This is a genomic window from Streptomyces sp. ST2-7A, from assembly GCF_021390475.1.
Lineage (GTDB): Bacteria > Actinomycetota > Actinomycetes > Streptomycetales > Streptomycetaceae > Streptomyces.
Map to the genome: position 1 here is coordinate 1 of NZ_JAJUWS010000047.1, position 49,233 is coordinate 49,233.

Annotated in this window: 45 protein-coding genes, 3 pseudogenes and 1 riboswitch; of the genes and pseudogenes, 23 read left to right on the forward strand and 25 right to left on the reverse strand. The window is 72.3% G+C overall.

The features are described 5' to 3' along the window. Nucleotides 1-576 precede the first annotated feature (576 nt). Nucleotides 577-1,722 carry a DNA-3-methyladenine glycosylase gene (locus LZF96_RS22535; protein ID WP_233875962.1) on the forward strand — a complete coding sequence of 382 codons (1,146 nt, stop codon included), beginning with the start codon at nt 577-579 and terminating at the stop codon, nt 1,720-1,722. A gap of 14 nt (nt 1,723-1,736) precedes the next feature. Here the strand turns inward: LZF96_RS22535 and LZF96_RS22540 are convergent, their stop codons facing one another. After that, a complete protein-coding gene (locus LZF96_RS22540; protein ID WP_233875964.1) occupies nt 1,737-2,330 on the reverse strand; it encodes an acyl-CoA thioesterase in 594 nt (197 codons plus the stop codon). A 137-nt stretch (nt 2,331-2,467) separates the two neighbouring features. Here LZF96_RS22540 and LZF96_RS22545 point away from each other — a divergent pair, with 137 nt between their 5' ends. Continuing rightward, the gene (locus tag LZF96_RS22545) at nt 2,468-3,745 is read left to right on the forward strand and encodes an LCP family protein (RefSeq protein WP_233875966.1); all 1,278 of its coding nucleotides are present in this window, start codon (nt 2,468-2,470) and stop codon (nt 3,743-3,745) included. A gap of 111 nt (nt 3,746-3,856) precedes the next feature. On the opposite strand, the gene LZF96_RS22550 is transcribed toward LZF96_RS22545, so the two are convergent. Then, complete coding sequence (locus LZF96_RS22550) at nt 3,857-4,234, reverse strand: VOC family protein (RefSeq protein WP_233875968.1); 378 nt, start codon at nt 4,232-4,234, stop codon at nt 3,857-3,859. Between the two features lie 125 nt (nt 4,235-4,359). Here LZF96_RS22550 and LZF96_RS22555 point away from each other — a divergent pair, with 125 nt between their 5' ends. Both LZF96_RS22555 and LZF96_RS22560 read left to right on the forward strand, forming a co-directional pair. After that, nucleotides 4,360-4,974 carry a CGNR zinc finger domain-containing protein gene (locus tag LZF96_RS22555; RefSeq protein WP_233875970.1) on the forward strand — a complete coding sequence of 205 codons (615 nt, stop codon included), beginning with the start codon at nt 4,360-4,362 and terminating at the stop codon, nt 4,972-4,974. Nucleotides 4,975-5,088: 114 nt separating this feature from the next. Further along, on the forward strand, nt 5,089-5,301 hold the full coding sequence (locus LZF96_RS22560; RefSeq protein ID WP_233875972.1) for a hypothetical protein: 213 nt from the start codon (nt 5,089-5,091) through the stop codon (nt 5,299-5,301). 282 nt (nt 5,302-5,583) lie between these two features. Here LZF96_RS22560 and LZF96_RS22565 read toward each other — a convergent pair whose 3' ends face one another. Next, nucleotides 5,584-7,071, reverse strand: coding sequence for a UDP-glucose/GDP-mannose dehydrogenase family protein (locus LZF96_RS22565; RefSeq protein ID WP_267941247.1), 1,488 nt, complete (start codon nt 7,069-7,071; stop codon nt 5,584-5,586). 150 nt (nt 7,072-7,221) lie between these two features. On the opposite strand from LZF96_RS22565, the gene LZF96_RS22570 reads away from it, so the two are divergent. Continuing rightward, entirely contained in the window at nt 7,222-8,403 is a 1,182-nt protein-coding gene (locus tag LZF96_RS22570; protein WP_233875974.1) for an acyl-CoA dehydrogenase family protein, read from the forward strand. 676 nt (nt 8,404-9,079) lie between these two features. Here LZF96_RS22570 and LZF96_RS22575 read toward each other — a convergent pair. From LZF96_RS22575 to LZF96_RS22585, 3 genes are all read right to left on the reverse strand, one after another. After that, on the reverse strand, nt 9,080-9,886 hold the full coding sequence (locus tag LZF96_RS22575; protein ID WP_233875976.1) for a phosphotransferase family protein: 807 nt from the start codon (nt 9,884-9,886) through the stop codon (nt 9,080-9,082). An 86-nt stretch (nt 9,887-9,972) separates the two neighbouring features. Next, nucleotides 9,973-10,434, reverse strand: a complete 462-nt coding sequence (locus LZF96_RS22580; protein WP_233875978.1) for a hypothetical protein — start codon at nt 10,432-10,434, stop codon at nt 9,973-9,975. Between the two features lie 262 nt (nt 10,435-10,696). Further along, a complete protein-coding gene (locus tag LZF96_RS22585) occupies nt 10,697-11,245 on the reverse strand; it encodes a hypothetical protein (protein WP_233875980.1) in 549 nt (182 codons plus the stop codon). A 517-nt stretch (nt 11,246-11,762) separates the two neighbouring features. Between LZF96_RS22585 and LZF96_RS22590 the strand changes: the two genes are divergently transcribed. From LZF96_RS22590 to LZF96_RS22630, 9 genes and pseudogenes are all read left to right on the forward strand, one after another. Next, a complete protein-coding gene (locus LZF96_RS22590; protein WP_233875982.1) occupies nt 11,763-12,620 on the forward strand; it encodes a helix-turn-helix transcriptional regulator in 858 nt (285 codons plus the stop codon). After that, nucleotides 12,617-12,838, forward strand: coding sequence for a DUF397 domain-containing protein (locus LZF96_RS22595; RefSeq protein WP_233875984.1), 222 nt, complete (start codon nt 12,617-12,619; stop codon nt 12,836-12,838). Before LZF96_RS22590 ends, LZF96_RS22595 begins: the two co-directional genes overlap by 4 nt. 192 nt (nt 12,839-13,030) lie before the next feature. Then, a pseudogene (locus LZF96_RS22600) lies at nt 13,031-13,971 on the forward strand (XRE family transcriptional regulator). 56 nt (nt 13,972-14,027) lie between these two features. Next, nucleotides 14,028-14,696: a hypothetical protein gene (locus LZF96_RS22605; protein WP_233875986.1), complete on the forward strand. Its 669-nt coding sequence runs from the start codon at nt 14,028-14,030 to the stop codon at nt 14,694-14,696. Nucleotides 14,697-14,884: 188 nt separating this feature from the next. Then, nucleotides 14,885-15,022, forward strand: coding sequence for a DUF1211 domain-containing protein (locus LZF96_RS22610; RefSeq protein ID WP_233875988.1), 138 nt, complete (start codon nt 14,885-14,887; stop codon nt 15,020-15,022). Next, on the forward strand, nt 15,000-15,509 hold the full coding sequence (locus tag LZF96_RS22615; RefSeq protein WP_233875990.1) for a hypothetical protein: 510 nt from the start codon (nt 15,000-15,002) through the stop codon (nt 15,507-15,509). The genes LZF96_RS22610 and LZF96_RS22615 overlap by 23 nt, the downstream gene beginning before the upstream one ends. 292 nt (nt 15,510-15,801) lie before the next feature. Continuing rightward, entirely contained in the window at nt 15,802-16,263 is a 462-nt protein-coding gene (locus LZF96_RS22620; RefSeq protein ID WP_233875992.1) for a helix-turn-helix domain-containing protein, read from the forward strand. A 3-nt stretch (nt 16,264-16,266) separates the two neighbouring features. Beyond that, a pseudogene (locus LZF96_RS22625) lies at nt 16,267-16,590 on the forward strand (PIN domain-containing protein); the annotation flags it as partial. Nucleotides 16,591-16,937: 347 nt separating this feature from the next. Then, a complete protein-coding gene (locus LZF96_RS22630; RefSeq protein ID WP_233876051.1) occupies nt 16,938-17,120 on the forward strand; it encodes a hypothetical protein in 183 nt (60 codons plus the stop codon). 238 nt (nt 17,121-17,358) lie between these two features. Here the strand turns inward: LZF96_RS22630 and LZF96_RS22635 are convergent, their stop codons facing one another. After that, on the reverse strand, nt 17,359-18,075 hold the full coding sequence (locus tag LZF96_RS22635) for an N-acetyltransferase (protein WP_233875995.1): 717 nt from the start codon (nt 18,073-18,075) through the stop codon (nt 17,359-17,361). A 335-nt stretch (nt 18,076-18,410) separates the two neighbouring features. Here LZF96_RS22635 and LZF96_RS22640 point away from each other — a divergent pair, with 335 nt between their 5' ends. Next, complete coding sequence (locus LZF96_RS22640) at nt 18,411-18,791, forward strand: type II toxin-antitoxin system Phd/YefM family antitoxin (protein WP_233875997.1); 381 nt, start codon at nt 18,411-18,413, stop codon at nt 18,789-18,791. A gap of 11 nt (nt 18,792-18,802) precedes the next feature. Here LZF96_RS22640 and LZF96_RS22645 read toward each other — a convergent pair whose 3' ends face one another. After that, the gene (locus LZF96_RS22645) at nt 18,803-18,925 is read right to left on the reverse strand and encodes a PmrA (RefSeq protein WP_233875999.1); all 123 of its coding nucleotides are present in this window, start codon (nt 18,923-18,925) and stop codon (nt 18,803-18,805) included. A gap of 632 nt (nt 18,926-19,557) precedes the next feature. Then, a complete protein-coding gene (locus LZF96_RS22650; protein WP_233876001.1) occupies nt 19,558-20,577 on the reverse strand; it encodes an aldo/keto reductase in 1,020 nt (339 codons plus the stop codon). 154 nt (nt 20,578-20,731) lie between these two features. Between LZF96_RS22650 and LZF96_RS22655 the strand changes: the two genes are divergently transcribed. Next, nucleotides 20,732-21,325: a TetR/AcrR family transcriptional regulator gene (locus LZF96_RS22655; protein ID WP_233876041.1), complete on the forward strand. Its 594-nt coding sequence runs from the start codon at nt 20,732-20,734 to the stop codon at nt 21,323-21,325. 42 nt (nt 21,326-21,367) lie between these two features. Here LZF96_RS22655 and LZF96_RS22660 read toward each other — a convergent pair whose 3' ends face one another. Continuing rightward, nucleotides 21,368-21,862 (reverse strand): Tn3 family transposase, encoded by a 495-nt coding sequence (locus tag LZF96_RS22660; protein WP_308294265.1) that lies wholly within the window; start codon nt 21,860-21,862, stop codon nt 21,368-21,370. 50 nt (nt 21,863-21,912) lie between these two features. Here LZF96_RS22660 and LZF96_RS22665 point away from each other — a divergent pair, with 50 nt between their 5' ends. Then, on the forward strand, nt 21,913-22,380 hold the full coding sequence (locus LZF96_RS22665; RefSeq protein WP_233876003.1) for an ABC transporter permease: 468 nt from the start codon (nt 21,913-21,915) through the stop codon (nt 22,378-22,380). On the opposite strand, the gene LZF96_RS22670 is transcribed toward LZF96_RS22665, so the two are convergent. Then, nucleotides 22,350-23,441: a M23 family metallopeptidase gene (locus LZF96_RS22670; protein ID WP_233876005.1), complete on the reverse strand. Its 1,092-nt coding sequence runs from the start codon at nt 23,439-23,441 to the stop codon at nt 22,350-22,352. The genes LZF96_RS22665 and LZF96_RS22670 overlap by 31 nt on opposite strands. Before the next feature lie 3 nt (nt 23,442-23,444). Further along, nucleotides 23,445-23,657, reverse strand: a riboswitch (cyclic di-AMP (ydaO/yuaA leader). Between the two features lie 348 nt (nt 23,658-24,005). Between LZF96_RS22670 and LZF96_RS22675 the strand changes: the two genes are divergently transcribed. Further along, nucleotides 24,006-24,569 (forward strand): GrpB family protein, encoded by a 564-nt coding sequence (locus tag LZF96_RS22675; protein ID WP_308294266.1) that lies wholly within the window; start codon nt 24,006-24,008, stop codon nt 24,567-24,569. Between the two features lie 474 nt (nt 24,570-25,043). On the opposite strand, the gene LZF96_RS22685 is transcribed toward LZF96_RS22675, so the two are convergent. The 3 genes from LZF96_RS22685 to LZF96_RS22695 form a co-directional block, all read right to left on the reverse strand. Next, complete coding sequence (locus LZF96_RS22685; RefSeq protein WP_233876007.1) at nt 25,044-26,339, reverse strand: dipeptidase; 1,296 nt, start codon at nt 26,337-26,339, stop codon at nt 25,044-25,046. Further along, nucleotides 26,336-26,839, reverse strand: coding sequence for a 5-(carboxyamino)imidazole ribonucleotide mutase (gene purE, locus LZF96_RS22690; protein ID WP_233876045.1), 504 nt, complete (start codon nt 26,837-26,839; stop codon nt 26,336-26,338). Before purE ends, LZF96_RS22685 begins: the two co-directional genes overlap by 4 nt. A gap of 86 nt (nt 26,840-26,925) precedes the next feature. Beyond that, on the reverse strand, nt 26,926-28,140 hold the full coding sequence (locus LZF96_RS22695; protein ID WP_233876009.1) for a 5-(carboxyamino)imidazole ribonucleotide synthase: 1,215 nt from the start codon (nt 28,138-28,140) through the stop codon (nt 26,926-26,928). A 145-nt stretch (nt 28,141-28,285) separates the two neighbouring features. Between LZF96_RS22695 and LZF96_RS22700 the strand changes: the two genes are divergently transcribed. Beyond that, nucleotides 28,286-28,888, forward strand: a complete 603-nt coding sequence (locus LZF96_RS22700) for a GtrA family protein (RefSeq protein ID WP_233876011.1) — start codon at nt 28,286-28,288, stop codon at nt 28,886-28,888. Here LZF96_RS22700 and LZF96_RS22705 read toward each other — a convergent pair. From LZF96_RS22705 to LZF96_RS22720, 4 genes are all read right to left on the reverse strand, one after another. Then, entirely contained in the window at nt 28,839-30,104 is a 1,266-nt protein-coding gene (locus LZF96_RS22705) for an ATP-binding protein (RefSeq protein ID WP_233876013.1), read from the reverse strand. The genes LZF96_RS22700 and LZF96_RS22705 overlap by 50 nt on opposite strands. Nucleotides 30,105-30,114: 10 nt before the next feature. After that, entirely contained in the window at nt 30,115-30,792 is a 678-nt protein-coding gene (locus LZF96_RS22710) for a response regulator transcription factor (RefSeq protein WP_233876015.1), read from the reverse strand. A 569-nt stretch (nt 30,793-31,361) separates the two neighbouring features. Then, a complete protein-coding gene (locus LZF96_RS22715) occupies nt 31,362-31,823 on the reverse strand; it encodes an ATP-binding protein (protein ID WP_233876017.1) in 462 nt (153 codons plus the stop codon). 468 nt (nt 31,824-32,291) lie between these two features. After that, the gene (locus LZF96_RS22720; RefSeq protein ID WP_233876019.1) at nt 32,292-32,672 is read right to left on the reverse strand and encodes an STAS domain-containing protein; all 381 of its coding nucleotides are present in this window, start codon (nt 32,670-32,672) and stop codon (nt 32,292-32,294) included. 282 nt (nt 32,673-32,954) lie between these two features. Here LZF96_RS22720 and LZF96_RS22725 point away from each other — a divergent pair, with 282 nt between their 5' ends. Together LZF96_RS22725 and LZF96_RS22730 are read left to right on the forward strand one after the other, a co-directional pair. Next, entirely contained in the window at nt 32,955-33,890 is a 936-nt protein-coding gene (locus tag LZF96_RS22725; RefSeq protein WP_233876021.1) for an RNA polymerase sigma factor SigF, read from the forward strand. A 527-nt stretch (nt 33,891-34,417) separates the two neighbouring features. Continuing rightward, a complete protein-coding gene (locus LZF96_RS22730; protein WP_233876023.1) occupies nt 34,418-35,149 on the forward strand; it encodes an MOSC domain-containing protein in 732 nt (243 codons plus the stop codon). A gap of 289 nt (nt 35,150-35,438) precedes the next feature. Here LZF96_RS22730 and LZF96_RS22735 read toward each other — a convergent pair whose 3' ends face one another. The 6 genes and pseudogenes from LZF96_RS22735 to LZF96_RS22760 all read right to left on the reverse strand — a co-directional run bounded on the left by LZF96_RS22735 (nt 35,439) and on the right by LZF96_RS22760 (nt 45,345). After that, nucleotides 35,439-37,043, reverse strand: coding sequence for an MFS transporter (locus LZF96_RS22735; RefSeq protein WP_233876025.1), 1,605 nt, complete (start codon nt 37,041-37,043; stop codon nt 35,439-35,441). An 85-nt stretch (nt 37,044-37,128) separates the two neighbouring features. Continuing rightward, nucleotides 37,129-38,484, reverse strand: coding sequence for an imidazolonepropionase (hutI, locus tag LZF96_RS22740; protein ID WP_233876027.1), 1,356 nt, complete (start codon nt 38,482-38,484; stop codon nt 37,129-37,131). 403 nt (nt 38,485-38,887) lie between these two features. Continuing rightward, nucleotides 38,888-40,279: a formimidoylglutamate deiminase gene (locus LZF96_RS22745; RefSeq protein ID WP_233876029.1), complete on the reverse strand. Its 1,392-nt coding sequence runs from the start codon at nt 40,277-40,279 to the stop codon at nt 38,888-38,890. Beyond that, entirely contained in the window at nt 40,270-41,481 is a 1,212-nt protein-coding gene (locus LZF96_RS22750) for an allantoate amidohydrolase (RefSeq protein WP_233876047.1), read from the reverse strand. Before LZF96_RS22750 ends, LZF96_RS22745 begins: the two co-directional genes overlap by 10 nt. A gap of 632 nt (nt 41,482-42,113) precedes the next feature. Next, a pseudogene (gene hutU / locus LZF96_RS22755) lies at nt 42,114-43,769 on the reverse strand (urocanate hydratase); the annotation flags it as partial. A gap of 664 nt (nt 43,770-44,433) precedes the next feature. After that, on the reverse strand, nt 44,434-45,345 hold the full coding sequence (locus tag LZF96_RS22760; protein WP_233876033.1) for a MurR/RpiR family transcriptional regulator: 912 nt from the start codon (nt 45,343-45,345) through the stop codon (nt 44,434-44,436). A 304-nt stretch (nt 45,346-45,649) separates the two neighbouring features. On the opposite strand from LZF96_RS22760, the gene LZF96_RS22765 reads away from it, so the two are divergent. Further along, nucleotides 45,650-46,084: a hypothetical protein gene (locus LZF96_RS22765; protein ID WP_233876035.1), complete on the forward strand. Its 435-nt coding sequence runs from the start codon at nt 45,650-45,652 to the stop codon at nt 46,082-46,084. Nucleotides 46,085-46,507: 423 nt separating this feature from the next. On the opposite strand, the gene LZF96_RS22770 is transcribed toward LZF96_RS22765, so the two are convergent. Beyond that, entirely contained in the window at nt 46,508-47,884 is a 1,377-nt protein-coding gene (locus LZF96_RS22770) for a cystathionine beta-synthase (protein ID WP_233876037.1), read from the reverse strand. 337 nt (nt 47,885-48,221) lie between these two features. Here LZF96_RS22770 and LZF96_RS22775 point away from each other — a divergent pair. Continuing rightward, nucleotides 48,222-49,233 (forward strand): SGNH/GDSL hydrolase family protein (locus LZF96_RS22775; protein WP_233876049.1); only part of this gene is annotated, 1,012 nt, incomplete at its 3' end.

The following is a 49,233-nucleotide window of genomic DNA, read 5'->3' on the forward strand; positions in this document are numbered from 1 at the left end:
CGGTCAAGCGGTGCCCCGAGACCCGGCGGCAACACCCCCCAGGTCATCCCTTCGACAGGGGGCAAACAGCCATACCGGGCCCGGGGGCCAGGCGCCCCGTTTCGGGGCCACGAGAAAGGTAACGGGGACCAGGGCTTCCGCCGTCGGCCGGGACGCCTCCGTCTTCGCGGGACCCCGGGGAATCCGGTGGCGGCCGGAACCCCGTCCGGAACCCCCTCCGGAGCCGTTCCCGGCGCCCCCTCCCGCTCCGCCCGACCGCCCTGCTCGGCGGCGAATGCTCGGCGGCGGATGCGCGGCGGCGCCGCTGCTCCTCCCGGTGGAACCGGGGAACGGGACGTCCGCTCCCGCCGCCGTGGTTCCCGACCCGGAACCCGGGGCGCCCCGGGTCGGCGCCACCGTGGTGCCGAACCTGCCCACCGACGACACCGATGTGCGGCCGGCGCGCGATCGCGGTCCGGAGCGCGGCCCGGGTCACGGCCCGGGGAGAGCTCCGACCCGACTCCCGTCGGGCCCCACCGGCCGGGGAGGGCGGCCCGACCGGGACGCCGGGGTCGGCGCCCCGTAGCCTGAGCGGCCATGGCGGAACGCACCTGGAGGCCGAACGGCCCCTACGACATGCGCCGCAGCCTGGAAGTGATGGGCCGCGGGGCGCGCGACCCCGCCCTGACGGTGCTGCGCGACGGCACCGTGTGGCGGGCCTCCCGTACCCCCGAGGGGCCGGTGAGCGTGCGTCTGCGGCAGCGGACGGGCCCGCCGGCACCGACGGACGGCACCCCGGTCGACGCGGCCGGTCGGGTCGTCCCGGTCCCCGCGGACCCGGATCCGGCCGGCGCCGGCACGGGACCGGCCGGTCCGGCGGGCACCGTCGGCACGGGTCGGGTCACCCCGAACCCCGGCGGCACGGCCACGGGCCCCGCCCGCACGGCCGACGCCATCGGCACGGCGGGCCCGTCCGGCCCCGGTCCCATCGGCCCGGGCGGCGAGGTGGTCGCCACCGCGTGGGGCCCCGGCGCGCGATGGCTGCTGGACCGGCTGCCGGAGCTGCTCGGCGCCGGGGACCGCCCGGAGAACTTCGTCCCGCGCCATCCCCCGGTCGCCGACGCCTGGCGGCGCAACCGGGGCGTGCGGCTGATCCGCACCGGCCTGGTGCTGGAGTCCCTGATCCCGTCGGTGCTGGAGCAGAAGGTCACCGTCGAGGAGGCGTTCCGTGCCTGGCGGCGACTGCTGCTGCGGTTCGGGGAGCCGGCGCCCGGCCCGACCGGGGTGGTGCCGGAGGGGCTGCGGGTGATGCCCGACCGGCGGACGTGGTCGCTGATCCCCTCGTGGGAGTGGCACCGGGCGGGCGTGGACGCCAAGCGATCGGCGACGATCCTGCGGGCCGTGCGGTTGGCGCCGAGGATGGAGGAGGCCGCTTCCATGCCGCTGGACCTCGCGGTACGGCGGCTGTGCGCGGTACCGGGGGTGGGCCCCTGGACGGCGGCCGAGACCCTTCAGCGCAGCAACGGCGAGCCCGACGCGGTGACCGTGGGCGACCTCCACCTGCCCTCGCAGGTGGGGTGGACGCTGGCCGGCGAGCGGGACGCCGACGACGCCCGGATGCTGGTCCTGCTGGAGCCGTACGCCGGACAGCGGCACCGGGCGACCCGGCTGATCCGGATGGTGGGGCGGCGCCCCCCGCGCCGGGAGCCGCGCCGCCGCCACTGGGACATCGCCCGGCTCTGACCCCGGGCCGGGGATCAGTCGTCGGCCAGCCCCTCGGCGGCGCGTCGCTCGCGCAGTTCGCGGATCGCCCGGCGGCGGGCGAGCCGGTGGGTGCGTCGGATCTGCGCCTCCTCGTACCGACGACGGTCGCGCTCGGTCTCCGGGATCACCGACGGCACCGGGCGCGGCCGGCCCTCGCCGTCGACGGCGGCGAAGACGAGGTAGGCGGTGCCGACCCGGGTGGGCGGGGTGGACTCGTTCCAGCGTTCGGCGAGGACCCGCACCCCCACCTCCATGGAGCTGCGACCGGTCCAGTTGACCTGTGCCTTCACGTGCACGAGGTCGCCGACGCGGACGGGCTCGAGGAAGACCATCTCGTCCATGGACGCGGTGACGGCCGGGCCGCCGGAGTGTCGGCCGGCGACGGCGCCCGCCGCGTCGTCGACGAGCTTCATGATGACCCCGCCGTGCACCGTGCCCAGAAGATTGGTGTCGTTGGCGGTCATGATGTGGCTGAGCGTGGTGCGCGAAGCCGCGGTGGGCTTGCCGGGCGGAGGGACGGGTTCGGCCGGGGCGTCGGGCGCGACACCGCCACCGGGAACCGGCGGGCCGGGGACTGGATCGGTCATGGTCACCAAGCCTATGCGCGCTCCCGGGCGCGCCCGGGGGCGGGTTTCCCCGGGCGCGCCCCCTGTTTGTGCATCAGGTCTGACACATTCGCCACCCTCTCTGTCCGTCCGTGCCCGGGAGAGGGCAAACTTCCGCCATGAACAACTGGCCCGACGGGTGGACCGACGACGGCCGGGGGCGGGCGGGCCGTGGCGGGCCGCCCCAACCGGAACAGGCACGGGCGATGCCGCACGTGCGCGGCTCGGTGCCGCGACAGAACCGCGGCGGGTACGACGGGGCCGGTGATCACGGCTACGGCGGTTACGCCGGCCACGACGACGACCGACGCTCCGGGTACCGGGACGACGGCTACGGCGGGCGCGGGGATTACGCCGGCCACGGGGGCCGGGACGGCTACGACGACGACAACGACGGGTATCGGGAACGCTCCGGCATGGGACAACGAATAAAGCGCGGCCTGATCCTGCTGATCCTGCTGCTGCTGGTGCTCGGGGTGGGCACCTACTTCTGGGCGGACTCCAAGATGCGCCGCGAGGTGGACCTCTCGGCGGTGGAGCAGCGGCCGGAGAGCGGGCGGGGCACCACGTACCTGATCGTGGGCACCGACAGTCGGGAGGGCCTGACCGAGGAGGAGCGCCGGGAGATGCGCACCGGGCAGGCCGAGGGCTCCCGGGCGGACACGATCATGATCCTGCACACCGGTGACCACGGCAGCTCGCTGATCAGCCTGCCGCGCGACTCGTGGGTGACCATCCCCGAGTTCACCGGCTCCTCCTCCGGCAACCGGATACCCGAGCAACAGCACAAGCTGAACGCCGCCTACGCCATCGAGGGGCCGGAGCTGTTGGTGCGCACCGTGGAGCACAACACGGGGCTGCGCGTCGACCACTACGCGGAGATCGGCTTCGGCGGCTTCGCCAATGTCGTGGACGCGCTGGGCGGCGTGGAGATGTGCTTCGACGCGCCGATCCAGGACAAGAACTCGGGCGCCGACTTCGCCGAGGGATGCCAGGACCTGGACGGGCCGCAGTCGCTGGCGTTCGTGCGGCAGCGCTACCAGGAGTCGATGGGCGACCTGGGCCGGACGAAGAACCAGCAGAAGTTCCTGGGCGCCCTGGGTGATCAGGTGGCCTCGCCGGCCACCCTGCTCAACCCTTTCCGCCTCTACCCGACGATGGGCGCGAGCCTGGACTCGCTGGTGGTGGACGAGTCGATGGGGCCCTTCCGGCTGGCGCAGATGTTCCTGGCGCTGCGCGGGGTGCAGGGCTCGGGCGGGACACAGATGAACGTGCCGGTCGCCAACCCGGGTTTCTCCACCGACAAGGGGTCGGCGGTGCTGTGGGACGAGGAGCGCGCCGACCAGCTCTTCGAGCAGGTGCGCCGGGACCAGCCGATCACCGTCACCGACGACTGAGGGAGTCCCGCTCCCGCGAAACGCCGCGACGCGCGGCCCCACCCCGTTGGAGGGGGTGGGGCCGCGCGTCGCGGCGTTTCGGGCGATGCCGACCGGCGGGTGGTCCTCCCGTCAGCAGAGGCAGAGACAGAAGGGGTGCCCGACGGGGTCGAGGTAGACGCGGAAGTTCAACCTGCCGCCGTCGTCGCCCTGCACGGCACGGGCGCCCAGGTCGAGCACCTGTCGTTCGGCCTCGTCGATGCGCTCCCGGGGTACATCGAGGTCCAGGTGGAGCTGTTGCCCGTGTTCGGTGGACGGCCACTCCGGCGGCCGGTAGCCCTCCGAGCGCTGGAACCCCAGCGGCTTGCCCCCGTCCGGTGTGCGCACCGTCACCCACTCGTCCCCCGGCTCACCCTCGACGGTTCCGCCGAGGACGGCCGCGTAGAAGTCGGCCAGGCCCCTCGGGTCCGGACAGTCCAACACGGTGATCCCCATCGTCGCGATGGCCACGACGCCTCACGCCCTCTCCCGTTCGTCTCACGGATCAGCGTTACCTCTTCATGGTCATCATGGGGTAACGCGTTACCCCATGATGACCATGAAGAGGTAACGACGCAACCGGTACCGTGGGGTTCGTGAGCGCGGAGATCGCCCCCGGAGGATTGGTCCTGGTCCAGGAGTTGGTGAACACCCTGGACGTGGAGACGGCCCGGGACGCCCTGACCTCGGTCGGCGACCTGGCGGAGTTCAGCGAACGGCACTCCCTCCCGCGCCTGCCCCCGACGGAGATCGCCGAACTCGTCCGACTCCGGGAGGCACTGCGCGCCGTCCTGCTCGTCCACGCCGGGCACCTCCCGACGGGCGTCCCGATCCCGCCGGTCGTCCCCACCCCCGCCTCCGGCCCGGGCCCCGGGCGGATCGACACGTCGCCCGCCGACCCGACGGCCGAGCTCAACCGGCTGCTGACCATCGGCCCCCTGCTGCTGCGCGTGGACACCGGGGGTGCCGCCACGCTCGTCCCCGTGGGCGGCCTGCGGGGGGTGTCCTTCGTCACGGCCCGGGTCGCCGCCGCCGTCGCCGAGGGGGTGCGGGAGGGGAACTGGTGGCGTCTGAAGGCCTGCGAGGCCCCGAACTGTCAATGGGCCTACTACGACCGCAGCCCGGCAGGTCGGCGCCGGTGGTGCTCCATGCGGGTGTGCGGCAGCCGGGCGAAAATGCGGGCCTATCGGGCCCGTCGGCGCGACGTCTGAACCCCTCAGGGGTTGGGGAACGGGGCGGAACGCCTCCATCACCCGAACGGACGTGAGGGAGGTCGCACCGAAAATCGACGGTTCGCCCGGGTGCGGGGGTTTAATCTCGAAGACATGCCGACTCAATCCGCATCGCTTCCGGACAGCCCCACCAGGGCCCGGACGACCGCTGCGACGACCGACGCGGCGGCGGCGAACGAAGCCATCCGCGCCTACGTGCGCCGGCACGGGGCCCGCTCCTGGGGTGCCGCCGAGCGCGCCGAGCTCGGCAAGCTCTACGCCGCCTGGCGCGCCGCCGTCCAGCGGAACCTCGACGCCGCGGCCTGACCCGCCCGAAGGTCCCGGACGGGCCGCCGAGCTCACCGGCGCCCCCGGCCCTGTTCGTCTCTCCCGGCCCGTCGTCCCACCGGGGGCTCCCCGACCAGCGGGGAACCCGGCCACGGCGAGCCCTTCCGTTTTCGGGTCCGGACCGCCCGGGCCGGTGACCGACCCGACGCCGACCCGGGACCGGCAGGCCCCGGGTCGGGCCCACCTCCCCGGGGTCGCCCGGCGCGGGACCGGCGCGGAAACCCTTCGTTTCCGGCCGTGTTCCGCCGCGCCCCGCCCCGCTCAGACCGTCGGCCTGCCCAGCGCCCGATAGGTCCACCCGGCCCTCCGCCACACCTCCGGGTCCAGGGTGTTGCGCCCGTCCAGGATCCGCCGGTGCGCCACCCCCTCACCCAGCGCGGCCGGGTCCAGCTCGCGGTACTCGCTCCACTCGGTGAGGTGCAGCACGACATCCGCGCCGCGCACCGCCTCCTCCGCGCTCGCCGCGTAGGTCAGGGTGGGGAAGAGTCGCCGGGCGTTCTCCGTCGCCTTCGGGTCGTGCACGGTCACCTGCGCGCCCTGCAGGTGGAGTTGACCGGCGATGTTCAACGCCGGGGAGTCCCGCACGTCGTCGGAGTCCGGCTTGAAGGCCGCCCCCAGCACGCCGATCCGGGTCCCGAGGATCGAGCCGCCCACCGCCTGCCGGGTCAGCTCCACCATGTGCGCGCGACGGCGCATGTTGACCGAGTCCACCTCGCGCAGGAAGGTCAGCGCCTGGTCCACGCCCAGCTCGCCGGCGCGGGCCATGAAGGCCCGGATGTCCTTGGGCAGGCAGCCGCCGCCGAAGCCGATGCCGGCGCGCAGGAACTTCGCGCCGATCCGGTCGTCGTACCCGATGGCCTCGGCCAGCCGCACCACGTCGCCGTCGGCCGCCTCGCAGACCTCGGCCATGGCGTTGATGAAGGAGATCTTCGTCGCCAGGAAGGCGTTCGCGGCCGTCTTCACCAGCTCGGCGGTCGGCCGGTCGGTGACCACGAACGGCGAGCCCTCCGCGATCGGCGTGGCGTACACCCGGCGCAGCAGTTCCTCGGCCCGACCGTCGGGCTCGACGCCGATCACGACGCGGTCCGGGTGCAGGGTGTCCTTCACCGCGAAGCCCTCGCGCAGGAACTCCGGGTTCCAGGCCAGCTCCACGTCCCCACCGGCCGGGGCCAGCTCGCGCAGCCGGGCGGCCAGCCGCGCGGCACTCCCCACCGGCACGGTGGACTTGCCGACCACCAGCGCGGGACGGTCCAGCAGCGGGGCGAGGGAATCGATCGCGGCGTCCACATGGGACATGTCGCAGGCGTACTCGCCGTGCCGCTGCGGGGTGTTCACGCACACGAAGTGCACGTCACCGAAGTCCGCCACCTCCTGCCAGGAGGTGGTGAAGCGCAGCCGGCCGGTCGACCCCTCGACGCCGTCCGCGTGCCGGCCCAGCAGCTCCTCCAAGCCGGGCTCGTACATCGGCACCCGACCCCGGGCGAGCATCTCGACCTTCTCCGGGACCACGTCCAGGCCCAGCACCTCGAAGCCCAGCTCGGCCATGGCCGCCGCGTGGGTGGCACCGAGGTACCCGGTGCCGATGACGGTGATCCGGGGCGCGACGCGAGTGGCCTCCTCGGGCAGCTCGGCGATCGCCGAGGGGTCGGGGACGACCCCCGGCCGCTCGGGCAGTCCCGGAGCCGCGAGGGCCTCGGGGGCCTCGGGAACCGCGGGGACCTCGGGCGAGGGAGTGGCGGACGCGGTCATATGGTCTCCCGAACGTGCGGACAGGTGTGCGCCGCAAGAGCATAGACGGCGGAGATGTCGGCGAACTCACCTGTCCCCATCCCCGCCGACCTCCTAGAATCAAGTTACTTAACGGTCACTAGCATGAACATCTCCCGGGGAGTGAGAGCCGTGGCAGGAGCCGCAGACTTCGACCTGTACCGACCGGCGGAGGAGCACGAGATGCTCCGCGAGTCGGTGCGCGCGCTCGCCGAGGCGAAGATCGCCCCGCACGCGGCCGCCGTCGACGAGGAGGCCCGCTTCCCGCAGGAGGCGCTGGACGCCCTGGTCGCCAACGACCTGCACGCCGTGCACGTCCCCGAGGCGTACGGCGGCGCCGGCGCGGACGCCCTGGCCACCGTCATCGTCATCGAGGAGGTGGCGCGGGTGTGCGCGTCCTCCTCGCTGATCCCGGCCGTCAACAAGCTGGGGTCGCTGCCGGTGATCCTCTCCGGCGGCGAGGACCTGAAGAAGAAGTACCTGGGGCCGCTCGCCAAGGGCGACGCGATGTTCTCCTACTGCCTCTCCGAGCCGGACGCCGGCTCGGACGCGGCCGGCATGAAGACCCGCGCCGTGCGGGACGGGGACCACTGGGTGCTCAACGGCGTGAAGCGCTGGATCACCAACGCGGGCGTCTCCGAGTACTACACCGTGATGGCGGTCACCGACCCGGAGAAGCGCTCGCGCGGCATCTCCGCCTTCGTGGTGGAGAAGGGCGACGAGGGCGTCTCCTTCGGGGCCCCCGAGAAGAAGCTCGGCATCAAGGGCTCCCCCACCCGCGAGGTCTACCTCGACAACGTCCGTATCCCCGCCGACCGCATGATCGGCGAGGAGGGCACCGGGTTCGGCACCGCCATGCAGACGCTGGACCACACCCGCATCACCATCGCCGCCCAGGCCCTGGGCATCGCGCAGGGCGCCCTGGACTACGCCAAGGGATACGTGCGCGAGCGCAAGCAGTTCGGCAAGCCGGTGGGCGACTTCCAGGGCGTGCAGTTCATGCTCGCCGACATGGCGATGAAGCTGGAGGCGGCCCGCCAGCTGACCTACGCGGCGGCGGCCCGCTCCGAGCGGGTCTCGATCGGCGCCGGCAAGGGCGCCGACGAGCAGCTGACCTTCTTCGGCGCGGCGGCCAAGTGCTACGCCTCCGACGCGGCAATGGAGATCACCACCGACGCGGTGCAGCTCCTCGGCGGCTACGGCTTCACCCGTGACTACCCGGTGGAGCGCATGATGCGCGACGCGAAGATCACCCAGATCTACGAGGGCACGAACCAGGTCCAGCGCATCGTGATGGCGAGGAACCTTCCCTAACAGGGTTTTCGCAGGTCAATAGCGGTTTAGCGGCCTCCGGTGAGCTGCGTTGCACTTCCTCCTGTTTCCCGGTGTTTCTCGGTGTCGCCCCTGGGATCCCGAGCCCGAAAAGCCGCCTTTGACCTGCCCAAACGCAACGACCCCCGGCACCACGCCGGGGGTCGTTCGTCTGCCGGTTCAGGCCACCTCGCTCGTCGCCGCGCCGGGGTCATCCGCGCCAGGGCTGAGCATGGAGGCGATGGCGCTCCTCCTCCGTTCCTCCGCCCCTCGAGCCACCCGAACGCCAAGAGAGGACGCACCCGTTCCGCGTTGATTGGTTGCTTCGGCGGCCTTCCCAGCGTCACGAACCCCGCGACTTCCCGGCCGCAGGACCGTTGTCGTGCACCCCGATTCTCCCACCGCGAGGCCGACGGCCACACTCCGCTTCTACGACCCCACCACCTGTGGAGGTCATCACGTGCCCGGACTGCGCAACCCCAACTCCCCGCACTCCCGCTACCGGAAGGCTCAGGGGCTCACCGTTCTCCCACCGGAGCACGACCTACCGGCCCCGGCGCTGGTCGTGTTTTTCGCCGGCGGCGATCACGGCGGGCGGCAGCTCTTGGAAGGCGATACGAGACGTCGACATGGTTCCTTATTCACGGGAGGCGCACCAGACGATCTGATGAAGCGCGCGCTAATTTCCATCACGCCGGTGCTGGACCCAGGAATGCGCAGCGGCAGTCAATTCTGCTCCATGGGGTAGTTGACGCGCCTTTCCCCAGGTTTCCCACGCCGCGCAGACCACCTGCGCAAACTCCGTGATAACAGCAGGGTTGGCATCGCGAAATGTCGGAATCTCCATTGCGATTTGTTCTGCCTCCTGTGGAAGATGCCCGGCGCTGATGAGCCGAGGCACGACAAGTGCCGAATCAGTCCATGCTGGGCCAGGGCATGAAAGCGCCCAGTCGAGCAACAGAAGTTGACCAGACGAGGTAATCATCATGTTGTAGATTGAGAGGTCTGTGTGTGCCAGTGTGCGGTCCAGCAGTTCGGCCGGAACCTCATCCGGCAGAAAATCGGCGTATCGGTCGCGCAGTGGACGTTTGCGCACCGGGTCAGGCCACGGAACACCAGAAACGGACCTGAGCGTCTGAAGCAAAAGGACGATATCCGGTGATCCCGGCGACAGATCCGGGTGCCGACCGCTCACGTACTCATATCCGTACAGAACCCAGCCGCCCGCCTCTACCTCCCAGAGGACCCGTGGTGCGTGGGGTGCCAGACGAGTGACAGCGGCCTCATGCCGGTAAACCCAGACCTGTGGATCGGTATCCCGTCCACCCTTGACGAACACCCGGTGGTCATCCTCCGAGTAGAGGGTGCAAGCGAGCCGAGACATCACGCCGTGTGGCGCCCGTTCGGCCTTCACCACGGGGCCCGTGTGCAGTTCGACGCTTGCTCGCGCCGCTCGTGGCAGATCGCCCCATTCGGTGCGGTCCATCGGATACTCCTCGTTTGTCGCCACGGGGGGCGGCCCCCCGGGTGCGGCCACAGGGTGGCACAACCGGGGGGCCGAATGTGCGACTTCTACGGGTGGTTCGGGCTGTCCGAGCAGTTGGCGTGGCACTGCGAGCACGGCGCCAGGTCCAGCTCAGGCCAGAACTCCATGTCGATCTCGTACCCGGCGAGGGTGATCGCGTCAACCGTCCGGGCCCGGAGCACCTTGCCGCCGCCGTGCTCCTCCGGATCGAGGTAGCCCGGCTTGTGGTGGAGCTTCCTCCCGAATTTCTCCGCGCAGAAGTTGTCGTACTCTTCCGTGTGGAGCAGGAAGGTGTGCCAGAAGTCATCCACCAGCGGCGAGGGGCTGAGCGGCCGATCGGAGTAGGCGCAGGCCGCGAGGAAAGCGAGCATCTGACCGACTCCCCTGTCGGCCTTCTCCTCGGTGAGGCCGGGGAACTTGTCCCGCATGTTACTGACGAGCGTGGCCCGAAACTCTGCGCTGATCAGCGACCGCGCGTCGATCCGGCTTCGCTTCTCTGTCGTAGTCACGTGATGCCTCCTTGACGTGTCGGTTGGAGCCGGTGCCCCAGTCGGCGCCGGGGCCTTGTCCGCCGCGTGTGCCGCGACGATTTGAGCGAACGCCGCCAGGCCCTGCCTGACGGCCGAACCACCACGAGCTTTCTCGTGACGGTCGTTCTTGGCGCGACCCTCACCCGATTCGGTCGCCATGGGTTGGTGCTGGAGCCCGCCTCCTGCTGGGGCGGGCCGTGGGAGATGTGCGGTTTCCTCCCCGGCAAGGGGCGGGGGCCTGTCAGGCGTGCGCGTGCTGCGGTTCTACGAATCTCCAGTCGGTCACGAAATCGAGCGGGATCGGCCGGCATGACAGCGAGTAATAGACACCCGCGTCACACCACCCCCATACGTGGTCGGGGCCTCCGGCGTTGACGCTGATGTGCCGACCGTTCATCAGGGTGGCCAACTGCACCTCCTGAAAGCGGAGATCGCCCATCCATTCCCGGAAGATCCGCCCGGGGTTGGGACTGTGCGGGCCGATGCGCCGCAGGCTCCCCGGCGGGAAGGGGCCACGGTCGGGCCTCGGGTCCAGGGCATCGGCCAGGCGACGAGCCTGACCTCTGAGCCATCGCAGCGCCATGCGTGGGGTACCGGCCCGGTAGCCGCCGAGCGTCCATTCCCACTCGGCGTCGGGGCTGCGGGCCACCTCACGCGCGCCGGGCACGTGCTGCCGGGGCAGTTCCACGGCCGGGCCGGATTCCCCGCACACGGCACACCGCATCGCCACCGTGGAAGGCTCCGCGTCCGCCGCGACGGCGAACCGGCGCACCCTGTAAACCTCACGCATCATGGCTCTCCAGGGCTCGGAGGTGATCAACGACGCGAGTGCGCAAAGCCTTGTGGCGGTCGTGCAACTCCGCGAGAGTCGGAGCCGAATCCGTAGCAGCCATCGTGGGGGTTTCGCTCGGCTCCTTTTCGGCGGATGTCGGGACCCCACCCCTCACCGCTTCGCCTCCCACTCCGGGGAGCGGCGGCAAGCCTCTGCATGCCTGCGGGGTGCGGCACCCCAACTCGGCCAGGGGGCGGGGCACGAGCGCTGTGGACGATGGCAGGCCCGCTGCCAGGCCCGGCGACACAACATCCTCCCCGGGCAATGCCGTCTGCGGGTCCCGCAGCGTCTTTTCCACTGCCGGGGACACGGACTTCCCCTGTTGGCCAGTCATACCCGTTCCGCCATCCGGTCTGCGATGCCTGAGCACCGCTTGTGCTGATTCCGTCACCAGCACAACGCAGCAGGACCTAAGATGACGACACTTCAGCATCACTCCTGAAGTCCATATTGGCAACTATGAGTAATCATCGCCGTGAAGCAGGAGGTCGGAGCTTTGGATGAATCGGTCTCACTCGACGACTTCAGTCAGCCTCCGACGCCTCTTCAGCGCTTCGGGGCCGACGTTCGGAGGGTCCGTCTCGGCCGCAAACTGACGCAAAAGCAGTTGGGCAAGGCCGCCGGCTACTCGGAGTCCTACATCAGTCAGGTGGAGTCCGGGTCGTTGCCCGCCAGTGAGAAGTTCGCCAAGGGCTGTGACCTGGCCTTCGGAACAAACGGGTTGTTCGAGGGCTTGTTGAAGAGGATGGGTGAGGGCGATCATCCATCCTGGTTCGTTCCGTACCTCAACCTGGAACGCAGGGCTTCCCGGATACTTGACTATTCCCCGAACCTGGTGGCGGGCATCCTTCAGACGGAGCGCTATGCGCAAGAGGTCTTCCGGACTGCACACCCGAAGGAAGACGCCGAGGTGATCGAAGGGAGGGTCGCTGCTCGTCTCCGTCGACGTGCGATCTTCGAGCAGCCGAAGCCTCCGGAACTATGGGTGATCCTGCACGAGGGATGTCTACGAACCCTGGTCGGAGGCAATGAGGTGATGGCGGAGCAGTTGGACCACCTCACGGCCGCAGCCACGTCCCCGGGCATCGATCTTCAAGTGCTGCCGTTCTCGGCTGGGGCCGCCGCCGAGCACCTGATGCCGTACATCATGCTGACCTTCGACGACCGGGATGCAGCGCTGTACTCCGAAGGTCCACGCGGAGGTCGGGTGTACGACTCGGCTCGAACAGTGGCTTGGGGACTGGATAACTATGATCGACTCAGGGCCAACGCTCTGTCCCTGGGCAAGTCCATGGACCTGATCAAGACGCTGTCGAAGGAGCTTCGAGCATGACCACTGACCTGAACCTCACCGATGCCGTGTGGGTCAAATCGTCGTACAGCCAGGGCGACGGGGGGGCTTGTGTCGAGTGGGCACCCGCACACATAGCGGCTCACGGTGTCGTTCCCGTCCGTGACAGCAAGAACCCGAACGGGCCGGGCCTGCGTCTCTCTCCAGCCGGTTGGATCGGGTTTGTGACTGCGGTGAAGAACGGTGGGACGAGTTCCTGAGTGACCAAAGTTTCACTCGTTGCAGCCGCCGGGCATGAGACCATTCTCAACGAACTGTCGTGGGAGTCTCGGCACGATCAAGGGCTCCCCAGCATATGCGCGGTCCCGGCCCGCCCCACGCAGAGGGCTCCGTCCGCTGGACGGCAGACTCCCGGCGAACGCCCCGACACCCGGCGGCAAGGACTGTGAGTCATCGTGGGAAAGTCCTGGCCTTACCAGGAGGGTGAAGTGAAGCGACGGAAGTTCCTCGGCGACGTGGCCGCCGGCGCCATAGCCCCCGTGGTCGCCTCCGATCTCCTCCTCACGGGCTTCGCCGCACGACTTCGCGGCGGCCCCGATCCGGACGACTGGGAGGAGAAACTGACGGCGTACGGTACGGAGTACATGAGCCTCGGAGCCGCCGGCATCAGGCGCCGGGTGTCGGGGGAACTGGTGGTGGTGCAGCAGCAACTCGACGATCCCCGCCTGCGGTCGGTGACCTCACGGCTGATGACGCTCCATGCCAAAACCTTTCCGGGGTCGGACGGCTCCAAGGCCGTCACGTGGTACCGCATGGCCGCCCGGGCGGCGGACGAGTCCGGGGACGAGCGGGCCCGAATGTGGGTGCGGGGCCGCGCGGCCATCGCCCTTGGCTACGAGGGGGCGTCTCTCGGTGTGGCCGACGTGCTCGCCGATCAGGCCATGGCGATCAGTGACAAACCCTCTCTCGGGCTGTTGAACGCGATCATGGGCAAGGCCCACGCGGCAGCCATCGAGGGGATCGGGCCACGGCCCTGAGCCTTATGGAGGAGGGCCTGCGCGTTTTCAACGCCACGGGGTTGGAAGAACAAACAAGCGATTACGCGGTGCCCTGGTGGCGCATGAACGTTTTCATGTCCCTGCCGCTCGCCCGACTGGGTGAAAAGAAGCGGGCGGCGGAGGCGCAGGACGCGGCTCACCGGGAGTTGCCGGAGTCGCTGCCGAGGTTCGCCACGCACCTGGAGATGCATCGCGGGCTGATGCTCGCACGGGCCGGGGACCGGACGGCCGGCACGGCCCATGCACGGGCCGCTCTTGACCGGCTTCCCCCCGAGAAGCACTCCCTGACCCTGCGGATGCTCATGGACGAGATCGGCGGGGACGGGTCTCCGTGACAAGGAAATTTTCGGGAAGAACCACCGACATCACCACCCGGCGCGATAATGCGGTGATGGCTGAAATATCCGCCGATACTCTCACACGGTTCCTTGTCAAGGCGGTCAGGACCTTCACCTCTGGAGAACTTGCTTACCTGGCTCTCACTTCAAAGCCAGAGCACCCGATACGCGACCGGCTGGCCTGGATCCTGCACAACGAGCTACCCGGATGTGTCATCGCACGCGAGTGGATGTCACCATGTCCTCGCGAGCGGACGAGCCCAGGGGCCAAGAGGAACCGCGCACGTGCTGACCTGGCTATTCTCCGGGAGAACGACCACAGGGCTTTGGCTATCGTAGAGATGAAGGCTGCCTACACCTTCGACTTTGACGGGGCGGGCCGGCAAACCGTCGAAAAGTACGGACAGAAGGTGAAGGACGATCTGGTCAAGGCTCGCGAGGCCGGTGGCACTGAAGCACAGGCCTTCGCTCTCCTGTTGCTGACCCATCCGACAAGCGCCCCGGTTCAACCCACCCCGGTGGTCAAGTACGCCTCGGAAATATCCCGCTCACTGAACAAACGAGGCGCCGCCGCGTTGGCCGTGACTGCGCGTGAGGTTGCGGAAAATCGATTGAAGACGTTGGGGGACGTGACAAGCGGCACGCTCTCCACAGGATCGGCCTTTGGTATCGAGGTGTTCATCGACTACTTCCTTGTGGCCGAACACCCTCACCCTGCGTGAGAGCGTTTCCGTATTGGCCGAGCGCGCATGTTGACTCCACGGCGCGTCCGCCGGCGGGGGCGGGCTCGGCCCGTCGGCCGGTCCTGGCGTGACGGGGTGGACGAGACCCCGGCGACCCGTGACAGACCCGGCCCGGCCGGGGCGGGGCGCGGCTCGCGGCGCTGTCCGACGGCGTGTTCGCCATCGCCATGACGCTGCTGGTCCTCGACCTGTCGGTCCCACCGGGCCTGCCCGCCGAGACGTTTCACGCCAGAACTGCGCGACACCCCGCCCAACCTCGGCGCCTACGCGCTGAGCTTCGCGGTGCCGGCGCAGTTCTGGCGTGACCAGCACTACGTGCTGACGGTCCTCCCCCGGTTGGACCCGGGGGCGGTGCATCTCGCCCTGCTCGGCCCGGGGCTGATCGCCCTCGTGCCCTTCCCCACCGCCCTGCTCGCGGAGTACGGGGGCGGCGAGTCGGTGGCCGTCGTGCTGTACCCGGCGGGGGTGGCGGCGATCAACTCGGTGCACCCGGCCCTGCTGTGGCGGGCCCGTCGGGCCCGGGCACCCGAACCGGCCGCCGGGTCGTCCTCCCGGCAACGTGCCCGCCCCGGAGTGGCCGGGGAGATGGTGGGCTTGGCGGTGCTGGACATGGGGGCCACGGCCGTGCTCTTCGTCGTGTCGATCCCGCTCGCCCTGCTCTCGCCCGGCGCGGGAATGCCGCTGTGGATCCTGGTCCTCCCGCTCAAGGCATGGATCGGCACCCGCCGGGCCCGGGCGGCCCGCACCGCACCGGACGAAGCCGACGACCCGGCCTCCGGCCTGTCCGCGTGACGCGCCGACCCTCACGCTCTCCACCCCGCGACGGGCCACTCCGGGTGCGGGGTTCGGCCGATACCGAAACCGGCCGGCGGGGATGCCGACACCCGTTGCGTTTATTTCGAATATTGCGGATACTTCGACCAGGCGGCGACTTCGGCGCGAGTGTCAAGCGGCCGAGCGACCACCCACCACCGTGGGATCCGTGGTCGCGGCAACGACGGACCCGGATGCCTCCGCGCCGGCCCTCGCAGCCATCACCTCGAACCATGGCTCGCACCCGACCACCACTTCCGGAGACACGGACATGACCAGGATCGATATCCGTTCGGTGAGGCTTCCGGATGACAAACAGCAGGCCGCGAATCATGCCCTCACCCGAGTTCGCGCCTACCTGACGGAACACCGGGACGCCGCGCAGGTCCACGTCACCGTTCAGGACGAAGACGACCGGGAGCCCTTGATCCTCCCGCGCGAGGCCGTGGAACTCCTCGCCTCGCTCCTGGCACATCTCGGCGCCGGACGCGCCGTGTCCATCGTCCCGGCCGATGCCGAGCTCACCACCCAGCAGGCCGCCGACATGCTCAATGTCTCCCGCCCCTTCCTCATCGGTCTCCTGGAGGCCGGGGAGATCGAGTACCGGGCCGTTGGCTCGCACCGCAGAATCGCTGCTTCCTCCCTGCTGGAGTACCAACGCAGGGACGATCGGCGTCGCAGAGAGGTGGCCGATGAGCTCACCGAACTCGGCCAGGACATGGGAATGATCTGAAACATGGCTCTCGTCGCTGTTTACGATGCCAATGTCCTGTATCCGAGTACCTTGCGCGATGTCCTCATCCGGGTAGCGCAGACCGGTTTGGTACAGGCGAAATGGACGGATCACATCCTCGATGAGACCTTCCGCAACCTGCGGTTGAACCGTCCCGATCTCGACCCCAAAAAACTGGATCGAACACGGGAGTTGATGTCGGGAGCGGTTCGAGACGTGTTGGTGAAGGGCTACGAACCGCTGATCGACATGCTCGATCTCCCGGACCCCGACGACCGACACGTCCTGGCCGCGGCCATCAGGGCACGAGCCCGGGTGATCGTCACCTCCAACGTGAAAGATTTCCCCTCCGACAAGCTGTCCCCCTGGGACGTGGAGGCCGTCCATCCGGACGCCTTTCTCGAAACACGGGTGAGCCTCTCTCCACGAGTGGTGTACGGGGTGCTCACGCAGATGGCGGAACGTTGGAGGAAGCCACCGAACGCCGTGGTGACCGACGTGATCAACTCCCTGGAAAGGGAAGGGCTGGTGGCCTCGGTGGCGGCGCTTCGGGCCCTGAGCCGAGGTCCACCCCTCCGATCCCCGGTCCGATCGGGTCACGACCGCGTTCGAACGCCCCGGCGGTCGCGTCCTCGTGTGCCGTGCCCGCCGTGGCGGGAGGGGTGGCTCCGGACATGGGGGCCACGGCCGTGCTCTTCGTCGTGTCGATCCCGCTCGCCCTGCTCTCGCCCGGCGCGGGAATGCCGCTGTGGATCCTGGTCCTCCCGCTCAAGGCATGGATCGGCACCCGCCGGGCCCGGGCGGCCCGCACCGCACCGGACGAAGCCGACGACCCGGCCTCCGGCCTGTCCGCGTGACGCGCCGACCCGACTCCCGCCCGGGTCCGCCGGGACGGGGTGACATTCCGCCGCGCTCCCTCCGCACCGCGCACCGGTCGGGATCACCGGCTTCCCCGGCGCTCCGGGGCCGCGCGCCCCGGCCACGCCGTTGGCGCGTGCCCGCCGGCCGAGCGGGGTTCCACCGATGGGACGAGAAGGTGATCGACGGCCCGGGCAACGGTCCCGCCGGGAAGGGCGGGGCACCCCCGGAGACCGGTCAGCCGGTGGCGCGCGGGAGCCGGTCGGTGTCGGCCAGGTCGAGCAGGGGCACCCGGGGCCGGCCCCGGACCGCCTCCCACATCGCGTCGAGCGCGCGGTCCTCCAGCGCCTCCTCCCCCTCGGCCTCCACGAAATGGTCGCGCAGGAAGGCGAGGACGGTCTCGGCGTCGATATCCTCCTCCCGGTGGGGCGGGGCCCCCGATGAGGTGAGGAGCAGCAGCAGGAGCATGTCGGGGACGCGTCGTGTCCCCTTCCGGAGCGCGGGTTGGACATAGGGGACGTCCAAAGCCCTCGCGCCCCGGCGCCAGTAGAAACGCAGCCGGGCCACGGGGTCACCGTGCTCGCTCGCGGGATGCGCCATCGGGTGTTCCACCTCCGCCAGGGTCATCCGGGGGGAGAGGGAACGCTGCCAATGGGTGCCCACGTGTTCCATGAGACGGGACCCGATGCCGGCCGACCGTTGTCCGCCGCGAACCGCCAGGTAGGACAGAAGGAGGACTCCGCTCCCCGCCCGCCACTCCCCCACGGCGGCCCCCCGGGGATCACCGGCCTCGTCGAGCGCGACGGCCAGTACGCCGCTCCCCTGCCGGAGCGCGTCGTCGAGTTCGGAGCGGAGTAGGAGTTCGTCCGGGGGGAAACCGGGGCGCAGAAGCTCCTCGTACACCCGCTCGACCACAGGATCGCCGAAACCGACATCCACGATACGAACCGCCATGCGCCTTCCCCTCTCGCGACCACCCGTCGTCACGGTGGGTCGCCTCGTCCCGATACCGTGCCCGACGCCCCGGGGCTCGGTGGGTCCACCATCCCGGGAATCCGGCGAGCGGGGTCGCCAACACGAGCCCACCGGTCGCGAACCACACCTTCGCGCCGCCGTCGCCCGGGTCGGGTACGGAACGAGGCGGGTCGGCGACCGGGCCCCGACATTCGGGCGCCGGCCCACGACCCCCGGGGCACCGGCTCTCCGGGAGCGGCCCGGCGATGTCCCGAAGGGAGGAACTGTTCGCCTCCGGGACCTTCTCGAGGTGAACACGAGCGCACACTTTCGCCATGACCGACATCAGCTACTCGATCGTGCAGGCCCGGGCCCGGCTGGGGGCCATCGCTCGCCGGGTGGCCGCCACCCGTGAACCGGTGGCCATCACCGATCACGGGCAGCCGGTGGCCATACCGGTCGGTCCGGCCGATGCCCTGGAGTCGGAGGAGACACGCGTTCCGGCCGCCTCCCGCAAACGACGTTCGGAGGGGGAGGAAGCCGGCGTTCCCCACGCCGAGGCCCTCCGACGGATCTTCGGTGATGACGCGTGGCCCATGAGGTCGCCCGGGAACCGGAGACTCTGGCCAAGGCCGAGCGTTTCGCGAAAGACGATCCGGATGGGGTCTGACCGGGATACGCGCCAAAGGGGCAACGGGATGATCTTGAAGCCCTGATGCGCTCGGACTCACCCGCGGCGGCGAGCAGCGGGGTCGCGCTCGGCGACGTGCCGGGCGACCGCGTCGACGCCGGGGCGGGCGTACCGCTCCCGGGAGCGGACGGAGGCGTGGCGGGAGCGGGCCGGCAGCATCGGGGGGGGAGGTGCCGCCCTCGGCGTCGTGTGTCAGGGCACTGTGCCGGAGCCGGTGCAAGGTCCAGCCGTCCAGGTCCTCGATGCCCTCGGGCAAGGTGAGCGGGTTGGCCGGGAGCCGGGTGTTCTTCTCGAGGATCCCCTCTGCCCGGCGGCAGGAGAGCCGGGCCCGGCCGGTCTCCGGGCACACGTCGGGCGTCGGTGTCCCGGCCGGGGCCTTGCGGTCGGTGGGGAACAGCGGGCCGCGGGTGCGGCGGGCGATCAGTCGGGGCAGGAGCTGGGCGGTGCCGGACTGCCGGTGAATCCACTCGGTCGCCCCACCCTTCCGGCGCTGCCGCAGTAAATGCGTACACCTCGCCCCGGCGGCCGGAACGGCCCGCCGCAGGTCGCGATGATCACCGTGGAGATCCCGCCGCAGTGAATCCGGCATGTACTGCGGCGGATTGCCGATGAACCGTCAGGTGATGGAAGTCCCACAAGCCGACCACGAAGCGGGATTACCTCTACCGCCATCCACTGCCCGCTGGTCCTCATCCATGGCCCAAGGCTGGAGCCTCACGCTGAGCCACTTGTCACCTCGCAGCAGCTTCGAGGTGTCACACAAGTGGATGTGGAGGCTGTCACCGGGACGATCAGCGGCGTCGCAGGGACGGGTCGAGCAGCGCGGGCGGGGTGTCGTTCTTCTCGTGTGCGGCGAGGTCGGTGCCGGGGGCGACGATGGCGTCGATCGCGTCGAGTACGTCGGCGGAGAGCGTGATGTCCGCGGCGGCAAGCTGCGAGTGCAGGTGGTCCAGCGTGCGGGGGCCGATGAGCGCGCTGGTCACGCCGGGGTGCGCGGTCACGAAGCCGAGCGCGAGCTGGATCATCGTCAGGCCCGCCTCGTCGGCGACCTCGGCCAGTTGCTCGACGGCGTCGAGCCTGGCCCGGTTGGAGGGAATGGCGGTGTCGAAGCGCTGCGGCATGAACGTTGAGCGGCTGGTGGTGATCTCACTGCCCTCGCGGATCGCGCCCGACAGCCAGCCCGAGGCCAGCGGGCTCCATGCCAGCACACCGAGCCCGTACCGCTCGGTCACGGGCAGGACATGGGCCTCGATGCCGCGTTGCAGGATCGAGTAGCTGGGCTGTTCGGCGACGTAACGGCTCAAGTGGTGCTCGCGGGCGGCCCACTGGGCTTGCACGATGCGGTAGGCCGGAAAGGTCGAGGAGCCGAAGTAGCGGATCTTCCCCACGCGCTGCAGGTCGGTCAACGCCGACAAGGTCTCCTCGTCGCTGGTGTTCGGGTCCCACCGGTGGATTTGGTAGAGGTCGACGTGGTCGACGCCGAGCCGACGCAGGCTGCCCTCCAGCGCGGTGACCAGCCAGCGGCGCGAGCTGCCCTGGCGATTGCGCTCGTCACCCATCGGCATGGTCGCCTTCGTGGCCAGCACGATGTCGTCGCGGCGGCCCGCGATGGCCTTGCCGACCATTTCTTCCGACTCGCCGCCGCTGTACACGTCGGCGGTGTCGATCAGGTTGATCCCCGCCTCCAAGGCGGCGTTGACGATGGCGGTGACCTCCTCCCGGGTGGTGCGCCCGATCTTTCCGAAGTTCATCGCTCCGAGCGCGAGGGTGCCGACCTGCACACCGGTGCGGCCCAAACTGCGGTACTGCATGGCCGTGTCTCCTCATTGTGGGTGAAGCGTGACGCATCGCATGGCTTGGTTGCCGGGCCCCTGCTCTGACATCATGAGCAAAACGGAACCTCGTTCCGGAACGATACGGAACATCGTTCCGTTTTTGCAAGCGGCAAGTGGAGGGAGCGGCACGGTGAACGACAGCGACGAGGACGCGGGGCAGGCGGCCCCGGCCAGGCGGAAGGACGCCCGGCGCAACCAGAAGGCCCTGCTCGATGCGGCCGCCGCGGTCTTCGTCACGTCGGGCGTGGAAGCGCCGGTACGCGACATCGCGGCCAGGGCCGGCGTCGGGGTGGGCACGATCTACCGCCATTTCCCGACGCGAGCGGACCTCGTCATCGGCGTCTACCGGCACCAGGTCGACGCCTGCGCCGATGCCGGTCCGGCCCTGCTGGCGACCAGCCCTTCTCCGCACTCCGCACTGGGGCAGTGGATCAACCTCTTCGCTGATTTCCTGGTCACCAAACACGGACTCGCCGCCGTACTGCAGGCCGACAACGCCGGCTTCGAGGCGTTGCATGCCTACTTCCTCGATCGCCTCGTACCCGTCTGCACCAAACTGCTCGAAGCCGCAGCCGTCGCCGGCGAGATCCGCCCCGACATCGATGCGTACCAACTCATGCGCGGCGTCGGTAACCTCTGCATCGGCGCGGACAGCGATCCCCGCTACGACGCACGCCGCATAGTCGAACTCCTTGTCGCAGGGCTGCGCCGACCGCGCCACTGACCTCGGCGACATCGCGCGTGCGGCTCTACTGAATCGCGATCCTCACGCGGCTTGGCCGAGGCCGACGGTGGTCAGGTCCTGCTCGCGCGGCGGGGTGAAGTCGACGTCGAGCTTCGGGTCGTACGCGTCGGGCCGGATGCCGGGTTCGTGGGTGCTGTACTCGCCGAACCGGTTGATGCGTTCGGTCAGGTACCGCGAGATGTGCGCCAGGTCCTCCGGGTCGATCTCCCATCCCTCCTCCAGCAGCTGACGGACGATCTCCGCGATGTCCAGGGCATTGTGGAAGATCACCGTGTTCATGAGCAGCGCGTCGAATTTCATCGCCTTCTCCTGCCCGATCGGGGCGTTGCCCGCGATGACGCCGCGATTGCCGAAGCCGATCCACTGGGAGAACCGGTTGAACGACTCCACCTTGTTCGTCGCCGCGGTCACCCGCCGGCGAAGCGGCGCATCCGACGGATACCGAAGGAGTCGCACCGTGCGGATCACGCGGCCGACCTCACGAAAGGCGACGTGGGTGGCGGCCGGCAGTGGCACCGGGATGAGGGTGGGCCGCGGCGGCGCTCGGCCTGATCCCGCCGCTGCGGGTGGCGATGGCCCGGGTGGGGTTGTGGCCGGGCCCGCTGGTCCGCACCCCGGACACCGTCGGCGTCATCGTCTTCCCGCCGGCCTTTCCGCTGGCCGCGCTGTCGAACGTGCTCGTCGCCCCGGAGCTGATGCCCGGCTGGTTGGCGACGATCTCGGCGTGGAATCCGCTGTCGGCGACGGTGGCGGCCTGCCGGGAGATCTTCGGCGACCCCGGCGCGGGCGGGGAGTCCTGGCCGGCCGCACACGCGCCGCTGCCCGCGGTGGTGTGGCCGCTGGCTGTTGATCGCGGTCTTCGCGCCGCTCGCGGTGCGCCGGTACCGGCGCATGGGGCGCTGACCGGTGGGCGTCGGGTCCGGGACGCGCGAAACCCCCCGGGGGTGGTCACACCACCGGAATCGGCGGCGCGGGTGCCTCGGCGGGCACCTTCACGGGTGCCTCAGATGGCGACGCCCTTGGAGCGCAGGTAGGACAGCGGGTCGATGTCCGTGCCGTAGCTCTGGCCGGTGCGGATCTCGAAGTGCAGGTGCGGGCCGGTGCTGTTGCCGGTGGAACCGACCAGACCGATCTGCTGCCCGGCGGAGACCGACTGGCCGGCGCTCACCGAGATCGAGGAGAGGTGGGCGTACTGGCTGAAGTGACCGTCGGCGTGACGGATGATCACCTCGTTGCCGTACGAACCGCCCCAGCCGGCGGAGACCACGGTGCCCGAGCCGACCGCCATGACGGTGGTGCCGGTGGAGGCGGAGAAGTCCACACCGGTGTGGTAACCACTGGCCCACATGGCGCCGGAGGCGCGGTAGGCGGTGGTCGGGGCGGCGTTGACCGGAACGCTGAAGCCGGCGGTGGCGGCCGGGGCGGCCTGCTGGGCGGGGGCCTTCTCGGTCTTCCGCTCGGCGGCCGGGGCGGCCTCCTCGACCTTCTCCTCGGCGGCCGGGGCGGCCTCCTCGACCGGGGCGGTCTCCTCGGGGGCGACCTCCTCGATCGTGACGGTGACCTCAACGGTCTCCTCCTCGACCTCTTCGGCGGGGAGTTCGGCGCGGTCGCTGGTGCGGTCCGCCCGCTCACCGGCGGTGGTGCCGGTGGTGAGGGTCAACTTCTGACCGGGGTGGATCAGGTTGGGGTTCTTCCCGACCACCTCGCGGTTGGTCTCCCACAGCTGCACCCAGCCGCCCTCGACCTGATGGGCGGTGGCGATGCGGGAGAGGGTGTCACCGCTGACGACGGTGTAGCGGTCGGCGGACTTCTTGCCGGCCCCCTTCTCGGACTTACCGGCCTTGCCGGTCTCCTTGTCCGACTCGGCGGCCTTCGCGGCCCGCTCGGCCGCGGCGGCGACCTGCTGAACCTGCTGCGCGAGATCGGCGGTCGCGAAGGACTCGGGGGCGGGGGCCGTGATGGGGGCCGGGGCGGCGCTCGCGCCACCGGCGGCGACGAGCGGGAGTGCGACGCCGGCGCCACCGGCGCCCAGCATCAGGGAAATGCGGGAGATACGGCTGACGCGCTGACGACGGTGACGACCGCGTGCGGACATGGGTGTGCTCCTCTCCGACGCCTACGAGGTGAGCTGTCGGGTTCGGGCCGGAAAGGTGCCCGGTCGTCGCCCGGTCGGGACGCGATGTCCCGGCCGGACGGGCGACTTCACCCCTAGCCGGTCGGTGACCGGCGAAAAGTGGGTCCCCCGCTCCTGTCGTACGGATGGTGCTGTGGTGGCTCCGCGAACGGTGACAGGACTCGGCGTGCCGTTCGTGGCGCGGCGCGAAGTGCGACGCGGCCAGAACGTTAAGCGGATGGTCTCCTCGGAAACAAGGCGGCAAGCGGAAGTGGCGTCCGAGAGGGGCCGATCGGGATGTGTCCCACCTTGTCCGGGTAACGGCATGTGGCCGCCTATTATCACAGGGTAATAACAACCGATCTTGCGCTTTTCCCAACTACTTGACCTCAAACGCCACTTGGCGAACCCCGCCGACACCCGCCCCGAAAACCCGTCAGAGAATGGAGGGTAAACGGTGATGTCCGTCACCAACCCCCGCACGGGGAAGCGAAATTGCAGGTGATGTAACCAATGTCTGATTTGCCGCAAATATTCTCGCCAGTCGTGGTGGCCCCCTCCCCCGCGTGGTCGGCGGCGGGTGCGGAACTGGCCGAGGAGGTCAGCCGGCTGCTGGGCCCCGACGTCACCCGGGTGGCCCACATCGGCAGCACCGCCGTCCCCGGCATGGCCGCCAAGCCGGTGCTCGACCTCCAGGCCGGTACCGAACTGTCCCTGGACGCGGCCGAGGAGAAGTTCTCCGCTCCCCTGGCCGAGCTGGGCTTCGTCCTCTCGCCCCACCGTCGGGACCATGTGCCCGCCGGCCGGGACGACGAACCGGAGCTGTGGGCCAAGCGCCTGTGGCTGCGGCGCGGCGGGCCCGAGGGGGACGTCAATCTCCACCTCCGTCGCGAGGGTTCGCCCAACCTCCGGTTGGCGCTGCTGTTCCGGGACTGGTTCCGTGCCCACCCAGAGGCCGTGCCGGGGTATTCCGCCTTCAAGCGTGTCCTCGCCCGGCACGTCACCGACCTCGCCGCCTACAGCGACGTCAAGGACCCCGTGGTGGACGTCCTGGTGGAGATCGCGGAGGGCTGGGCCACCCGCACCGGGTGGCAACCGCCGGAGAGGTGAGCTCCCGGCACCGGGGTCCACGCCGGGACCTCCGGCGGGACCTCCGCCGGGACTTCCGGCGGGTCCGCACCGGGCCGACGCCCCGGGCCCATGGAACGGGCGCACGAGGGTCCGGTACGACCGCACCCGACGTACGCGGGTCCGCCGCACGAGGGCCCGGACGCCCGGGGCCTGTCACGCATGACCCCGGTGCGTCCGGGTCCGGACGCACGGACCCGGGAGGCGGGCTCCGGGAGGCGCGCCGGACGCACGCGGGTCCGAGGCGGGTGGCCCCGGCCCGGTGACCCCGGTACGCGTGGGCCCGGGGCACTCGGGGCCGTAGACGTGGCCACCGGACGCCCGGGACCCATCCCGCGTGGCCCGGGCCACGCGGGCCCCGTACCCATGGCCCCGTACCCATGGCCCCGTACGCGAAGGGCGGGGCGCGGGACGGTCGTGCCCGTCCCACGCCCCGCCGATGGATCCGACAGCGGTTCAGGAGCCGGTGACCGGCTCCCCCCGCCGTCCCGCCGTCCCCACCGGGGTGTCGAGGTCCTCGATGCGGGCGATCGACGGTCCCCGGGTGCGGCGCAGCGCCCGGGCGGTGGACTCCGCGTCCCCCAGCGCCCGCAGGGCGTTCTCCCGGGTCAGCTTGGCCAGGTCCCGCTCCGACCATCCCCGACGCGTCAACTCGGCGATCAGCGTCGGGTAGCCGGCGACGCTCTCCAGCCCGCGAGGCAGGAAGCTCGTGCCGTCGTAGTCGCCGCCGATGCCGATGTGGTCCACTCCGGCGACCTCCCGCATGTGGTCCAGGTGATCGGCGACGGTGGCCGGCGTCGCGACCGGCCGCGGGTCCCGGGCCTCGAACTCCCGATGCGCCCGCATCGCCGCCGGCGTGGTGTCCAGCGGGTGCAGGCCGGCGGCCCGCAGGTTGGCGTCCGCACGCTCGGTCCAGGCCCCGGCCTCCGGGAGAATGAACTTCGGCACGAAGGTCGCCATCGCCACCCCGCCGTTGACCCGCAGCGCGGCCAGCACGTCGTCGGGTACGTTGCGGGGGTGGTCGCAGACCGCCCGGGCCGAGGAGTGCGAGAAGATCACCGGCGCCTCGGTGACCCGCAGCGCGTCCCGCATGGTGGTCGCGGCGACGTGCGAGAGGTCCACCAGCATCCCGAGCCGGTTCATCTCCCGCACCACCTCCTCGCCGAAGGCCGACAGGCCGTCGTGGCGGGGGGCGTCGGTCGCCGAATCGGCCCAGTCGATGGTGTCGTTGTGGGTCAGCGTCATGTACCGCACGCCCAGTCGGTGGAAGGCGCGCAGCGTCGCCAGGGAATTGGCGATCGAGTGCCCGCCCTCGGCGCCCATCAGCGAGGCGATCCGCCCCTCGACCAGGGCGGCCTCCACGTCCGCGACGCACACCGCCGGCCGGAACGTCTCCGGGTAGCGGTCGATCAGCAGCCGCACCGCGTCGATCTGCTCCAGGCAGGCGGCCACCGCGCGGTCCCCGGCGAAGTCGGCGCGCACGTACACCGACCAGAACTGCGCCCCCACGCCGCCCGCCCGCAGCCGGGGGATGTCGGTGTGCAGGTGGTCGGAGCGGTCCCCGGCCAGGTCGCAGCGGTCCAGGTCGTAGCCGACCTGTTCGCGCAGCGCCCAGGGCAGGTCGTTGTGCCCGTCGAGCACGGGGTGGCGGGCCAGCAGCGCCCGGGCCCGGGCGAGATCGGCCTCCCCCGGCCCGGTGGCCGAAGCGGTGTCCTGCCCGGCGTCCGACGTGACGTCCGGCGCGGCGCTCATCCGGCCGAGCCGAAGCCGAAGCCGGTGTCCCCCGCCAGCCGGGCGCGCAGTGAGCGGCCCTTGTGCTCGGCCTGCTCGCGCAGTCGGCCCTGGAAGTCACCCATCTTCTCCAGCAGGGCGGGGTCGGCGGCGGCCAGGATCCGGACGGCCAGCAGGCCCGCGTTGCGCGCCCCACCCACCGAGACGGTCGCCACCGGGACACCGGCGGGCATCTGCACGATGGAGAGCAGCGAGTCCATGCCGTCCAGGTGCTTGAGCGGGACGGGCACTCCGATCACCGGCAGGGGCGTCACGGAGGCGAGCATCCCCGGCAGGTGGGCGGCGCCACCCGCGCCGGCGACGATCACCCGCAGGCCCCGTTCGGCGGCCCGCTCGCCGTAGGCGATCATCTCGTGCGGCATCCGGTGGGCGGAGACCACGTCCACCTCGTGCGGGATGCCGAACTCCTCGAGGGCCTTCGCCGCGCCCTCCATGACCGGCCAGTCGCTGTCGGAGCCCATCACGATCCCCACCAGGGGGGCGGCGCCGGCGGGGCGTCCCGCGCTCTCGGCCGCGTCGGGGACCTCGGTACTGTCGGGGGCGTCGCTCATTCGGTGATCGTTCCTCGCAGGTAGTCGGCGGCGTGCCGGGCGCGCTCGCGCACCTCGGCCAGGTCGGAGCCGTACGCGGTGACGTGCCCGACCTTGCGGCCCGGCTTCACCTCCTTGCCGTACATGCTCACGCACAGCCCCGGGTCGCGGGCCATGCAGTGCAGGTACCCCCGGTACATGTCGGGGTAGTCGCCGCCCAGCACGTTGGCCATGACCGTCCAGGGGGCGCGCGGGCGGGGGTCGCCGAGCGGCAGGTCGAGCACGGCGCGCAGGTGGTTGGCGAACTGCGAGGTGACCGCGCCCTCCCGGCTCCAGTGGCCGGAGTTGTGCGGGCGCATGGCCAACTCGTTGACCAGCACGCGGCCATCGGCGGTCTCGAACAGTTCCACGGCGAGGTGGCCGACCACGTCCAGTTCGGCGGCGATCCGCAGCGCCAGTGCCTGGGCGTCCAGGGCCCGCTCCTCCGGCAGCTCGGGGGCGGGTGCGATGACGGTGTCGCACACGCCGTCCACCTGGACGGACTCCACGACCGGATAGGCGACGGCCTGCCCGTGCGGGGAGCGGACCACGTTGGCGGCCAGTTCGCGGACGAAGGGGACCTTCTCCTCGGCGAGGACCGGGACGCCGGCGCGGAAGGGTTCGCGGGCCTCCTCGGCGGTGCGCACCACCCATACGCCCTTGCCGTCGTAGCCGCCGCGCACGGTCTTGAGGATCACCGGCACGGCGAGGTCACCGGGGTCGCCCCGCTTCCCGGCCGTGTTCGCGCCCACCTCACCCGCGGGGTGGGCGGCGCTCCCGCCCGCGATCTCGGCGGCGAAGCGGGCGACGTCGGCCGGGTCGGCGACGATCCGGTGCCGGGGGCAGGGCACGCCGAGCGCGGAGAGCCGGGCGCGCATGACGCCCTTGTCCCGGGCGTGCTCCAGGGCGTCGGGGCCGGGCCGGATCACCACCCCCTCCGCCCGGAGCGCGCGCAGGTGCTCCAGCGGCACGTGCTCGTGGTCGAAGGTGATCACGTCACACTTCGACGCGAAGTCACGCAGTGTGTCGAAGTCACGGTAATCGCCGATCACCGGATCGCGGACCACAAGCGCCGCGGAGTCCTGGGGGGTGTCGCTGAGAAGCCTGAAATCGATGCCGAGCGGGATGCCCGCCTCGTGGGTCATACGGGCGAGCTGGCCGCCGCCGACCATGCCGACTACGGGGAATGTCACGGACTCAGAGTAGCGGCCGCCCCGACCGTCGGCGGCGACGGGCGGCCCCGGCGGAGGGTGGGAGCGCCGGACGGCGACCGGGAACCGGCGAGATCGGCCGGATCGGAACAGGGACTCGGAGGGGTGGTCTGATTAGCATGGCGAGATGAATCGTTCCCCCGGGTTGCGGCTCCGTCTGCGCCGTCTGGTGCGCGAGGCCGGCCGCTTCGGCACCGTGGGGGCCGTCGGCCTGGTGGTGAACGTGTTCGTCTTCAACCTCTGCCGCCAGGGGGTCGGGCTGGGCGCCGTCCGGTCCGGGGTGATCGCCACCGCCTGCGCCATCTGCACCACCTACCTGGGCAACCGGTACTGGACCTACGCCCACGCCGACAAGAGCCGGCGGCGCCGCGAGGCCGGCCTCTTCCTGGTCTTCTCGGGGGCGGGAATGGTGCTGGAGAACGGGGTGCTCGCCCTCTCGCACCACGGGCTGGGCCTGACCTCGGCGACCGCCGACAACGTCGCGAAGAACGTGATCGGTCTCGGCCTGGCCTCGCTCTTCCGCTTCTGGGCCTACCGCACCTGGGTCTTCCGGGGCGCCCGGAGTCGAGGCGGGGCGGCCGTCGCGGCAGGGCCGTCGGCGACGACACCGATCGGGGCCAACCCGGAGCGGCCGACCGGGCCGCCGGTGCCGGTGCCGGCCGGGCCGGGCGCGCCCGGGGTCAGCGCTCCTCCGGCGGACAGGCCCCGGCCGGCTCCGCCTCCCTGCTGAGGAACAGCGCGAAGACCGGTGGTTGGAGTTGGAGCAACTCCAACCGTCCTCCGTCGGCCTCGGCCAGGTCGCGGGCGACCGCCAGCCCCAGGCCGGTGGAGTTCCGGCCGCTCACCGAGCGTTCGAAGACCCGCGAGCCGAGTACGGGGGGCACTCCGGGGCCGGCGTCGGTGACCTCGACCACCACCTGGTTGCCGGCGGTGCGGGTGCGCAGCGCCACCGTGCCGGCACCGTGCATCAGGGAGTTCTCCACCAGGGTGGCGAGCACCTGCGAGACCGCGCCGGGGGTGCCGACCGCCCGCAGGCGCGGCTTGCCGGAGTGGACGACCGCCCGGCCGACCGCCCGGTACGCCGGGCGCCACTCCTCCACCTGTTGCAGCACGATCTCGTCGAGGTCGAAGCCGACCGCCGAGCCCAGGCGCGGATCACGGGAGTTGGTGAGCAGCCGCTGCACCACATCCGTCAGGCGCTCCACCTGGGCCAGCGCGATCGCCGCCTCCTCCTTCACGATCTCCGGGTCCTCGGTGACGATGATCTCCTCCAGCCGCATGGACAGCGCGGTCAGCGGGGTGCGCAGCTGGTGGGAGGCGTCGGCCGCCAGCCGGCGCTCGGCGGTGATCATGCGCGCGATGCGTTCGGCGCTGGCGTCCAGAACGTCGGCGACGCGGTCCAGCTCCGGCACCCCGTAGCGGCGGTGGCGGGGGCGCGGATCGCCGGATCCGAGGCGTTCGGCGGCCTCGGCGAGGTCGGTCAACGGCGCGGAGACCCGGCGGGCCTGGCGCACCGCCAGCAGGATCGCGGAGATCACGGCCAGCCCGGCGACGGTGAGGATGATGAACAGGGTCCGGCCGACCTCGTCGCCGATGACGTCGCGGGACTGCTGCACGGTGACGACCTCGCCCCGGGCGCCGGCCTCCGAGCCCTGGATGACGCCGCCCTCGGGCTCCTTCCCGAGGGTGAGCGGCTCCTCGCCGACCAGGTCGATGATCACGTACCGGTCGCCCGGTACCGAGGTGCGCATGCTCTCGGCGGTCACCCGCTCCCCGGCCACCAGCCGGCTCTCGACCACCGCGACCAGCCGGGCGGCCTCCGACTGGAGGCGTTCACGGGCCCCGCTCTCGATCGCCCGGGTCTCGACGATCACCAGCGAGACCCCGAAGACGGTGATCACGACGAGCACCACCGCGAGGATGGAGTTGATCAGACGGCGGCGCACGACGGTCGGATCAGCTCTTCTCGAATCGGAAGCCGACCCCGCGCACGGTGGCGATGTACCGGGGGTTGGCGGCGTCGTCGCCGAGCTTCTTGCGCAGCCAGGAGATGTGCATGTCGAGGGTCTTGGTGGAGGACCACCAGGTGGTGTCCCAGACCTCGCGCATCAACTGCTCGCGGGTCACCACCCGGCCGGCGTCCCGCACCAGCACTCGCAGCAGGTCGAACTCCTTCGCGGTCAGGTGGAGTTCCTCCTCCCCCAGCCAGGCCCGGTGGGACTCCACGTCGATCCGGATGCCGTGCACGACCGGGGCGGGCACGGGCTCGGTGCTGCCGCGTCGCAGCAGCGCCCGCACCCGGGCGAGGAGTTCGGCGAGCCGGAAGGGCTTGGTGACGTAGTCGTCGGCGCCGGCGTCCAGCCCGACGACGGTGTCCACCTCGTCGGCCCGGGCGGTGAGCACCAGCACCGGGAGGGTCAGGCCCCCGGTGCGCAGTCGGCGGCACACCTCGAGGCCGTCCATGCCCGGCAGGCCCAGGTCCAGGACCACCAGATCCATGTCCCCGCGCAGGCCCGTCTCCAGGGCGGAGGGTCCGTCCTCCCGCACCTCCACCTCGTAGCCCTCGCGGCGGAGCGCGCGGGCCAGCGGCTCCGAGATGGAGGCGTCGTCCTCGGCGAGCAGTACTCGGGTCATGTGGCGATGGTAGACGGCGGGCACGGGGCGCCCGTGAACATCGGCGGAGGTGGAGGATTCCCGGGATGGGCCGGGCGGGAGAAACAGCGCGGGCCGGGCGGGGAAAACGGAGCGGGCCGGCGATGGCGCGGGGCGCATGACGCCCCGCGGAATGGCGCGGGGGCGCGGCGGGGGATCCGGGTGTGGACGGACCGGAAGCGGTGTCGCGTCGGCACGTCCCGACGTCTTCACCCGAACGGGGACTCGTCGGGACCGGCGTCCACGGCCCCCGGCCGCGGAGGCGGGCCGGCGGGCAAGGGGGTCGATCCGGCTGTGGTGGCGGTGAGGATTCGGTGGTGGCGATTCGGCGACGGGTCCGGCGGGACGGTGCGGTGACGACACGGGGAACGGCGTCACGTGGTGGGCCGGGGTTCCGCGGCTGCGAGCGGCGCGTACGCTCCGCTCGTTGTCGCCGACCCCCGGCGCTCTCCTCCGTCCCCGGGGTTTCGTTCCCCGGGTCCCGTTTCCCGGCCGGGGATCACATTCGATCCCCGCTCGCGGTGTTCCCGCTCACCGGTGTTCCCGCTCGTTCAGTCCCTCGGTTTGGGCACGGCCATCTCCGCCCAGACGGTTTTGCCGGGCAGGGTCTCGTCACACAGGATGCCCCAGTTCGCGGAAAGCCTCTCCACGATGAACATGCCGTGCCCCCCGGGACGTCCCGGAACCCGTCCGGTCCGGGGTGCGGGCATGCCATCCCCCAGATCGGTGACCTCGATGTGCACGAGTTCCGTACCCCGGGTCAGGCTCATGGTCTGCGGACCGCCGCCGTGCAGACAGGCATTGGTGACCAGCTCGGACACGACGAGCAGCACGTCCTCGGTGAACGCCCTCCCCTCCTCGTCGTGCGGTGGGATCCAATTCCAGTCCTGCAGGGCCTCCCGGGCGAAGTCGCGGGCCCGGACCACGGGTCCGGGAACTCCTGCCAGGGACATCCGCCGAACGTCCGGCTGGGGCCCGGGGTCGCTGTGAGTGAACGGCCGGGCCGTGCTCATGCGCGCCTCCCCTCGCCTCGTCGCCGTTTCGGTGATCGCCGCTCCGGACGCGCGGTGCCCCCCGCGGGGATCCGTGCGGCGTTCCGTGATACGTCGCGCCATCGGTCTCTCGTCGCTTTCGTCCATCGCGGTGTTCGCGGCCGGGGTGACCTGTCCATCCGGTCCCCCCTCCGCGCCGGACTCTCCGTTCCGGTCCGGTGTGACGGGTCTCCTGCCCGGGGTTCCTCGAACGACACCCATGGATTCGGGTGAATCCTGTGACCCGCGCCGCGCCGGGGACGAGCGCGTCGAACCCGTGCTCCGGGGGGTGTACGAAGCGGTTCGGAGGGTTTCCACGACACGGCACCGCGTCGGAACGACGAAACGGAGGTCACGGCAGGCCTTTCCGTTGGGGCAGGCCGAGGCGGGGACCCCGTGTCACGGGTGTCCCGCTCGGGGCTCTCGCCACGGTCACGACGGGCGGAACCCTCAACCGGCGTCGACGGCGGCCAGGGCCGTCTCAAGAGTGTCGTGCACGGCGAAGACGGCATCGGCGCCGGTGATCTCGAACACCCGCGAGACCGCGGGCGACATCGCGGCGAGGTGCACCGCGCCGCCGGCCTCCTCGATCTCCATCCGAGCCGCCAGGAGGGTGTTCAACCCCGTGGAGTCACAGAAGCCGAGCCCCGCACAGTCGATTACGATGGGATAACGGCCCTCGGAGACGCAGGCGTCGATCGCCTCCTTCAACAGATCGACCGAATGGTGATCCAACTCACCACGCGGAGCGATCACCGCACCGACCTCGCGTCGGTGCACCTCAACCCCGAACTGAGGTCGATGGGCACTCCCCGACGTCACGCGATCCATGCACACCCCTTCAAGGTTCACCATCATCACTCGGGGGCCTCGAAGCGAGCCGGACCCTACCGATAGGTTCGCACCTTATCCCCAGAGCCCGTCCCCGAACAGCCGCCCACCACCGGCAAAACCGGACAACGCAGACATAAAGAATTTGCCCCCGAAGACGCATCCCCGGTAAGGGTGAGGGCAGAAGACCCCTTGAATGCGACGGCTCCCGGAGGCGCGCACTCCGCACCACACGACGGCATCGGCCGCCACACACCGAAGAACTCCACGGAGGACAACACCATGTCACCCGCCCCCCACGTCGACGAGACGCAGACCCGGCCGACCCCGCACGACCTGCCGGGCGAGAACTTCGACCGCCCCGACGGTCCGGCCGCGGACACCCCGCCCCCACCCCCCTCGGCCGAAAGCATCCGGGAACAGATCTCGGCCATATCGTCCTTCGACCAGGTCGAGCCCTGGGACGCCCGGGTGCTCTCGAAGTCGCTCTTCCAGCGACTGCGCACCCTCGAGGAGGGCACGCACGAGTACTCCTACGTGCGCAACACCCTGGTCGAGCTGAACCTCGCCCTGGTGAAGTTCGCCGCTTCCCGCTTCCGCACCCGCAGCGAGCCGATGGAGGACATCGTCCAGGTCGGCACCATCGGCCTGATCAAGGCGATCGACCGCTTCGACTGCGAGCGCGGGGTGGAGTTCCCCACCTTCGCCATGCCGACCATCGTCGGTGAGATCAAGCGGTTCTTCCGCGACACCTCCTGGTCGGTGCGCGTCCCGCGCCGCCTCCAGGAGCTGCGACTCGACCTGGCCAAGGCCACCGACGAGCTGTCCCAGAAGCTGGACCGGGCCCCCACCGTCGCCGAGTTGGCCGAGCGCCTGCAGATCGACAAGGAGGACGTGCTGGAGGGCATGGCCGCCTCCAACGCCTACACCGCCAGTTCCCTGGACGCCCAGCCGGAGGAGGACGACTCCGAGGGCACCCTCGCGGACCGCATCGGCTACGAGGACCACGGCCTGGAGGGCATCGAGTACATCGAGTCCCTCAAGCCGCTGATCTCGGAGCTCTCCCCCCGCGACCGGCAGATCCTCTCCCTCCGCTTCGTCGGCAACATGACCCAGTCGGAGATCGGCGAGGAGCTGGGGATATCGCAGATGCACGTCTCCCGACTGCTGGCCCGCACCCTGGGCAAGCTGCGCAGGGGGTTGCTCACGGAGCAGTGATCGCCCGGCGGGCGCGGATTTCCGGAGGGACTCCGGAGTGCCCGGTCGTGTGCCCCCGGGGTACGTGACCGGCATGGTGTGTGGCGTGTCGGCAGACCGTCGGACGCCCTCCCGACACACGTCGGGTGGGCAGCCGGCGGTCTGCGGTGCTTCACCCGGCCGTGCGGGTGGCGTGCGCGAGATGTGGAGGCGACGTGAAATCCGCTTCGGCACCCCGTCCCACCACGTCGCGCGACACGCCGGCGCCGCCGGACCCGGCCGGGACGCTCCCCGGTACCGGCGGCGTCGCCCACCACGCTCCGCAACCCCGCGAGATCACCACGCTCAACGCCAACGGTCCTCGCGACCCCGTGGATCGCGGGTGTCGCGAGGACCGTTGGAACCCAAGCACCCTCGACCGGGGCCCGGCGGGTGTCCGCCGACCGTCCGACCCCGTCCCGACCGGCTGTCGGGCTCCCCGTCCCACCGGCCGGCCCGCCCGCCGATACCCCGGTGACGGCGGCCTCCCGCTCGCCTAGGGTGAGCCCATGTCCGCCTCCGCCCCCCGCCCGGCTCCCGGGCCCGCCCCGATCCCCCGTGTTCGATCGGTGAACATCGCCCGCGCGACGGCCGTGACATACACCACCGCCGAGAGCGGTCTGACCGGAATCGACAAGCGCCCCGTCACCGGGCCGGTACGGGTGGCCGTGCCCCCCACCCGGGAGAAGGGCGGCGGTTCCGGACTGGCCGACGACTTCGTGGGCGACCAACGGCACCACGGCGGTCCCGACCAGGCCGTCTACGCCTTCGCCCGGGAGGACCTCGACCGCTGGGAGACGGTCCTGGGCCGCCCACTGGCCGATGGCGCCTTCGGCGAGAACCTCACCACCACCGGCATCGACGTGAGCGGCACCCGCATCGGTGAGCGCTGGCGTATCGGCGGGGCCCTGCTGGAGGTCACCTGCGCCCGGATCCCCTGCCGCACCTTCGCCGAGTGGCTGGGCGAACGCGGGTGGGTCAAGCGCTTCACCCTGGACGCGGCTCCCGGCGCCTACCTGCGGGTGCTGGAGCCGGGTGGGATCGGTGCCGGCGATCCGGTGGAACTCGTGCACCGGCCGGATCACGAGGTCACGGTGAGCTTCCTCTTCCGCGCGCAGACCACCGCCCCGGAACTGCGCCCGCGGGTCATCGCCGCCGGCGAGGCCCTGGGCGCGGCGGAGCTGGCGAAGGCCCGGGCGTGGGCGGGGGCGGACACGACGCCGGCGGGTTCGGCGGGCTGACCCTCCCGACGGCCGGCCCCGCCGGGCGGCCTCCCGGTGCCCCGTCCGTGCGTCGGGGCCGTCCGGCGGAATCGGGAAGGGTGCTCCGCCGTCCCCGTCGGTCCCCTCCCCGTCCGTGCGTCGGAGCGGCGGACACCCGTTCCTTCGGGTGAAGGCGGCGAAGCGGTGGTGCCGCTCGGTTCACCGGTCCGGGAACACCGGCGGCGGGAAACGTACCGAAGGGCCGGAGGCCCGCCCGGTTCGGCCGGTGGGGTCGCCCCCTCCGGTCAACGGCCGGTGGCCGCCCCTGCTACCGATCCGACCCGCTCCCGGCCGACGCGGCCCCCTCCCGTTCGGCGCGCTCCTCGGCCTCCCGGATGATCGCCGGGGAGAGCCGGCGCCCCAGGTACCACAGCAGTGGCAGGGAGAGCACCGCCGTCGCCAGGAACGGGGCGCGCAACCCCGCCTCCCGACCCGCGACCATCTCCACCAGTGTCACCAGGCCGCCGCCCACCGCGACGCCGATCGGCATGACACCCCAGCCCATCGTCCGGTAGCCGCTGTTGACCCGGCCCAACAGGTCATCCGGAACGATCGTCTGTCGCAGGGTCACGGTGATCACGTTCCACAGTGCCACCGAGCAGCCCGCCAGGGCCGAGGCGGAGGCCACCACCCACGGGTTGGAGGTCAGACCGGTGACCAGGAAGGTCAGCGCGAAGGTCGCGGCACTGACCCGCAGGCCGAGCGAGGGCCCGAGCAGGGCCCCGATCCGGGCCGCGAGGAAACTGCCGACCAGCGCGCCGACCGCGCCGGCCGACCCGAGCATCGCGAAGGCGACCGGCCCGACGTCCAACACCTCCTGCGCGAAGAGCACGAAGACCGCGAACGCCGCCGAGGACATGAAGTTCGACCAGGCCAGGGCGATGGCCAGGGAGCGCAGCATCCGATGCCGCCACAGCCAACCGAGACCGACGGCGATCTCGGTCCGCATCGAGGTGGGGGGCGCGGGGTCGGGCATCGGGGCCGCCGTGGCGGGCAACGGAGCGGACGGCAGGGGACCCGACGCGGAGGGGACGGGTCCGGGTTCGGGCGCCACTCCCGTCCCGGGCGCCCCCGACACGGCGAACTCCCCGGGTCCGTCGGACGCGGCGGACGTGTCATCGGTCGGGCCGCTCGCCCGCGTCCCCGTCGCGCCGGGACGGGGGCGCCCCGGCCGGAAGGAGCCGCGCAGGGTGAGCAGGAGCAGCACGGAGATCAGGGCGGCCGTCGCGTCGAAGAGGAAGGGGAGGGTGAGGGAGATCCCGATGAGCAGACCGGTCACCGGTCGTCCCACGAACTCCCCGAGCACCATCTGGGCGCCCATCAGCCGGCCGTTGGCGGCCCTCAACCGGTTCCGCTCCACCACGGCGGGCACGAGTACCTGGGTGGTGTTGTCGAAGATCACCTCGCACAACCCCAGCGCCAACGCCAGCAGGAAGAGGGCGGGCAGGTTCATCACCTCCGCCCACACCAGCAGCCCGGCGACCAGCAGGATGGCGGCCCGGCCCGCGTTGGCCCAGACCATCAGCAGGCGGCGGTCGAAGCGGTCGGCCCACACCCCGGCCGGCAGCGTGAAGATCAACCACGGCAACCTCACCGCGACCCCCATCAGGGCGACGAGAAAGGCGCTGTCGGTGAGAGTGGTGGTCAGCCAGGGGATCGCGACGATCATCACACCGTCGCCGATCTTGGAGGCGGCGACGGCGGCCCACAGCCGGCGGTAGGGGGCGCCGAGACCGCGCGGGGGACGTGCGTCGTCGACGGGTGGGGCGGTTCCCGGGACGGGGTCGTCGGCCGCCCTCCCCGTTGGTCCGTCGGGCCCGCTCACCCCGTCGGGCCCGCTCACCCCGTCGGCTCCGTCGGCTCCGTTGTTCATGGTCGGTTCTCCCGTTGCACCGCGCGCCCCCGGGCGGCGGGGAGACGCCGGACGTGCTCACCGACCGCCCCGTACCGCCGGCATCCTAGGCGCTCGGTTTCCGGGGGGTCCACGACGTTTCCCCGGTCGGGTCCCCACCGGCCGCCGCCGCGAGCGGGCCGGCGACCGGCATCCCGTCCCGCCACACCCCGGCGACCAGCGGCACTCCGGGCCGGTAGGCGAGGTGGACGGCGGAAGGGGCGTCGAGCACCAGCAGGTCGGCCCGGGCGCCGGGGACCAGCCGCCCGACGTCCGTGCGGCGCAGGGCACCGGCTCCGCCGGCGGTGGCGGCGTGGATCGCCTCGTCGGGTGTCATGCCCATCTCCCGGACCGCCACGGCCACACAGAAGGCCATCGAACTGGTGTAGGAGGAGCCGGGGTTGCAGTCCGTGGACAACGCGACCGGCACACCGGCGTCCAGCAGGCGGCGGGCGTCCGGATAGGGGGAGCGGGTGGAGAACTCGCACCCCGGCAGCAAGCAGGCGACGGTCGGTTCGGGACGACCGGCGGCATCGACCAGCGCGTCCACGTCGGCGTCGGTGAGGTGGGTGCAGTGGTCCACCGAGGCGGCCCCCAACTCGACGCCGAGCCGCACACCGGGGCCGGGGCCCAACTGGCCGGCGTGGATCCGGGGGACCAGACCCCGACGGATGCCGGCGGTCAGGATCTCCCGGGACCGGTCGCCGTCGAAGGCACCGCGCTCGCAGAAGACGTCGATCCAGCGGGCGTGCGGGGCGCAGGCGTCCAGCATCGGGCCGGTGACCAGCGCGACGTACGCGTCCGGGTCCTCGCGGTGCTCGGGCGCCGGGACGTGCGCGCCGAGGTAGGTGACCTCCTCGGTGCGCGCGGCGGCGACACTCAGCGCGCGGGCCTCGTCGCCCACCGTCAGACCGTAGCCGGACTTGGTCTCGACGGTGGTGGTGCCCTGGCGCAGCAGTTCCGCCAGGTGTCGGTCGAGGTTGGTGGCGAGTTCCCCGTCGGAGGCGGCCCGGGTGGCGGCCACGGTGGTGCGGATGCCGCCGGCGGCGTAGGGCCGGCCGGCCATCCGGGCGCGGAACTCCTCGGTGCGGTCCCCGGCGAAGAGCAGGTGGGTGTGGGAGTCCACGAAGCCGGGGAGCACCGCCCGACCGGCGAGATCGAGGCGACTGTCGGTGGCGGGTGCTTCACTTTCGGTACCGGTCCACACGACGCGTCCGTCCTCGATGACGAGCGCGGCGCGGCGGAGGATGCCGAGCGGGCCGGAGTCCGGGGAGGAGGTGGACGCGGTGGCCGGAGTGGACGCGATGGCCGTGGTGCGCGGCGCGTGCGGGTCGTTGGTGACGAGTTCCCCGATGCCGGTGAGGAGCAGGGCGCCGGGTCGGGCGGGTCCGGGGTGGTGGGCCGGGGTCGTCGGATCGTCCATCGGGCGGTGGTTCCCATCGTGGCGGAGGTGCGGGTGTCATGGGTGCGGTGAGCGGGGCGGGGTGGTCGGGCGGTCCGGGTGGTACGGGCAGGTCGGTGGGTGCGGGATGCCGGTGAGGTACGGGCGGGTCGGTGGGGGGCCCGGGTGCCGGGGTCGGCGGGACGGTGGGGCGCGGGTGTGCCTCCGGGCCCTCCGGCCCGCTTGGCCCCACCACCCTCCCGGCACAGGACTCGTGCCCGGCGCGGAAGGCGGGCTGCGCCGGCCCCCCGGCGACGGCGGAGGAGCGGATGGCGACCGCCCGGGCCCCCGCCCACCCGGCGGCCCGGTCCGGGGCCGGGCCGGGTGCGCCATCCCCGGCTCCCGTCCCGGCCCCGCCCGCACGAGCGGCGCCCCGCGCCGGCGGTCAGTCGGCGAGCGCGGTGACGGCGGCGGCCAGCCGGCGGGCGACGCCGGGCACCCGCTGGTGGGTGCCGTCCCGCACCACGTGCCGGCCGGCGACCACGGTGTGCCGTACGTCGGCGGCGCAGGCGGCGAAGACCGCCGGCTCCGCGCCGTCGCCCGGCGGGACCCCGGCGGTGCGGGGGGACTCGGGGTCGACGGTGACCAGGTCGGCGGGGGCGCCGACGGTGATCCGGCCGCCCTCGGGCATCCCGAGGGCGGCCCAGCCCCCGGCGCAGGCGGCGGTGAGCAGGTCGTCGGCGGTGAAGTGCCCCCGGACGCCGGTACGCAGGCGTTCGTGCATCTCGACCGCCCTGGCCTCCTCGAAGAGGTCGATCACCGCGTGGCTGTCGCTGCCCAGGGAGAGTCGGCAGCCCGCCGCGGCCAGGTCGGCGGCGGGGCCGATGCCGTCGGCGAGGTCCCGTGCGGTGGTGGGGCACAGACACACGCCGGTGCCCGAGTCCCCGAGCAGCGCGATGTCCCCGGGGGTGGGGTGGGTGGCGTGCACGGCGGTGGTGCGGGGGCCGAGCACCCCGTGGTCGGCGAGCAGTCCGGTGGGGGTGCGGCCGGTGGCCGCCAGACAGTCCTCGTTCTCGGCGGGCTGCTCGGAGAGGTGGACGTGCAGCGGGGCGTCGTGTTCCTCCGCCCACCGCGCCACCCGGCCGAGTTGGGCGGCGGGGACCGCCCGCACCGAGTGGATCGCGGACCCGATCCGGCCGGCGGGCCCCGGTCCGGGGCGCAGCGCGGAGACCCGTTCCGCCCAGGCGTCCGCGTCGGCGTCGGCGAAGCGCAGTTGGGGCCCCTCGGGCGGGCGGCCGAAGCCGGCCGACAGGTAGCAGGTGTCCAGCAGCACCAGGCGGACACCGGCCTCGGCCGCCGCCTCCTGGAGCGCGACCGCCATGATGTTCGGCTCGTTGTACCGCACGCCGCCCGGCGCGTGGTGCAGGTAGTGGAACTCCCCGACGCAGGTGATGCCGGCCAGGGCCATCTCCGCGTAGACGCCCACCGCCAGTTCGCGGTAGGTCGCGGGGGTGAGGCGGTCGGCGACCCGGTACATCCCCTCCCGCCAGGTCCAGAAGGTGTCGGGGGCCCGCCCACCGGTGGTACCGCGCCCGTCCCGGTCCCGGCCGCCCTGTCCCCGGCCGCGCAGCGCGCGGTGGAAGGCGTGGCTGTGGGCGTTGGCCTGGCCCGGCAGGGTCAGGCCCGGCAGGGCCACGGCTCCGGGTGGCGGCCCGGGCAGGTCGGTGCGCAGTTCGGCCACCCGTCCGTCGGGCCCGGAGACGATCAGCACACCGGAGCGCAGGCGGTCGCCCACCCGGGCGTGCTCGGCCCAATAGGTCTGCGGGCTCAGCGACATGACAGCTCCTCCAGGACGTCCGCCAGGGCCGTCACACCGGCCGCGCGGTCCTCGACGGTGGCGTGCTCGGCGGGGGCGTGCGAGACACCGGTGGGGTTGCGGACGTACAGCATGGCGGTGGGCAGGGCGGCGGCGAGGATGCCCGCGTCGTGGCCGGCACCGGTGGGCAGCAGCGGGGCCGGGCGTCCCTCGGGATCGGCGAGGACGGCGGCCAGGCGGTCGCGCAGCGCGTGGTCGAAGTCCACGCCGTCGGTGAAGGACTCCCGGTGGATCTCCAGGACCGTACCGTCGCGCCGGGCACGCTCGGCGGCGGCCCGGCCGATGTCGGCGACCAGTTCGTCCAGGCAGGCGTGGTCGGGTGCGCGGGCGTCCAACCAGCCGCTGACCAGGGACGGCACCGCGTTGACCGCGTTGGGTTCCACCCGTACCCGGCCGAAGCCGGCGAGGGCCCCGGCCAGGCGGGCCTTCTTGCGGGCCGCCAGGACGGTGTTGGCGTACGTGAGCATGGGGTCCCGGCGATCCTCCAGCCGGGTGGTGCCCGCGTGGTTGGCCTCGCCCCGGAAGTCCAGGCGCCAGCGGCCGTGCGGCCACACCGCGCTGCCGACGCCGATCGCCCGACCGCCGTCGGGGGACGCGGCGAGCGCGCGGCCCTGTTCGACGTGGAGCTCGACGAAGGCGGCGAGGCGGCCGAGTCGGTCCGGGTCGGCGCCGATGGCGCCGGGGTCGTGGCCGGCGCGTTCCATCGCCGAGGCCAGGGTGGTGCCGTCGGCGTCTCGCAGTCGGCGGGCGCGTTCGGGGTCCAGCGCGCCGACGGCCAGCCGGGAGCCGACGCAGGCGAGTCCGAAGCGGGCGCCCTCCTCGTCGGCGAAGTTCACCACCGCCAGCGGGCGGCGGGGGCGGACCCCGCGCCGGTGGAGTTCGTCCAGCGCCGCGAGGGCGGAGACCACGCCCAGGGGCCCGTCGAAGGCCCCGCCATCGGGGACGGAGTCGAGGTGCGAGCCGGTGGCGACCACCCCGCCGGCGGCGGGGTCGCCGAGCAGTGCCCACTGGTTGCCGTTGCGGTCGGTCTCCACGGCGAGGCCCCGCTCCCGCGCCCGGTCGGCGAACCAGGCGCGGAGTTCCAGGTCGACGGGGGTCCAGGCGTGGCGGCGGTACCCGGAGGTGTCGGGATTCCGTCCGAGTGGGGCCAGATCCTGCCACATGCGGTCGAAGGAGTCCCCCGCCCGCCATCCGGCCGGGGGATCGGCGGCGCCGTCGGTCCCGGTCCGGTCGGGGGCGGCGGGGCGGGGAGCGCCGTTCCGGCCGGCCCCGGCCTCCCCCGCCCCCTCCGCGCCACCGGTCGGGGCGCCACCGCTCGACGCGTCCCGGGCCGGGGGTGTGCCGGCCCCGGGTGCCCCCCGCCCATCCACCGACCCGACCACCGACTCCGGCCCGGAAACCACGCCCGGCCACCCCCGCCGGTCCGCACCCCCGGGGACGGGGCCATCGGGTTCCCTCCGGGCGGAGGAGGTACCGGCCCCGGGTGCCCCCCGCCCATCCACCGACCCGACCACCGACTCCGGCCCGGAAACCACGCCCGGGGGGCCGGTGTCCGCGAACCCGCCCGGGCCGGAAACCCTCTCCGACCGGCCCCGCCGGTTCATCCCGCCCGGGGCGGGGCCGCCCGGAGCGGTGGTGTTCGGATCCGTACCGCCGGGGGTCACGACCGGGCCCCCGATCGGCCCTCGCCCGGGGCGGGCCCGGGACCGCCGGTCGGGTCGGCGGCCGGACCACCGGCCGGATCGACGGTCGGACCGCCATCGGGCCGACTTCCCGTCCCCGCCGGGGTTTCCCCATCGCCCTCGCGCAGCGGGACCCGCACGCCGCGCGCGTCCGCCACCCGTCCGGCCTCCGGGTAGCCGGCGTCCACGTGCCGGATCACCCCCATGCCGGGATCGTTGGTGAGCACCCGCCGGATCTTCTCCCCGGCCAGGGGTGTGCCGTCGGCGACGGTGACCTGCCCGGCGTGCAGGGAGCGGCCGATGCCCACCCCGCCGCCGTTGTGGATCGAGACCCAGGAGGCGCCGGAGGCGACGTTGACCATGGCGTTGAGCAGTGGCCAGTCCGCGATGGCGTCGGAGCCGTCCCGCATCGCCTCGGTCTCCCGGTAGGGGGAGGCGACCGAGCCGCAGTCCAGGTGGTCCCGACCGATGACGATCGGGGCGGCCAGTTCACCGGAGGCGACCATGTCGTTGAACCGCTCGCCCGCGCGGTCCCGTTCGCCCTGTCCCAGCCAGCAGATCCGGGAGGGCAGGCCCTGGAAGCGCACCCGCTCGCCGGCGGTGCGGATCCAGCGGGCCAGCGGCTCGTTGTCGGGGAACAGGTCGAGCACCGCCCGGTCGGTGGCCGCGATGTCGGCGGCGTCCCCGCTCAGGGCGGCCCAGCGGAAGGGACCCTTCCCCTCGCAGAACAGCGGTCGGATGTAGGCGGGGACGAATCCGGGGTAGTCGAAGGCGCGTGCGCAGCCGCCGAGTCGGGCCTCGGCCCGCAGCGAGTTCCCGTAGTCGAAGACCTCGGCTCCGGCGTCCAGGAAGCCGACCATCGCGTCGACGTGCGCGGCCATCGACTCACGGGCCCGGCGGGTGAACTCCTCCGGCTTCTCCCGCCCGTACTCCGCCATCTCATGGAGGGGAACCCCGACGGGCAGATAGGCGAGCGGGTCGTGGGCGCTGGTCTGGTCGGTGACGACGTCCACCGGCGTGCCGGCGGCGAGCAGGCGGGGCAGCACCTCGGCGGCGTTGCCGACCACGGCCACCGACAGCGGCGCGCGCCGGGCCCGGGCGTCCTCCACCAGGCGCAGGGCGTGGTCGAGGTCGTCGGCCCGAGTGTCGAGGTAGCCGTGTTCCAGACGGCGCTCCACCGCGCGCGGGTCGCACTCCACGCACAGCACCACCCCGCCGTTGAGGGTGACCGCCAGGGGTTGGGCGCCGCCCATGCCGCCGAGCCCGGCGGTGACGGTGAGGGTGCCGGCGAGGGAGCCACCGAACCGCTTGGCCGCCACGGCGGCGAAGGTCTCGTAGGTGCCCTGGAGGATGCCCTGGGTTCCGATGTAGATCCAGGACCCGGCGGTCATCTGCCCGTACATGGTCAGGCCGAGGCCCTCCAACCGGCGGAACTCCTCCGGCGTGGACCACTCCCCCACCAGGTTGGAGTTGGCGATGAGGACCCGGGGCGCCCATTCGTGGGTGGTCATCACGCCCACCGGACGGCCGGACTGCACGAGCATCGTCTCGTCGGGGCGCAGGTCGGTGAGGGTGCGGACCATGGCGTCGAATGAGGCCCAGTCACGGGCGGCCTTCCCGGAGCCGCCGTAGACCACCAACCGTTCGGGGTGTTCGGCGACCTCGGGGTCGAGGTTGTTGCACAGCATCCGGAGGGCGGCCTCCTGGGGCCAGCCCCGGGCGGTGAGCCGGGTGCCTCGTGCCGCGCGGACGGTGCGGGGTCCTGCCATGGACTGCCTCCCGGGTGGCGCCGGGCCGACGACGGACCGTGCCCGCCGCGCCGCGCGCCCTCGCACTGAATTATTCACTCACTCTACGGACTGAATGAAACTCGTCAACAGAGTCACGGGCCCGTTCCCGGGGCCGGTCGACCCGGCGTACGGCCCCGCCGGTCGGACTCGCTCGGAGCCGGGGGCCGGTACCTCCCGGTGCCCCGTCGGGCGTTCCGGAAACACCGACGGCGGCCGGAACCGGCCGGAGCCGGGAACGGTGGGACCGCCGGCCCCGACGTCGTGTGGCCGGCCGACCGGTGGGGCCCGCGCCGAAGACCGGGAAACGGCGCCGGCCCCACCGGGACACCGTCCGTCCCCCTCCATCGAAACCCGGGGCGACGCGACCGGCGACCCACCCCACCGGAGGAGGGCACCGCCCCGGCGGGGAACGGCGACCGCGCGCATCCGACGGAAGCGGTGACGTGCCGCCCACCGGCGGGCCCGGCCGGCCGCACACGAACCCCGGAACGGGACCCCGGAAACCGCCGGGTCGCGGAGCGGCGGGGGGAACCGGCCCCGGCGTGCGCGGTGGACCGGCCCCGCCGGCGGCCCACCGTCACCGGGACCGCGCCGCCGGCCACGACCCCGGCCCGCCGGTCGGGCCGAGGGGACCGTGCCCGACTCACTCCACGAACAGTCCGCGTTCGGCGGCCCGCGTCTCGAACCGTTCCAACCGGCCCTCCGCACCGGGCAGCACGTCGCACATCGCCTCCAGCAGGACCCTGCCCAGCATCATCGGCGCGCACGCGGTGTCGAAGGACAGCGCCGTGCCCACGGCCGCCGGCAGCACCAGGTCACCGGGCTCGGCCACCGGGGGGAAAGCCGTGTCGGCGACCAGCACCACCCGCAGCCCCGACGTACGGGCGGCGGCCAGCGCCGGCCCCACCTCGCGCGGGTACCGGGGCAGCGCGAAGCACAGCAGGGCTCCGGCCCCGGCGACGGCGGCGGCCTCGATCCGGTCGATCAGTTCGCTGCCACCCGTCGTCAACGGCCGGACATCGGGGTGGACCTTGGCCGCGAACCAGGCGAAGCCTGCGGCCTGGGCGGCGGCGGCCCGCAGCCCCAGCACCGGCAGCGGACGGGAGGCCGCCAACAGTCCGGCGGCCTCCTCGACCGGCCGGGGGTCGGCCAACAGCGCCGCCAGCTGCCGCAGGTGTTCCAGCTCGGCCAGGACGGCCTGTTGCCGGGGGTTGGCGCCGGTCGCGGACGGGTCCCCGACGGTGTCCGCACCGGTCCCGCCCTCCCCCGTGCCACTCTCCCGCGCCGGGCCCGCGCCGGTGCCGGGGCCCGTTCCGGGCTGCCGGTCCGGGTCGCGCAGCGCGCGGCGCAGCGCCGGATACCCGTCGTAGCCGAGGGCCACGGCGAAGCGGGTGACCGAGGGTTGGCTGACGCCGGCGGCCCGGGCCACCTCCACGCTGGAGAGGTAGGGCGCGTCGGCCGCCCGCCGCACCAGGCAGTGCGCGATGCGCCGCTGGACCGGGGTCAGCCGTCGGCCCTCGAAGAACTTCAGCAGTCTCGCGCTCGCCTCGTCCACGGGCCCGAGTCTAGGCAGCGGCACCGTCCCCCGCCGGTTCCCGGTCCCCGCCGGCCCGGGTATCCGGTGACCGGGACCCGGGCGCCGACCCGCGCCGGTTCCCCGCCCGCCCCCGTCGGGGATCGGCGGGCGACCGGGTGGTGGGCGGCGGCATCCCGGCGGCCCACCGACCCCGATCGGCGGGGCGATCGGCGGAGCGACCGGGTGGTGGCACCCCGCTCCCCGGCGGGGGACGGGAACCGGAGGTCGGATAGGGGGGTTGGCCCCAGTGCGCGAGGGCTCCGCCGTCCCTAGCGTGGTCGTCATGAGCAACCGGAATCCGGAGCTGCGGAAGGACCTCGACGCCGCCGTGCAAACCCGCAAGGAACTGGGTGAGAACTACGAGGCGGCGCTGATCGAGTCCTTCCTCGAGAAGCTCGACGAACGCATCGACGAGACGGTGGACCGCGCCGTGGACAAGCGGCTGCGGCGCCGACTGGCCGAACAGCAGGTGGTCGGCGGCGGGCCCGCCTCCATGGGGGATCGGAACTGGCGGGGCCCGGCCCCGGCCTTCGCGCTGGCGGCGATGTCGCTGCTGTTCGCGATCCCGCTGTCGGCGATCGCCGCCTCCCATGTGGGCTTCCTCGGCCTGCTGGTGGCCTGGGGCGGCATCGTGGGGGTCAACGCCTGCTACGCCTCCATCGCCAACACGCAGCGCGGGCGCACCGAGCGGCGGGCCCGCGACGATCAGCGGTGGTGAGTCGGGGCCCCGCCCCCCCCGCGGGGGTGGGCGGGGCACCGGGGCCGCATCGGGAGATGAAAGGTGTGAACGCGGGGACCGCCGCACCCCGGCGCGAGCGCCAGGGGCGGGACGACGGCGGTCCCCGCGGGGGACGGTGATCGGGTCGGGATCACCGTCCGGGCGTCCGTGGAGGTCCGGGAGCCGCTCCGGAAGTCCTTGACGCCGACATCCAGAACTCTGCCCGACGGGTGTTAAGCGGGCATTGCCTTACCGTGACGCCCCGGAATCAATTACCGGGGCATGGGCCGGCGGCCCCGCCCCGGGCACCGGGGAGGAGCCGCCGGAACACGGTGCCGCCCTGCCCCGGCGGCACCGACCACGGCACCGAACGCCACACCGGAGGCCACGTCACCGAAGCCGGCGGCGGCCCCGACGAGCAGCTCAGCGGGCCAGGAAGGCCAGCAGGTCCTGCCGGCTGACCACACCGGTGGGCTTGCCCTCCACCAGCACGATCGCCGCGTCGGCGGCACCGAGGGCGGTCATCAGATCGGCCACCGGCTCGCCGGCGCCCACCTGCGGCAGCGGCGCGCTCATGTGCTTCTCCAGGGGGTCCTCCAGCGCGGCCCGCTCGGTGAAGAGCGCCTCCAGCAGGTCGCGCTCAACGACCGAGCCGACCACCTCGGCCGCCATCACGTCGGGGTGTCCGGCGCCGGGCTTGACCACCGGCATCTGGGAGACGCCGTACTCGCGCAGCACCTCGATGGCCTGGCCGACGGTCTCCTCGGGGTGCATGTGCACCAGCGAGGGCATCTCCCCCTGCTTGCGGCCGAGCACGTCGCCGACCCGGGTCTCCGGCTCGCCGCCCTCGAGGAAGCCGTAGTCGGCCATCCACTCGTCGTTGAAGATCTTGCTGAGGTAGCCGCGCCCGCCGTCGGGGAGCAGGACCACCACCACGTCGTCGGGGCCCAGCGGCCGGGCGACCTCGAGGGCTGCGGCCACCGCCATGCCGCAGGAACCGCCGACCAGCAGGCCCTCCTCGCGGGCGAGGCGGCGGGTCATGCGGAAGGAGTCGCGGTCGGAGACGGCGACGATGTCGTCGGCGATCTCCCGGTCGTAGGCGTCGGGCCAGAAGTCCTCGCCCACGCCCTCCACCAGGTAGGGGCGACCGGAGCCGCCGGAGTACACCGAGCCCTCGGGGTCGGCGCCGATGACCCGCACCCGGCCGTCGCTCGCCTCCTTGAGGTAGCGGCCGGTGCCGCTGATGGTGCCGCCGGTGCCGACGCCGGCGACGAAGTGCGTGATCCGCCCCTCGGTCTGGTCCCACAGTTCGGGGCCGGTGGTCTCGTAGTGGGAGCGGGGGTTGTTCGGGTTGCTGTACTGGTCCGGCTTCCACGCGTCGGGGATCTCCCGGACGAGGCGGTCGGACACGTTGTAGTACGAGTCGGGGTGCTCGGGGTCCACCGCGGTGGGGCAGACCACGACCTCGGCCCCGTAGGCGCGCAGGACGTTGATCTTGTCGGTGGAGACCTTGTCGGGGCAGACGAAGACGCAGCGGTACCCCTTGCGCTGGGCGACGATGGCCAGCCCCACCCCGGTGTTGCCGGAGGTCGGCTCGACGATCGTGCCGCCGGGGAGCAGTTCGCCGGATGCCTCCGCCGCCTCGATCATCCTCAGGGCGATGCGGTCCTTCACCGATCCGCCCGGGTTGAAGTACTCGACCTTGGCGAGGACGGTGGCCTCGATCCCCTCCGTGACGCCGGTGAGCTTCAGCAGCGGGGTGTTGCCGACAAGGTCGATCATCGACTCGTGATACTGCACAGTGGTCTCCGCGGGTTCCGGGCGGGTCGTGTCCGCCCACTGCACAGCACTGTAGGGGGCGGGGGCGGGGCGCGGCCTCCCGTGCCTCCGGGCGGGCCCGGGCGATCATGGGGTGACGGGCGTGCGGGAGCGGTTCGGGACGGAACGGTCCGCGGGTCCGGGGCCGGCGTCGGCCGCGCGAGGACGCCCGGTCGGGTCGAGGCGCGGGTGGGAGGCGGGGACGACGGTGACGGATTCCGGATTCGGCAGGGCGTTCGGCAGGACGTTCGACAGGGCGTCGGGGGCGGTGTTCCGGTCGGCCGGGAGCACGGCGGTGGGGACACCGGGCGCCGGACTGATGCGACGGGCGGCCACGGTCGCCGCGTACGGCGGCGGGGGCCTCGGGGTGCTGGGCGGGGTGACGCTCGGGGTGTTGATGACCGAGGCGCTGTTCGCGCGGCGGATCATCGGACCGAACGAGGACGAACCACCGGCGGCCGACGGGATGTACGGGCGCGAGTTCGTCCCGCCGGGACACCCGGCGGCGCCGTGGCGGCTGGGCTTCCTCGGCGATTCGACGGCGGCCGGTCTGGGCGTGTACCGGCCGGCGGAGACGCCGGGCGCGTTGCTGGCCACCGGGCTCGCCGCGGTCTCCGAGCGTCCGGTGCGGCTGCGGAACGTGGCGCTCTCCGGGGCGTCCTCCGAGGACCTGGAACGCCAGGTCTCCCTTCTCCTCGGCACCGACGCCGACGCCCGGGCCGGCACCGGGCCGGGCTCCGCTCCCGGCGGTGACCGGCCGCCGGAGGTGTGCGTGATCATGATCGGCGCCAACGACGTCACCGGACGGCTGCCGCCCGCGCGGTCGGTGGCGCTGCTGGCGGCCGCCGTCCGTCGACTGCGGGAGGCGGGCAGTCACGTGATCGTGGGCACCTGTCCGGACATCGGGTCGGTGGAGCCGTTGGCGCCGCCGCTGCACTGGGTGGCCCGGCGGCTGTGTCGGCGGTTGGCGACCGCGCAGACCATCGTGACGGTGGAACTGGGCGGCCGGACGGTCTCCCTGGGGGATCTGCTGGGGCCCGAGTTCGCCGCCAACCCGCGCGAGATGTTCGGCCCCGACCGGTACCACCCCTCGGCCGAGGGGTACCGGGCGGTGGCGATGGCGATGCTTCCGACGCTCTGCGCGGCGTTGGGGGTGTGGCCGGAGCCGGAGCGGGTGGAGCCGGCGCGCGGGGAGTCGGTGCTGCGGGTCGCGGACGCCGCCGCGGCGGCCGTCGCGGAGAGCGGCAGCGAGGTGTTCGCCACCGGTCCGGTCGGGCCGGGGAACCGCGGCCGGCGGCGGGCGTTGCTCAAGCACCGTCGGCAGCGGCGGG

Bases quoted from the DNA above. Each gene is read 5' to 3' on its own strand.
- hutI (WP_233876027.1), bottom strand. From the start codon at position 38,484: ATGGACGATCCGACGACCCCGGCCCACCACCCCGGACCCGCCCGACCC.
- LZF96_RS22595 (WP_233875984.1), top strand. From the start codon at position 12,617: ATGACCACTGACCTGAACCTCACCGATGCCGTGTGGGTCAAATCGTCG.
- LZF96_RS22720 (WP_233876019.1), bottom strand. From the start codon at position 32,672: ATGGATCGCGTGACGTCGGGGAGTGCCCATCGACCTCAGTTCGGGGTT.
- LZF96_RS22670 (WP_233876005.1), bottom strand. From the start codon at position 23,441: ATGTCCGCACGCGGTCGTCACCGTCGTCAGCGCGTCAGCCGTATCTCC.
- LZF96_RS22645 (WP_233875999.1), bottom strand. From the start codon at position 18,925: ATGCTGCCGGCCCGCTCCCGCCACGCCTCCGTCCGCTCCCGGGAGCGG.
- LZF96_RS22735 (WP_233876025.1), bottom strand. From the start codon at position 37,043: ATGAACAACGGAGCCGACGGAGCCGACGGGGTGAGCGGGCCCGACGGG.
- LZF96_RS22765 (WP_233876035.1), top strand. From the start codon at position 45,650: ATGAGCAACCGGAATCCGGAGCTGCGGAAGGACCTCGACGCCGCCGTG.
- LZF96_RS22630 (WP_233876051.1), top strand. From the start codon at position 16,938: ATGGGGGCCACGGCCGTGCTCTTCGTCGTGTCGATCCCGCTCGCCCTG.
- LZF96_RS22750 (WP_233876047.1), bottom strand. From the start codon at position 41,481: ATGTGGCAGGATCTGGCCCCACTCGGACGGAATCCCGACACCTCCGGG.
- LZF96_RS22745 (WP_233876029.1), bottom strand. From the start codon at position 40,279: ATGTCGCTGAGCCCGCAGACCTATTGGGCCGAGCACGCCCGGGTGGGC.
- LZF96_RS22640 (WP_233875997.1), top strand. From the start codon at position 18,411: ATGACCGACATCAGCTACTCGATCGTGCAGGCCCGGGCCCGGCTGGGG.
- LZF96_RS22710 (WP_233876015.1), bottom strand. From the start codon at position 30,792: ATGACCCGAGTACTGCTCGCCGAGGACGACGCCTCCATCTCGGAGCCG.
- LZF96_RS22535 (WP_233875962.1), top strand. From the start codon at position 577: ATGGCGGAACGCACCTGGAGGCCGAACGGCCCCTACGACATGCGCCGC.
- LZF96_RS22715 (WP_233876017.1), bottom strand. From the start codon at position 31,823: ATGAGCACGGCCCGGCCGTTCACTCACAGCGACCCCGGGCCCCAGCCG.
- LZF96_RS22565 (WP_267941247.1), bottom strand. From the start codon at position 7,071: ATGACCGCGTCCGCCACTCCCTCGCCCGAGGTCCCCGCGGTTCCCGAG.
- purE (WP_233876045.1), bottom strand. From the start codon at position 26,839: ATGGGCTCCGACAGCGACTGGCCGGTCATGGAGGGCGCGGCGAAGGCC.
- LZF96_RS22685 (WP_233876007.1), bottom strand. From the start codon at position 26,339: ATGAGCGCCGCGCCGGACGTCACGTCGGACGCCGGGCAGGACACCGCT.
- LZF96_RS22620 (WP_233875992.1), top strand. From the start codon at position 15,802: ATGACCAGGATCGATATCCGTTCGGTGAGGCTTCCGGATGACAAACAG.
- LZF96_RS22730 (WP_233876023.1), top strand. From the start codon at position 34,418: ATGTCCGCCTCCGCCCCCCGCCCGGCTCCCGGGCCCGCCCCGATCCCC.
- LZF96_RS22700 (WP_233876011.1), top strand. From the start codon at position 28,286: ATGAATCGTTCCCCCGGGTTGCGGCTCCGTCTGCGCCGTCTGGTGCGC.
- LZF96_RS22610 (WP_233875988.1), top strand. From the start codon at position 14,885: ATGACGCTGCTGGTCCTCGACCTGTCGGTCCCACCGGGCCTGCCCGCC.
- LZF96_RS22635 (WP_233875995.1), bottom strand. From the start codon at position 18,075: ATGGCGGTTCGTATCGTGGATGTCGGTTTCGGCGATCCTGTGGTCGAG.
- LZF96_RS22540 (WP_233875964.1), bottom strand. From the start codon at position 2,330: ATGACCGATCCAGTCCCCGGCCCGCCGGTTCCCGGTGGCGGTGTCGCG.
- LZF96_RS22560 (WP_233875972.1), top strand. From the start codon at position 5,089: ATGCCGACTCAATCCGCATCGCTTCCGGACAGCCCCACCAGGGCCCGG.
- LZF96_RS22575 (WP_233875976.1), bottom strand. From the start codon at position 9,886: ATGGACCGCACCGAATGGGGCGATCTGCCACGAGCGGCGCGAGCAAGC.
- LZF96_RS22650 (WP_233876001.1), bottom strand. From the start codon at position 20,577: ATGCAGTACCGCAGTTTGGGCCGCACCGGTGTGCAGGTCGGCACCCTC.
- LZF96_RS22605 (WP_233875986.1), top strand. From the start codon at position 14,028: ATGGCTGAAATATCCGCCGATACTCTCACACGGTTCCTTGTCAAGGCG.
- LZF96_RS22585 (WP_233875980.1), bottom strand. From the start codon at position 11,245: ATGCGTGAGGTTTACAGGGTGCGCCGGTTCGCCGTCGCGGCGGACGCG.
- LZF96_RS22725 (WP_233876021.1), top strand. From the start codon at position 32,955: ATGTCACCCGCCCCCCACGTCGACGAGACGCAGACCCGGCCGACCCCG.
- LZF96_RS22545 (WP_233875966.1), top strand. From the start codon at position 2,468: ATGAACAACTGGCCCGACGGGTGGACCGACGACGGCCGGGGGCGGGCG.